50 protein-coding genes and 2 pseudogenes (2 of these 52 running past the window's edge) are annotated in these 55,676 nt (G+C 72.8%); 28 read left to right on the top strand and 24 right to left on the bottom strand.

The genetic code is table 11. The features are described 5' to 3' along the window. From ACZ619_RS25585 to ACZ619_RS25575, 3 genes are all read right to left on the bottom strand, one after another. On the bottom strand, positions 1-908 hold the 5' portion of the coding sequence (locus ACZ619_RS25585; RefSeq protein WP_469603295.1) for a sensor histidine kinase. It extends 379 nt beyond the left edge of the window; the window shows 908 of its 1,287 coding nt (coding positions 1-908); the start codon lies at positions 906-908; its stop codon lies beyond the left edge, outside the window. Between the two features lie 228 nt (positions 909-1,136). Then, the gene (locus ACZ619_RS25580) at positions 1,137-1,979 is read right to left on the bottom strand and encodes an ABC transporter permease (protein WP_469603187.1); all 843 of its coding nucleotides are present in this window, start codon (positions 1,977-1,979) and stop codon (positions 1,137-1,139) included. Then, positions 1,976-2,953 carry an ATP-binding cassette domain-containing protein gene (locus ACZ619_RS25575; RefSeq protein ID WP_469603184.1) on the bottom strand — a complete coding sequence of 326 codons (978 nt, stop codon included), beginning with the start codon at positions 2,951-2,953 and terminating at the stop codon, positions 1,976-1,978. Before ACZ619_RS25575 ends, ACZ619_RS25580 begins: the two co-directional genes overlap by 4 nt. A gap of 408 nt (positions 2,954-3,361) precedes the next feature. On the opposite strand from ACZ619_RS25575, the gene ACZ619_RS25570 reads away from it, so the two are divergent. Both ACZ619_RS25570 and ACZ619_RS25565 read left to right on the top strand, forming a co-directional pair. Continuing rightward, on the top strand, positions 3,362-3,682 hold the full coding sequence (locus tag ACZ619_RS25570) for a hypothetical protein (RefSeq protein WP_469603182.1): 321 nt from the start codon (positions 3,362-3,364) through the stop codon (positions 3,680-3,682). A gap of 100 nt (positions 3,683-3,782) precedes the next feature. Further along, the gene (locus tag ACZ619_RS25565) at positions 3,783-4,145 is read left to right on the top strand and encodes a carboxymuconolactone decarboxylase (protein WP_469603179.1); all 363 of its coding nucleotides are present in this window, start codon (positions 3,783-3,785) and stop codon (positions 4,143-4,145) included. A gap of 88 nt (positions 4,146-4,233) precedes the next feature. Here the strand turns inward: ACZ619_RS25565 and ACZ619_RS25560 are convergent, their stop codons facing one another. The 4 genes from ACZ619_RS25560 to ACZ619_RS25545 form a co-directional block, all read right to left on the bottom strand. After that, a complete protein-coding gene (locus tag ACZ619_RS25560) occupies positions 4,234-5,163 on the bottom strand; it encodes a hypothetical protein (RefSeq protein ID WP_469603178.1) in 930 nt (309 codons plus the stop codon). A 4-nt stretch (positions 5,164-5,167) separates the two neighbouring features. Further along, entirely contained in the window at positions 5,168-6,247 is a 1,080-nt protein-coding gene (locus tag ACZ619_RS25555) for a C40 family peptidase (protein ID WP_469603175.1), read from the bottom strand. Positions 6,248-6,457: 210 nt separating this feature from the next. Continuing rightward, positions 6,458-7,543: an alpha/beta fold hydrolase gene (locus ACZ619_RS25550; protein ID WP_469603172.1), complete on the bottom strand. Its 1,086-nt coding sequence runs from the start codon at positions 7,541-7,543 to the stop codon at positions 6,458-6,460. A 145-nt stretch (positions 7,544-7,688) separates the two neighbouring features. Continuing rightward, positions 7,689-8,483: an alpha/beta hydrolase gene (locus ACZ619_RS25545; RefSeq protein ID WP_469603170.1), complete on the bottom strand. Its 795-nt coding sequence runs from the start codon at positions 8,481-8,483 to the stop codon at positions 7,689-7,691. A gap of 148 nt (positions 8,484-8,631) precedes the next feature. Between ACZ619_RS25545 and ACZ619_RS25540 the strand changes: the two genes are divergently transcribed. Then, entirely contained in the window at positions 8,632-9,420 is a 789-nt protein-coding gene (locus ACZ619_RS25540) for an SDR family NAD(P)-dependent oxidoreductase (protein ID WP_469603167.1), read from the top strand. A gap of 200 nt (positions 9,421-9,620) precedes the next feature. On the opposite strand, the gene ACZ619_RS25535 is transcribed toward ACZ619_RS25540, so the two are convergent. Continuing rightward, a complete protein-coding gene (locus ACZ619_RS25535; RefSeq protein WP_469603164.1) occupies positions 9,621-12,971 on the bottom strand; it encodes an AfsR/SARP family transcriptional regulator in 3,351 nt (1,116 codons plus the stop codon). Positions 12,972-13,213: 242 nt separating this feature from the next. Here ACZ619_RS25535 and ACZ619_RS25530 point away from each other — a divergent pair, with 242 nt between their 5' ends. Together ACZ619_RS25530 and ACZ619_RS25525 are read left to right on the top strand one after the other, a co-directional pair. After that, the gene (locus tag ACZ619_RS25530) at positions 13,214-16,270 is read left to right on the top strand and encodes an AfsR/SARP family transcriptional regulator (protein ID WP_469603162.1); all 3,057 of its coding nucleotides are present in this window, start codon (positions 13,214-13,216) and stop codon (positions 16,268-16,270) included. A 137-nt stretch (positions 16,271-16,407) separates the two neighbouring features. Then, positions 16,408-16,998 carry a helix-turn-helix transcriptional regulator gene (locus tag ACZ619_RS25525; protein WP_469603159.1) on the top strand — a complete coding sequence of 197 codons (591 nt, stop codon included), beginning with the start codon at positions 16,408-16,410 and terminating at the stop codon, positions 16,996-16,998. Positions 16,999-17,029: 31 nt separating this feature from the next. Here the strand turns inward: ACZ619_RS25525 and ACZ619_RS25520 are convergent, their stop codons facing one another. The 4 genes from ACZ619_RS25520 to ACZ619_RS25505 all read right to left on the bottom strand — a co-directional run bounded on the left by ACZ619_RS25520 (position 17,030) and on the right by ACZ619_RS25505 (position 18,906). After that, positions 17,030-17,497 (bottom strand): cupin domain-containing protein, encoded by a 468-nt coding sequence (locus ACZ619_RS25520; RefSeq protein ID WP_469603156.1) that lies wholly within the window; start codon positions 17,495-17,497, stop codon positions 17,030-17,032. 168 nt (positions 17,498-17,665) lie between these two features. Next, positions 17,666-17,821, bottom strand: coding sequence for a DUF6131 family protein (locus ACZ619_RS25515; RefSeq protein WP_469603154.1), 156 nt, complete (start codon positions 17,819-17,821; stop codon positions 17,666-17,668). A gap of 70 nt (positions 17,822-17,891) precedes the next feature. Further along, positions 17,892-18,317: a hypothetical protein gene (locus tag ACZ619_RS25510; RefSeq protein ID WP_469603151.1), complete on the bottom strand. Its 426-nt coding sequence runs from the start codon at positions 18,315-18,317 to the stop codon at positions 17,892-17,894. A gap of 31 nt (positions 18,318-18,348) precedes the next feature. After that, entirely contained in the window at positions 18,349-18,906 is a 558-nt protein-coding gene (locus tag ACZ619_RS25505; protein WP_469603149.1) for a hypothetical protein, read from the bottom strand. 252 nt (positions 18,907-19,158) lie between these two features. On the opposite strand from ACZ619_RS25505, the gene ACZ619_RS25500 reads away from it, so the two are divergent. Together ACZ619_RS25500 and ACZ619_RS25495 are read left to right on the top strand one after the other, a co-directional pair. Continuing rightward, positions 19,159-20,622, top strand: a complete 1,464-nt coding sequence (locus ACZ619_RS25500) for a catalase (RefSeq protein WP_469603147.1) — start codon at positions 19,159-19,161, stop codon at positions 20,620-20,622. 9 nt (positions 20,623-20,631) lie between these two features. After that, complete coding sequence (locus ACZ619_RS25495; RefSeq protein ID WP_469603145.1) at positions 20,632-20,790, top strand: hypothetical protein; 159 nt, start codon at positions 20,632-20,634, stop codon at positions 20,788-20,790. A gap of 168 nt (positions 20,791-20,958) precedes the next feature. On the opposite strand, the gene ACZ619_RS25490 is transcribed toward ACZ619_RS25495, so the two are convergent. Next, positions 20,959-21,552 carry a TetR/AcrR family transcriptional regulator gene (locus ACZ619_RS25490; RefSeq protein WP_469603292.1) on the bottom strand — a complete coding sequence of 198 codons (594 nt, stop codon included), beginning with the start codon at positions 21,550-21,552 and terminating at the stop codon, positions 20,959-20,961. A 150-nt stretch (positions 21,553-21,702) separates the two neighbouring features. Between ACZ619_RS25490 and ACZ619_RS25485 the strand changes: the two genes are divergently transcribed. After that, positions 21,703-22,920, top strand: a complete 1,218-nt coding sequence (locus ACZ619_RS25485) for an FAD-dependent oxidoreductase (protein ID WP_469603142.1) — start codon at positions 21,703-21,705, stop codon at positions 22,918-22,920. Between the two features lie 90 nt (positions 22,921-23,010). Here the strand turns inward: ACZ619_RS25485 and ACZ619_RS25480 are convergent, their stop codons facing one another. After that, a complete protein-coding gene (locus ACZ619_RS25480; RefSeq protein WP_469603140.1) occupies positions 23,011-23,646 on the bottom strand; it encodes a hypothetical protein in 636 nt (211 codons plus the stop codon). A 530-nt stretch (positions 23,647-24,176) separates the two neighbouring features. On the opposite strand from ACZ619_RS25480, the gene ACZ619_RS25475 reads away from it, so the two are divergent. From ACZ619_RS25475 to ACZ619_RS25460, 4 genes are all read left to right on the top strand, one after another. Beyond that, complete coding sequence (locus ACZ619_RS25475) at positions 24,177-27,176, top strand: glycosyl hydrolase (RefSeq protein ID WP_469603137.1); 3,000 nt, start codon at positions 24,177-24,179, stop codon at positions 27,174-27,176. 92 nt (positions 27,177-27,268) lie between these two features. Then, positions 27,269-27,958 carry a M24 family metallopeptidase gene (locus tag ACZ619_RS25470; protein WP_469603135.1) on the top strand — a complete coding sequence of 230 codons (690 nt, stop codon included), beginning with the start codon at positions 27,269-27,271 and terminating at the stop codon, positions 27,956-27,958. 50 nt (positions 27,959-28,008) lie between these two features. Further along, on the top strand, positions 28,009-28,854 hold the full coding sequence (locus tag ACZ619_RS25465; protein WP_469603133.1) for an MOSC domain-containing protein: 846 nt from the start codon (positions 28,009-28,011) through the stop codon (positions 28,852-28,854). A 229-nt stretch (positions 28,855-29,083) separates the two neighbouring features. Next, positions 29,084-30,130: a Ppx/GppA family phosphatase gene (locus tag ACZ619_RS25460; protein WP_469603130.1), complete on the top strand. Its 1,047-nt coding sequence runs from the start codon at positions 29,084-29,086 to the stop codon at positions 30,128-30,130. 13 nt (positions 30,131-30,143) lie between these two features. Here the strand turns inward: ACZ619_RS25460 and ACZ619_RS25455 are convergent, their stop codons facing one another. Both ACZ619_RS25455 and ACZ619_RS25450 read right to left on the bottom strand, forming a co-directional pair. Further along, on the bottom strand, positions 30,144-31,133 hold the full coding sequence (locus ACZ619_RS25455; RefSeq protein WP_469603127.1) for an SRPBCC family protein: 990 nt from the start codon (positions 31,131-31,133) through the stop codon (positions 30,144-30,146). A 3-nt stretch (positions 31,134-31,136) separates the two neighbouring features. Continuing rightward, positions 31,137-31,976: a histone protein gene (locus tag ACZ619_RS25450; RefSeq protein WP_469603126.1), complete on the bottom strand. Its 840-nt coding sequence runs from the start codon at positions 31,974-31,976 to the stop codon at positions 31,137-31,139. A gap of 147 nt (positions 31,977-32,123) precedes the next feature. Here ACZ619_RS25450 and ACZ619_RS25445 point away from each other — a divergent pair, with 147 nt between their 5' ends. The 10 genes from ACZ619_RS25445 to ACZ619_RS25400 all read left to right on the top strand — a co-directional run bounded on the left by ACZ619_RS25445 (position 32,124) and on the right by ACZ619_RS25400 (position 38,361). Next, the gene (locus ACZ619_RS25445) at positions 32,124-32,441 is read left to right on the top strand and encodes a gas vesicle protein GvpO (RefSeq protein ID WP_469603124.1); all 318 of its coding nucleotides are present in this window, start codon (positions 32,124-32,126) and stop codon (positions 32,439-32,441) included. Positions 32,442-32,488: 47 nt separating this feature from the next. Beyond that, positions 32,489-32,980 (top strand): gas vesicle structural protein GvpA, encoded by a 492-nt coding sequence (locus tag ACZ619_RS25440; RefSeq protein ID WP_469603123.1) that lies wholly within the window; start codon positions 32,489-32,491, stop codon positions 32,978-32,980. A 2-nt stretch (positions 32,981-32,982) separates the two neighbouring features. Then, entirely contained in the window at positions 32,983-33,696 is a 714-nt protein-coding gene (locus tag ACZ619_RS25435; RefSeq protein ID WP_469603120.1) for a GvpL/GvpF family gas vesicle protein, read from the top strand. A 12-nt stretch (positions 33,697-33,708) separates the two neighbouring features. Further along, entirely contained in the window at positions 33,709-33,963 is a 255-nt protein-coding gene (locus tag ACZ619_RS25430) for a gas vesicle protein GvpG (protein WP_469603118.1), read from the top strand. Positions 33,964-33,984: 21 nt separating this feature from the next. Next, positions 33,985-34,434, top strand: coding sequence for a gas vesicle protein (locus ACZ619_RS25425; RefSeq protein ID WP_469603116.1), 450 nt, complete (start codon positions 33,985-33,987; stop codon positions 34,432-34,434). Continuing rightward, positions 34,431-35,339 (top strand): GvpL/GvpF family gas vesicle protein, encoded by a 909-nt coding sequence (locus tag ACZ619_RS25420; RefSeq protein WP_469603114.1) that lies wholly within the window; start codon positions 34,431-34,433, stop codon positions 35,337-35,339. The genes ACZ619_RS25425 and ACZ619_RS25420 overlap by 4 nt, the downstream gene beginning before the upstream one ends. Further along, positions 35,336-35,575, top strand: coding sequence for a gas vesicle protein (locus ACZ619_RS25415; RefSeq protein WP_469603111.1), 240 nt, complete (start codon positions 35,336-35,338; stop codon positions 35,573-35,575). Before ACZ619_RS25420 ends, ACZ619_RS25415 begins: the two co-directional genes overlap by 4 nt. After that, complete coding sequence (locus ACZ619_RS25410; RefSeq protein WP_469603108.1) at positions 35,572-36,000, top strand: gas vesicle protein K; 429 nt, start codon at positions 35,572-35,574, stop codon at positions 35,998-36,000. Before ACZ619_RS25415 ends, ACZ619_RS25410 begins: the two co-directional genes overlap by 4 nt. Positions 36,001-36,083: 83 nt before the next feature. Next, entirely contained in the window at positions 36,084-36,257 is a 174-nt protein-coding gene (locus ACZ619_RS25405; protein WP_469603106.1) for a CsbD family protein, read from the top strand. 508 nt (positions 36,258-36,765) lie between these two features. After that, positions 36,766-38,361, top strand: a complete 1,596-nt coding sequence (locus tag ACZ619_RS25400) for an FAD-binding oxidoreductase (protein ID WP_469603103.1) — start codon at positions 36,766-36,768, stop codon at positions 38,359-38,361. A gap of 97 nt (positions 38,362-38,458) precedes the next feature. Here the strand turns inward: ACZ619_RS25400 and ACZ619_RS25395 are convergent, their stop codons facing one another. Together ACZ619_RS25395 and ACZ619_RS25390 are read right to left on the bottom strand one after the other, a co-directional pair. Then, complete coding sequence (locus ACZ619_RS25395; RefSeq protein ID WP_469603289.1) at positions 38,459-39,574, bottom strand: cytochrome P450; 1,116 nt, start codon at positions 39,572-39,574, stop codon at positions 38,459-38,461. A gap of 141 nt (positions 39,575-39,715) precedes the next feature. Beyond that, positions 39,716-41,068: pseudogene (locus ACZ619_RS25390) on the bottom strand (NAD(P)/FAD-dependent oxidoreductase); the annotation flags it as partial. A 295-nt stretch (positions 41,069-41,363) separates the two neighbouring features. Here ACZ619_RS25390 and ACZ619_RS25385 point away from each other — a divergent pair. After that, positions 41,364-41,921 carry a GNAT family N-acetyltransferase gene (locus ACZ619_RS25385; protein WP_469603100.1) on the top strand — a complete coding sequence of 186 codons (558 nt, stop codon included), beginning with the start codon at positions 41,364-41,366 and terminating at the stop codon, positions 41,919-41,921. Positions 41,922-42,023: 102 nt separating this feature from the next. On the opposite strand, the gene ACZ619_RS25380 is transcribed toward ACZ619_RS25385, so the two are convergent. Beyond that, positions 42,024-43,325 carry a cytochrome P450 gene (locus tag ACZ619_RS25380; RefSeq protein ID WP_469603098.1) on the bottom strand — a complete coding sequence of 434 codons (1,302 nt, stop codon included), beginning with the start codon at positions 43,323-43,325 and terminating at the stop codon, positions 42,024-42,026. A 289-nt stretch (positions 43,326-43,614) separates the two neighbouring features. After that, positions 43,615-44,646, bottom strand: a complete 1,032-nt coding sequence (locus ACZ619_RS25375) for a WD40 repeat domain-containing protein (RefSeq protein ID WP_469603096.1) — start codon at positions 44,644-44,646, stop codon at positions 43,615-43,617. 156 nt (positions 44,647-44,802) lie between these two features. Here ACZ619_RS25375 and ACZ619_RS25370 point away from each other — a divergent pair, with 156 nt between their 5' ends. After that, on the top strand, positions 44,803-45,105 hold the full coding sequence (locus tag ACZ619_RS25370) for a response regulator transcription factor (RefSeq protein ID WP_469603093.1): 303 nt from the start codon (positions 44,803-44,805) through the stop codon (positions 45,103-45,105). A 141-nt stretch (positions 45,106-45,246) separates the two neighbouring features. On the opposite strand, the gene ACZ619_RS25365 is transcribed toward ACZ619_RS25370, so the two are convergent. Beyond that, positions 45,247-46,872, bottom strand: a complete 1,626-nt coding sequence (locus tag ACZ619_RS25365; protein ID WP_469603090.1) for an amidase — start codon at positions 46,870-46,872, stop codon at positions 45,247-45,249. A gap of 425 nt (positions 46,873-47,297) precedes the next feature. Beyond that, complete coding sequence (locus ACZ619_RS25360; protein ID WP_469603088.1) at positions 47,298-49,118, bottom strand: winged helix-turn-helix transcriptional regulator; 1,821 nt, start codon at positions 49,116-49,118, stop codon at positions 47,298-47,300. Positions 49,119-49,295: 177 nt separating this feature from the next. Here ACZ619_RS25360 and ACZ619_RS25355 point away from each other — a divergent pair. Next, positions 49,296-49,400: pseudogene (locus ACZ619_RS25355) on the top strand (iron-containing redox enzyme family protein); the annotation flags it as partial. 149 nt (positions 49,401-49,549) lie between these two features. Here the strand turns inward: ACZ619_RS25355 and ACZ619_RS25350 are convergent. Then, the gene (locus ACZ619_RS25350) at positions 49,550-51,697 is read right to left on the bottom strand and encodes a SpoIIE family protein phosphatase (protein ID WP_469603085.1); all 2,148 of its coding nucleotides are present in this window, start codon (positions 51,695-51,697) and stop codon (positions 49,550-49,552) included. Between the two features lie 498 nt (positions 51,698-52,195). Here ACZ619_RS25350 and ACZ619_RS25345 point away from each other — a divergent pair, with 498 nt between their 5' ends. Further along, positions 52,196-52,723 carry a peptidylprolyl isomerase gene (locus ACZ619_RS25345; protein WP_469603082.1) on the top strand — a complete coding sequence of 176 codons (528 nt, stop codon included), beginning with the start codon at positions 52,196-52,198 and terminating at the stop codon, positions 52,721-52,723. A gap of 994 nt (positions 52,724-53,717) precedes the next feature. Then, on the top strand, positions 53,718-54,017 hold the full coding sequence (locus ACZ619_RS25340) for a gp53-like domain-containing protein (RefSeq protein ID WP_469603080.1): 300 nt from the start codon (positions 53,718-53,720) through the stop codon (positions 54,015-54,017). Between the two features lie 101 nt (positions 54,018-54,118). Here ACZ619_RS25340 and ACZ619_RS25335 read toward each other — a convergent pair whose 3' ends face one another. After that, the gene (locus tag ACZ619_RS25335; protein WP_469603078.1) at positions 54,119-55,309 is read right to left on the bottom strand and encodes a magnesium and cobalt transport protein CorA; all 1,191 of its coding nucleotides are present in this window, start codon (positions 55,307-55,309) and stop codon (positions 54,119-54,121) included. A 201-nt stretch (positions 55,310-55,510) separates the two neighbouring features. On the opposite strand from ACZ619_RS25335, the gene ACZ619_RS25330 reads away from it, so the two are divergent. After that, on the top strand, positions 55,511-55,676 hold the beginning of the coding sequence (locus ACZ619_RS25330; protein WP_469603076.1) for a winged helix DNA-binding domain-containing protein. Its footprint extends 953 nt past the window's final position; 166 of the gene's 1,119 nt are visible here — the first part of the coding sequence; it begins with the start codon at positions 55,511-55,513; the stop codon falls past the right edge of the window.

The following is a 55,676-nucleotide window of genomic DNA, read 5'->3' as shown; positions in this document are numbered from 1 at the left end:
CACAGGGCGTCGAGATCCAGGAGGCCGGGCTGCGGGCTGAGCTCCGGCTCCGCGCGCGGGCCGTCCGAGGCCTCCCGCAGGACGCCGAGCACGCGTCGGAGCTCGCCGAGGGCCTGCCGGCCCGTGTCACCGATCAGGTGCAGCGCCTCCCGGCCGCGGGCCGGAGCGACGTCGGTGGCGTAGGCCCCGGCGTCGGCGAGGGTGATGATCACGGCCAGGTTGTGGCCGACGATGTCGTGCATCTCGCGGGCCACCCGGGCCCGCTCGGCCGCCGCGGCGAGCCTGCTGCGCTGGTCGCGCTCTATCTCCAGCCGGGCCGCCCGGTCCCGCAGCCCGGCCAGCTGGGCCCGCCGGATACGGACCGCCAGCCCGAGCGCGAGGGCCGCGGTGGCCGCGCTCAGCAGGAAGAACAGCGCGTCGCCGATGGTGACCGCCGCCGACGCCCGCGCCGCCACCAGCACCATCGCGCCCACCATCACCGCGCAGGCCCAGGGCAGCTGCCGCAGCCGCCCGTGCAGGGCGAGGCTGTACAGGGCGACGAACAGGGCGACGTCGGCGCGCAGCGCCGCGCCCAGCGACCACTGGAGGACGAAGACCGCCGCGACGGCGACGAAGGCGGCCGCGGGCCGGCGCCGCCGCCACAGCAGGGGAAGCACGAGCCCCGCCTGGAACGCGAGCATCTCCGCCACCGGCAGCCGGACGAACACCAGCCGGAAGTGGTGCCGCCCGTCACCGTCGCCGTCACCGTCCCCGACGCCGATGCCGCCACGGGCGTGCAGCAGGTCCGGCAGGCACAGGAACAGCACGACCAGGACCACCACCGCGGTGTCCAGCACCCACGGACGCACCCGGTCGGCCCCGCGCAGCCGCTGGCCGACCCGGGAGAACCGGGCGACCAGCGGTCCCATCCCGCCGAGGTCCGCGCCGAGGTCCGTGCCGAGATCCCCGCCGAGGTCCGTGCCGAAGTCCGCGCCGGGATTCCCGACGGACGTGGTGGACCCGGCGGACCCGGCGGACGTGGCTGACACGGGCTGCCCGGAAGACGCGGCGGGCGCGGCGGGTGCTGCGGGTGCGTTGGCCTGGGAGGTCACGGGGGTCACAGGGGTCACGGGGCTCACCTGCCCATCATGCGGGGGTCAGACGTCGCTGCGCAGCAGCCGGTAGGCGGCCCCGGCCAGGGCGAGCGCGGTCCAGCCGAGGAAGACCAGCAGTCCGGCCCCGGGCGACAGCGTGGTGGCGTCGTGGGTCAGGGCGAACATCGACTCGCCCGCGTTGCTCGGCAGGTAGGGGCTGATGTCGTCCCGCCAGGAACTGGGCAGCAGGGAGATCAGCCCGGGGATCAGCATCAGCGTGGCGACCAGCACCGAGATACCGCCGGCCACGGACCGCAGCAGCGCGCCGAGCGCCGTGCCGATCACGCCGACCATGCCGAGGTAGAGGCCGGCGCCCAGCAGACCGCGTACGACGCCGGCGTGCGAGAAGCCCATCGCCGCGGGCGTGTCGGAGACGATCCGGCTGCCGAACAGGAAGGCGACGCACACCCCGGCCGTCCCGATGACCAGCGCGACCAGGCCGAACACGGCCGCCTTGGACCACAGCACCGGCAGCCGGCGCGGCACCGCCGCCAGGGTGGAGCGGATCATGCCGGTCGAGTACTCGCCGGCCGTGACCAGCACCCCGAGGACGCCCAACGCCAGCTGGGCGAAGTTCGTGCCGAACAGCGACAGGCTCAGGGCCGTGGAGCGGGCGAAGTCGGGGTCCATCCGGCCGGAGCCGATCCCGGACCGGTACCGGCTCGACGCGATCAGCCCGAACGCGACCAGGAACAGCAGGCCCAGCCCGAGCGTGATCCAGGTGGACCGCAGCGACCAGAGCTTGGCCCATTCCGAGGCCAGCACGCGCCGGCCGGTCACCCGGTAGGCCGGGCGGGCGGCCGCGGCGGGCGGCGCGTCGGGGGTGGTGGCGGTGAGGGTGCTCATGCCGTCCTCCCGAGGGAGTCGTCGGGGGTCTCGCCGGACGTCTCGCCGGCGGTGGTGCCGTCGGCGGCGGTGGCGCCGTGGTACTCCACGGCGTCCTTGGTCAGGTCCATGAACGCCTGTTCCAGCGACATCTGCCGGGTGCTCAGCTCGAACAGCGCGATCCCGTGCTCGGCGGCCTTCAGCCCGATCTCGCGCGCCGTCAGCCCGGTCACCTCCAGCTCCTCGGAGCCGATCCGCCCGGAGACCGCGACCTGCGGGCCCGCCAGGACGTCCCGCAGCCGCGCCGGGTCCTGCGTGGCCACGTGCACGGTGTCACCGCCCGCCTCGCGCACCAGGTCCCGTACGGTCGTGTCGGCCAGCAGCCGGCCCCGGCCGACGACGATCAGATGGTCCGCGACCAGCGCCATCTCGCTCATCAGGTGGGACGACACGAACACCGTGCGCCCTTCCCCGGCCAGCGACGTCAGCAGGTTCCGGATCCAGAGCACGCCCTCGGGGTCCAGCCCGTTGACGGGTTCGTCGAGCATCACGGTCTGCGGGTCGCCCAGCAGGGCCGCGGCGATTCCGAGCCGCTGTCCCATGCCGAGCGAGAAGGCACCGGCCCGCTTCTTCGCCACGCTGCCCAGCCCGGCCAGGTCGATGACCTCGTCGACCCGGCGGCGCGGGATGCCGTGCGTCAGGGCCAGCGCCCTGAGGTGGTTGCAGGCCGAGCGGCCCGGGTGGATCGACCGGGCCTCCAGGAGGGCGCCGACCTCCTGCAACGGCGCCCGGTGCCGGGCGTAGCGCCGGCCGTTCACCGTGACGGACCCGGCGGTGGGGGCGTCCAGCCCGACGACCATCCGCATCGTCGTGGACTTCCCCGCCCCGTTGGGCCCCAGGAAGCCGGTCACCGTACCCGGCTTCACGACGAATTCCAGGCCGTCCACGGCCGTCTTCTCGCCGTATCTCTTGGTCAGCTGCCGTGCGTCGATCATCGGAGCTCTTTCTCTCGGACTCGGCGTCCCCCGGACCCTCGGATCCGACGCCTCTGAGCCACGCTAAGTCCGCAACCGCCCCGACCTGGTCGTACCGGGGGCTGAACGGGGGCGCCCCCGTGGTACCGCGGTACTACGCCCGGCCGGGCGGTGCGCGGTTCCCGGGCCCGCGGGAACGGGCCGGTGGTGGTCGCGGGCAGCAACGGCAGCGGCGGTTGCGCGCGTTGAGCGGCGGACCGGGCGCCGTACGGCCGGCCGCGGCGCGGACGCGGAACGCGGGGCCGGGCTCTGTCGCGCAAGGTTACGCAAAGGTGGAATATGGACATCAACGGGATGAACTCTTCATGACTCCGTGCATGCCGGGTGAAGCCGTGCCGGCCGGAGCGACCGGCGGGAAGGCGGACCGGAATGCACACACCCTCGACGCCCGACAACTGGGTCCTGCGCTGGGCGGTCAGCGCCAGGAGAGTGCCCCAGGGGGACCGGCTCGCCGGTCTGCTCGTCGACCTGGTCTCCGACACCAGCCCCGTACGCCAGGCCAGTACCGTCACCTTCCCCCTCCACCTCGCGGCCCGCGCGCTGGGCACGGAACCCGGCCGGCTCGGTCTGGCCCTGCGGTCGCTCGCCGAAGCGGGCCTGCTGACCTGGCACACCGACGGCGCCCCCGACGCACCGGAGGTCACCGTGACCCTGCGGCCGCCCGCCGCCACGACGAGCGTCCCCGCCTGAGGGTGCCTAACCTGGATGGGTCAACGCCGGGCTTTCAAGGGGGGACCCGCACCGAGCGGGTGAGCGTCTCGCACCCAACGGCACCGGAAGGCACTCCACCATGGCTACCGCACCCGAGTTCGACACTCCCGTCCTCGACACGATCGCCGCGATGACCATCGACTCCATCGAGCACTGCCACATGGACGAGCGCACGCTCATCCTCAGCCGCATCGCGGCGCTCGTGGCCATGGACGCGCCCGCGATCTCCTACCTGGCCCACATCAACCCCGCGATCAAGGCCCAGTTCACCGTCGAGCAGTTGCAGGACCTCCTCGTCGCGATCGCGCCGGTCGTGGGCACGGCCCGGGTCATGTCGGCCGCGGGCCACATCGCCCAGGCCTTCGGTGTCGCGCTCGCGCTGGCCGACAGCGAGGCCGAGGCGATCGCCCAGGCCGAGGCGCAGAGCCGCGGCACCACCTGAGGCGGGACGCGGGCCGGAACGCGGATGTCCCGTGGCCCCTGGGCGGGGCCACGGGACATCCGCGTCCGGGCGGGTGGGCGGGTGGCGGCTAGGACGACTCGGCGGACCGGCCGGCCCGCCGGGTGAAGCGGCGCAGACCCCGGCGGGTCGGCCTCAGCGGCGCGTCCTCCGGCGCCACCGGCCCCTCGCCCGCGGTCACGGCGGGCGCCCCGGTCACCGCCGCTGCCCCGGCCGCGGACGGCAGGGCCGCCCCGCGCCGTTCGAGCCGGCTGCGGACGGCCTGGGCCATGACCTGGTGGGCCGGTTCCAGCAGCAGGCCCTCCGCCGACAGGTGGTTCCACATGTGCAGCAGCTCCTGCCCCCGGGTCGTCACCTGGCCGTCGTCCAGCAGCCGCTGCCAGGCCGCGGTGGCGCGGGCCACCTCGGGCGCCGCCCGGTTCAGGTCGGTGCGGCAGCGGATGCGGGCGACGGTCAGCGCCAGCACGGTGGAGAGCATGTAGTCGCCCCGCAGATACGCGAGGTACGCCTCGATCGCCCGTGCCTCCAGCGAGAGTTCGTCCTCCGCGCCCCGGCGCAGCGTGAGGTGCTCCCGCAGCGCGCTGGCGAGGACGAACGCGGTGTGCAGCTCCTCGCGCTGCGCGTGCTGGATGATCCGCTCGACGCGGGCGAGCGGCGGGAAGGACTCCTCCTCCGCCGCCGTGCGCTCCCGGCCAGGCGGCAGGTCCTCGTCCTCGGCGATGGTCCGGCTGGAGCCGTCCGGGTACACCCGCAGCCGCGCCACCTGCTGCACGGTGCGGTCGATGACGGTGGCCGCCACCGGGGCCCGCAGGGTGCGGGCGAACATGGCGATGGCGTCGAGGATCGTCTCGTTGGGGGGCCGGGTGCCGCCCATGTCCAGGTAGTGGCCGTTGACCACCGTCGACCCGTCCTCGGCCACATAGGCGTCGAGCCGGATCAGCGGCGGCGCGCTGAGTGCGGGCAGGTTTCCCTCGCCACGGGGTGTCAGTGAGTAGCTCATCCGCTCAGACTCCGGGTCGGACCACACCGACTATCGGCATGGAGGCGGCGGGGGCGGTCGTGACCGTGCGTCCGGGCCGCGGGGCGTGCACGATCTGGCCGTTCCCTATGTACATGCCCACGTGCGTGGCGTCGTAGTAGATGATCAGGTCTCCGGGCCGCACCGAGGACAGACTGACCCGGGTCAGTCCCTGCCACTGTGCCTGCGAGGTACGGGGGATGGGGTGCCCGGCCGCCGCCCACGCGGTGGAGGTGAGCCCCGAGCAGTCGTACGACGAGGGGCCCACGGCGCCCCACACGTACGGCTTGCCTATCTGCGCCAGCGCGAAGTCGACGGCCTTCGCGGCGGCGCCGCTCACCTGGGTCCCGCCGCTCGATCCGTGCCCGGCGGAGGTGCCGTCGCCGGTCCACTTGGACTCGGCCTCCTTCGCCTCTTCCTGCTCCAGCCGGGCCAGTTCGCGGGTCTGGTCCTTCTTCAGCCCCGCCTCGATCCGCTCGGCCTCGGCGATCTTCTTCTCGATCTTCCCCTTCGCCTCGGCCTTGTCCGCGCGGCTGGCCCGCAGGTCCCGCAGCTTCTCCGCGGCGGCATCGGTCTGCCTGCTCAACTCCGCGCGGGCCTTCTTCTGTTCCTCGGAGACGTTGACCAGGCTGCGCAGGGCCTGCCGGGCCTGGGACGCCTCGTCGAGCGCCGTCTCCGGGTGGTCGCCGAGCAGCAACTGGATGCCGGTGGACTCCAGGTTGCCGCCCCGGTACTGCGTCCGCGCGGCCGCGCCCGCGAGGTCGTGCAGGCTGGTCAGCCGGCTCTCGGAACGGGCCAGCTGCTTGCGGAGCGACGACAGCCGCTTCTCCTGCCCGGCCGCCTTCACGTCCGCCGTGTTGTACGCCTCGGTGGCCACCTCCGCCGCGCGGTAGAGGCCGTTCAGTTCGGTCTGGATGTCCTCGATCGACTTGTCGTTCTGCGGGTCGGGTTCGCCCGGAGCCGCGTAACTGGGGCCGGGAAGAAGGGTGATCGCACAGACGAGGGCTGCTAAGGTGGCCCGGCTCCGCAGCCGTCCGCCGCCGGTCGACACGTTGATCAGCTCCATTGTGAGAGGTCGCGTGCAGGCGGCTCAGACGGACGACCGTTCGAGCCTCGAACACAGTACCTCCCTCCGTACGGCTGACCCCCATGTCCCCACGCGTGTCAACCTGTCGTATCCGGTCACAGTGCCAACGAGCCCGGGGGCAAAGGGAATCGCCCCCGAGGGATTCCCAGGGGGGCGACAAGAACCGTGGCCCGTCGGGCGCGTGGGCGGCTAGTTCAGGAAGTCCAGCAGGCGCCGGGTGAGTTCGGCGGGGTGCTCCTCGTAGATCCAGTGGCCGGAGTCGGCGATCACGGCGCCGGTGACGTCGTCGGCGTAGGAGCTCACCTGGGTGGCGACCGCCTCACCGAGGCTGTTGCTCGCGCCGATGGCCAGGACCGGCATGGTGAGCGCGGTCCTGCGGTACTCGGCGTTGTCGGCGATGTCCTGGGGGAAGGCCCGGAACCATTCGAGGCTCGCCCGCAGATGGGCGGGGTCGCGGAGGTACCGGGCGAACTCCCGTACCTGCGCCGGTCCGACCGCGCCCTTGCGCACCTCCAGGGAGTCGATGAAGCCGCCGACCCAGACCTCCTCGTGCCCCTTGATCAGGTTCTCCGGCAGGCCGTTCTCCAGGGCGAAGAACCCGAAGTGCCAGGCGCCCGGGCCCTGTCGGGTCAGCGACGGGTGCTCGTAGAGGCCGTCGTCGGGGACGGGTGCCTCGCTGAGGACCAGCTTCCGGACCCGGTCGGGGTGCGCGGCGGCGTAGGCGTAGGCGACCATCGTCCCGATGTCGTGCCCCACGAGCCGGATGTCCCGGTCGAGTCCGATCTCGTGCAGCAGACCGTGGAGGTCTGCGGCCAGTGTCTTCTTGTCGTAGCCGTCGGCGGGGGCGTCGCTCCTGCCCGCGCCGCGCAGGTCGGGGGCGATGACGGTGTAGTGCCGGCTCAGCTCCGGCAGCAGGTCGCGCCATTCGTACCAGGTCTGCGGAAAGCCGTGCAGCAGGACGAGGGTCGGGCCGTGGCCGCCGCGCACGTAGTTGATGCCGACATCCCCGACCCGCACCCGTTGCTCGGTGAAGCCGGCCGGGACGCGCGGTTCCCCGCCGACGTACGTGTCGTCGTCGTCGCCGTCCGGCGCGGACGCGGACGCCGGCGTGGGCGTGGTCGGCGCGGTGGTCGCGGCCCGGGCGGTGGCGCCGGCGAGCGGGCCGAGCACCGCCAGGTTCAGGAGCCCGACGACGAGCCCTCGGCGGGTTCTCGGGGAGGGCCGGCCGGCGGCCCGGTCCAGCGGGTCTCCGGGGCTCAGGGGGCTTCGGGGCACAGGGGCTCCAATCCGCGGCGACCGGGCGAACGGCGCCATGGGTGGGTGGTCGGGGGTGGTCGGGGGTGGTCGGGGGTGGTCGGAGTGGTCGGAGGGCGGGGTCCGGGGGAGAGGGACGGCGGTCGGTGGGTCCGGTCGCCGGGGCTCAGAGGGAGCGGGCGGCCAGCCAGGCCAGACAGGCGTCGGCGACCTCGCGCCAGCCCTGGTCGATGGTCAGGGAGTGCCCCCGGTCCGGGAACGCGCGCAGGTCCGTGACGGCGGCGGAGTCCCGGTACTGCTTGAGGGTGGCCCGGGTGACGACCTCCGGCACGGTGTGGTCCCTGCCGCCCGCGACGAGCAGCAGCGGGCCGCGGGTGGCGTTGCGGGTGTCGACCGCGGCGGGGGAACGCGGGCTGAAGTTGGCGGTGGCGGCCTCGAAGAGGGGCTTTCCGGGCGCGGGGACGGCCCACTCCGCGTGGAGCCGCCGGGACTCCTCCGCCGTGAGCGTGTTGCCGAAGGCGAACCGGAACTGCTCCTCGGTCAGGGACACGGCCCGACGCCGGTTGCCGGGGTTCCGGAGCACCGGCAGCGCCGAGCGCAGCGAGGACAGCGGCAGCGGCAGAACGCCCTTGACCGGTGCGGCGTCGATGGCCACGGCGGCCTCCGCCAGGTCCAGGCCCAGGAGCTTCTGGGCGATCAGCCCGCCGAAGGAGTGCCCGATCACGACCGGCTTGACGTCCAGGCCGTCGATGACCTTCGCGTAGTGCTCGACGACGTCGTCGATGCCGTGGCCGGCGACCCGGTCGGGATGGGCCCGTGCCTCCTCGACGGTCGCGGGCTCCCCGGGCCAGCCGGGGGCCAGCGGCAGGTAACCCGCTTCTCGCAGGCGGTCGTTCCAGGGCGTCCAGGATGTCGCGTGCAGCCACAGGCCGTGGATCAGCACGACGGGCCGCGGCGTCATGACGCGGCCTCCGGAATCGTTCGGGGTGGGGTCATCGCGGGCTCCTCACGGATTCGGGTGCACCGACGACGGTAGGAAAGTCCGGCCCCGGTCACCCCACGTGTTCGCGTGGGGTGACCGGGGCGCGGTCCGCCTAGCGTCCTCCCGCATGGATCTGAACCTTCAGGGCAAGCGCGCCGTCGTCACCGGTGCGAGCAGGGGCATCGGACTCGCGGTCGTGCGCGCCCTCGCCGCCGAGGGCGTGAGCGTGACGGCGGGCGCGCGCCACGTCGGCGACGGACTGCGGCGGCTGGCCGACGAGCACCACGTCCTGCCGGTGGCGGTGGACCTCGCGACACCGGACGGACCGGCCGCGTTGGTCGACGCCGCCGCCGGCGCGTACGGCGGCCTCGACATCCTGGTCAACAACGTGGGCGCGGTGCATCCGCGGACCGGCGGCTTCCAGTCGGTCACCGACCTCGACTGGCTCGCCACCTTCGAGATCAACTTCCTCTCGGCGGTCCGCACGACCCGGGAGGCGCTGCCGCTGCTGCTCGAAGCCGGCGCCGGCTCGATCGTGACGGTGTCGTCCGTCAACGCGACGCTGCCCGACCCCGTGGTCATCGACTACAGCGCGGCCAAGGCGGCGCTCGCCAGCTTCAGCAAGTCGCTCTCGAAGGAGCTCGGGCCCCGGCGGATCCGCGTCAACACCGTCAGCCCTGGGCCGGTGGCGACCGACCTGTGGCTCGGCGAGCACGGGGTCGCCGAGTCGCTCGCGCGCCTCAACGGGGGCGAGTCGGGGGCGGTGGCCCGCAAGGCGGCCGAACAGTCGGTGACCGGCCGCTTCACCCGCCCCGAGGAGGTCGCCGACCTGGTCCTCCTGCTCACCAGCGACAAGTCGGCCAACGTGACCGGAGCCGACTTCGTCGTCGACGGCGGCCTGAGCGACATGCTCTGAGCCATGGCTATGCGTCGTGGGGCGTGGGGCGCGGGGTGAGGGTCGTGGGGCGCGGGGCGCGGGGCGCGGGGTGTGGGTCGTCGGGCGTGGGTCGTCGGGCGTGCGGCGTGGGTCGTGGGTCGTGGGCCTTCGGCAGTTGGGCGTGCGCCGTCGGGCGTGGGGCGTGCGTCGTCGGCTGTGTGTCGTCGGCCGTGCGTACGTCACGGCGCGGACCGGAGTTTGGCCCGCACCTCGGCCGCCCACGGGGGGTCGATCTCCGTGAGGATGTCGTGGGCCTGTGCCCACGCCGTACGGGCCGCCGCGTCGTCGCCGGTCGCCTCGTGGGTGTCGCCGAGCCGGACCAGGCTGCCGGCCTCGTTGAAGCGGTCGCCGATCCCGCGCAGCATGCCGATGGCCCGCCGGTAACAGGTGCGCGCCCGGCCGAAGTTGCCCAGATGGTGGTGGGCGTAGGCGAGCGTGTCCCAGGCGTTCGCCTCGTTCGAGCCGCCGGGGTCGCCCATCCGCCGGTACAGGGTGAGCGACCGTACGGCGTCGGCCATCGCCCTGTGGTGGTCGCCGAGGACCGCCTCGTACCAGGCGATCGCGTTCATCGCGTCCGCCTGCCCGCTCAGGTGCCCGGCGGCGCGGTAGAGGTCCAGGGCGTGCCGGGTGTGGCGTATCGCCTCGTCGTGCCGCCCGGCACGGGTCATCACCCAGCCGAGGGCGCGTCGCGTGTGCGCCTGGCCGAGGTCGTCGCCCAGCTCCTCGAACAGGGACAGGGCCCGGCGCAGGTGGTCCTCGGCCTCCGGGTAGCGGCGGAGCAGGGAACAGGCCCGCCCGAGGCCGCCGTGGGCGTGCGCGACGCCGACGGGGTCCGCGAGCCGCCGGGCGGTGGCGAGGGCGATGCGCTGGAGGTCCGCCCAGTCGTGCCAGTGCCCGAACCGTTCGTGCACCGGGTCCAGCAGCCGCGCCAGCCGCCAGGCGTGGCCGCCGGGCCCCTCCTCAGCCGCCTGCCGGGTCACCTCCAGCAGCACGAGCCGCTCGGTGCCGAACCAGCGGAGGGCGGCCTCGGCGTCGGCCAGCGGCACCGGGGTGCCCGCCCTGCCAGGCGAAGCGCCGGGCGCGGTGTCGGAGGTCGTGTCGGACGTCGTGTCGGACATCTTCTCGGGTGCCGTGTCCGGTGTCGTGCCCGGTGTCGTGTGCGGTGTCGTGTGCGGTGTCGTGTCCGGCGCGGGGAAGAGCCCCGCCGGATCGAGCAGGGCGGCGCTGGCGTGCGCGGTGAGCAGGTAGTGGTCGAGCATGCGGCGCCGCGCGTCGTGCCGTTCGGACGCGCTGTCGCCCGTCCCGTCCTCGGCGCGCGCGAGTTCGCTGGCGTACGCGCGCAGCAGGTCGTGGAAGCGGTACCGGCCCGGCGCCTCCTCGGTGAGGAGGTGCGTGCGCGTCAGTTCGGCCAGCAGGCCACGGGCCCGGGCGGCCGGCCGGTCGGCGAGCGCGGCGGCCGCGTGCGTCCCGATGTCCGGCCCGGGGTGCAGGGACAGGAGCCGGAACAGCCGGGCCGCCTCGGCGGTCAGCGTCCGGTACGACCAGCCGAAGACCGTCCGCACGTCCGTCGTGGCGTCGAGGCCGTCGAAGGCGTCGAGGCTTCCGTTCGCCTCGACGAGTTCGGCCGCGATGCCGGACAGCGGGAACGTCGGGTTCATCAGGGCGCGGGCCGCGATGACCGACAGCGCCAGCGGCAGACCGCCGCACAGGGCGACGACCGTGTCGACGGCCTCGGGTTCGGCGGCCACCCGGGCGGCCCCGAGGCGTCGTACGAGCGACTGCCTGGCGTCCTTCGGCGACAGCAGGTCCAGGGTGAGCGGGTGCGCGCCGCCGGCCACCACCAGGCTCGTCAGCCGGTTGCGGCTGGTGATCAGGACCAGGCAGCCGGCGGCGCCGGGCAGCAGCGGACGCACCTGGTCGGCGTCGCGCGCGTTGTCCAGCAGGACCAGGACACGGCGGTCGGCGAGCAGGCTCCGGTACAGGGCCGTCTGGGCGTCCGGGCCGTCGGGCATCTGCTTGCGGCTCACGCCCAGGGCCTCCAGGAAACCGCGGACGGCCTCCGCCGGGTCCATGGCCGCGCCGTTGAGGTCGAACCCCCGCAGGTTGACGTAGAGCTGGCCGTCCGGGAACCGGTCCGTCACCCGGTGGGCGACCTGGACGGCCAGGGTCGTCTTGCCCACCCCGGCCATGCCGCCGATCGCGTTGATCACCATGGTCGCCCCGGCTCCACCGGGGCCCGGGGCGGCCGGAAGGTGCCGCAGCATGTGGTCGACCTCGGCCTCGCGGCCCGCGAAGTGCTCGTAGGCGGCCGGGAGTTGGGCAGGGCGGGGGAGCGGCACCAGCAGGTCGTCATGGGCCGGGGGCGCCGTCGCGGGAGCCACGTCGGCCCACCCGGCCGACGCCTCGGCACCCAAGCCCCCGACCGACCCCGCCACGAACCGCACGCTCAACACCTCGCGCCGGCCCGGCGGCAGGTCGTGTTGGCCCGGCAGCGCCTCGCGTCGGCCAGGCAGTACGTCGTATTGGTCTGGCGGCAGACCGCGCTGGCCCGGCGGCACCTCCCGCCGGCCGGGCAGCGCGTCGTATTGGTCTGACGACAGGCTGTGTTGGCCCGGCGGCGCGTCGTATTGGCCTGGCGGCAGACCGTGTTGGCCGGGTAGCAGGTCGCGTCGGCCGGGCAGCGCGTCGCGTCGGCCGGTCAGTACCTCGTGGTGCGCGGCCAGCAGTTCGGGGGAGGGCTCGACGCCCAGCTCCTCGGCCAGCAGCGCCCGGATCCGCCGGTACGTCTCCAGGGCCCGCGCCTGCTGCCCCGCGAGGGCCAGCACCCGGATCAGGCGGGCGTGCAGCGGTTCGTCGAGGGGATGGCCGTCCGCCAGGGACTGGAGATGGGCCAGCACCGGTTCGGCGCGGCCGCAGCGCAGGGCCGCGTCGGCGGCCTCCTTGGCCGTGGCCAGACGTTCGCCGTCGAGCCCCGCGAACACGGGATGGCCGCGGACCCGGTCCGGTGTCCCGGCCGCCGCACGGCCGCGCCACAGCGCCAGGGCCCGCCCGTACGACTCGACGGCGAGGCTCGGGTCCCGCGCCCGGTCGGCCTCCCGGGCCCGCGCGCGCAGTTCACGGAAGCGCAGCAGGTCGAGCGTGTCGACACCGACGTCCAGCCGGTAGCCGAGGCCCTCCCGCAGCAGCCACCGCCCGGCGGCCATCCGGGGCAGCCCCGGCTCCAGCACCCGGCGCAGAGCCCCCGCGTAACGGCGTACGACGTTCACCGCGCTCGACGGCGGGTCCTGCCCCCACAGCGTGTCGACGACCTCCGCGACACCGACGGGCCGGCCGGCGTTCGCCAGCAGCAGCGCCGCGAACGCCTGCTGCTGCGGCGGTCCCAGACGCAGTTCGGCACCGGCCCGCCAGGCGCGCACCGGGCCCAGCACGGCGAACCGCACCTGCTCCGCCGCCGGCCGGCGCTCCCGCCCGCCGGGGACGTCTGCCGTCCGTCCGGCCCAAGTCCCCTGCTCATCGGCCGAGTTCGTCATACGGCGACCGGCCGGGCGCGATGACCGGCGTGGCGCGAGCCGGTGCCCGGACATGCTCTCGCCCTGCTGTACGCGTAGCGCGCCACGGTCCCGCATCTCCCCATTCCGAGGCCCGCCCCGCCTCCGGCTCACAGTACCCCGGCCCGTGGGGCGGGGGACGGGCCCGGACCCGGGAAACGATCAAGGTCGGAAAGTGATCAAGGCCGATCCGGTCCAATTGCCGACGTAATAGACTCCGAACCGTGCGCTTCACGGTGTTGGGGCCCGTCAGAGCCTGGCGAGGCGAAACGGAACTGAACCCGGGGCCGCCCAAGCAGCGAGCCCTGCTGGCACTGCTCCTGGCCCGCGCGGGCGAGCCCGTCCCCGTCCCCGAGATCGTCGATGTGCTGTGGGGCGAGCGCGCGCCGGTCAGCTCCGTCAACGTGGTGCGCCGTCATGCCGGTTCGCTGCGCAGGCTGCTGGCCGCCGACGCGTCCGGACGGACCGCGTCGAGCCGGCTCCAGCGCGGCTCCGGAGGCTACCGGCTGACGCTCGACGCGGGGGAGTCGGACCTCCAGCGGTTCCGCGCCCTGCGCGACGAGGCGCGGGCGGCCCGGAACTCGGGCGACCCCGCGCGGGCCACCGCGTCGCTGATCGAGGCGCTCGCCCTCTGGCACGGCCCCGCGGCCTCGGGAATCCCCCCGGAGGTGCGCGCGCACCCCGTCTTCGCGGCGGTCGACCGGGAGCATCCGGCCGCGGTGAAGGAGGCCGCCGCCGTGGCCCTCGAAGCCGGACCGGAGTACGCCGGGCAGCTGCTGCCGGTCCTCGAACGGGCCGCCGCCGCCCACCCCTTGGACGAGGTGCTGCACGCCGCGCTGGTCACGGCGCTCGCGGTGACCGGGCACCGGGCCGAGGCGCGTGACGCCTACCGGGCCGTCACCGCCCGCCTCGACGGCGAGCTGGGCCTGGACCCGGGACCGGAGCTCCGCGCCGCCGAGCGGCGGCTACCGCGCCCCACCGCAACCGCAACCGGCACCCCCACCGCAACCGCCGATGGCACCACCGCCACCGTCACTGGCGCCCCCGGCGCCCCCGGCGCTCCCGGCGCTCCCGGCGCTCCCGGCGCTCCCGGCGCTCCCGGCGCTCCCGGCGCTCCCGGCGCTCCCGGCGCTCCCGGCGCCCCCGCCCCCACCGCCACCGCCGCTCCCGTCCCCACCGCCCCCCTCGCCCCCACCCCCACCGGCGCCCCCACCCCCACCCCCCGCATCATCCGTCCCGCACAACTCCCCCCGGATCTCGGCCTGTTCACCGGCCGTCAAGCCGAACTGGCTCGGGTGCGGGCCCTCCTGGCGCCACCGGGTGAACGGCAGAACACCGTGGTGATCAGCGCCATCGGCGGGATGGCGGGCGTCGGCAAGACCAGCCTGGCGGTGCACTGGGCCCACCAGGTCGCCGACCGCTTTCCCGACGGGCAGCTCTACGCCGACCTGCGCGGCTTCGCCCCGTCGGCCGCGGTAGCGGATCCCGCCGAGGTGATCCGCGGCTTCCTCGACGCCCTGGGCGTCCCCGCGCACCGCATACCGGCCGGCCTGGACGCCCAGGCCGCCCTCTACCGGAGTCTGCTGGCCGGCCACCGGGTCCTGGTGCTGCTGGACAACGCGCGCGACACGGAGCAGGTCCGCCCGCTCCTGCCGGGCGCCGCCGGCTGCCTCGTCGTCATCACGAGCCGCAACCACCTGCACGCCCTGGTCGCCGTGGACGGCGCCCACCCCCTCTCGCTCGACCTCCTGACCGCCGCGGAGTCCAGGGAGTTCCTCGCCGGACGGCTCGGCGCCGACCGGGTCGCCGGGGAACCGGAGGCGGCCGACGAGATCGCCGCGCTGTGCGGCTCCCTGCCGCTCGCCCTGGCCGTCGTCGGCGCCCGTGCGGCGGCCCGCCCCGACTGGCGCCTCGCCGCCATCGCCGACGACCTGCGCGCGACCCGGGGCAGCCTCGCCGCCTTCGCCCACGACGACCCCGGCACCGACCCCCGTACGGTGTTCTCCTGGTCCTACGACGCGCTCACCCCGGCCGCGGCGAGACTGTTCCGCGTGCTGGCGCTGCACCCCGGCCCCGACGCGTCCACCACGACCGCGGCCGTCCTGCTGGGCCTGCCCGCCAAGGACGTACGCCCGCTGCTCGCCGAACTGGTCGGGGCGCACCTGCTCACCCAGCGCTCGCCGGGCCGGTTCGGCTCCCACGAACTGCTGCGGATCTACGCGGCGGAGCTGGCGGACGCCCACGACGGACCCGAGGACCGGGACGCCGCCCGGCACCGGCTCCTCGACCACCTCCTGCACACCGCCCACCGGGCCGACAGCCTGCTCGCCCCGCACCGGGAACGCCTCGCCCCGCCCCCGGCCGCCCCCGGAGCCGCTCCGGTCGCCTTCGGCAGCCGGGAGGCGGCCGCGGGCTGGCTGAACACCGAGCGTCCCGTCCTCCTCGCGGCCGTGCACGAGGCGGCCCGGTCCGGCCTCGGCGCCCACTGCTGGCGGCTGGCCGCGACACTGGAGCTCTTCCTCGACCGGCACGGCCGATGGCCGGACCAACTCGCCGTCCAGACAGCCGCGTTGCGGGCCGCCGAGCGACTGGGCGACCTGCCGGGACGCGCCCACGCGCACCGCGCCCTCGGCTTCGTCAACGGGCGTCTGGAGCGGCCCGCCGAAGCGGGCGAGCACCTCTTCGCCGCACGGGAGCTGTTCGCCGCCATCGGCGACTCACCCGGGCAGGGCCGCGTCCACCGCTACCTCGCCTTCCAGGCCAACCGCCGAGGCCGTCACCACGAGGCGCTCGACCACTACCGCGAGGCCCACACGCTGTACGGGCAGGCCGGCCACCGCGGCGGACAGGCGGCCATCTGCAACGAGGTCGGCTGGACCCACATCCTGCTCGGCGCCTACGACGAGGCGGTGGACGACTGCCGGCAGGCGATCACCATGCACCGGCTGCTCGGCGACCGCAACGGGGAGGCCGCCGCCTGGGACAGCCTCGGCTATGCCCACCACCACCTCGGCCGCCACCGGCAGGCCCTCGTCTGCTACACCCACGCGCTGACCGCGTACCGCGAGATCCACGACGACTACCTGGAGGCGGACACACTCGTCCACATCGGCGACGCCTGGGAGGCCCACGGCGCCCCGGAACAGGCCGCGGACGCCTGGCGTCGGGCACTGGACATCCTCGACACCATCGCCCACCCCGACGCCGAGCCGGTACGCGACAAGCTCGGCCGCTCCACCGCCCACACCGCCTCCGACTCCGGTGCGCCGCACCGCGGTTGACGGCGGCGGCCACCGGCCGGCGGGCACGTTCACCTTCTCGGCACGGATTGCGCACCCCACCCGGCCTACCGTCACCCGTCGGGGGAGAAACACCGCTCGCAGCCGACCGACCAGCCGGATTCCGGTGGGGGGAAACCGTGCCTACTTCGCCTGGCGGCAGGACGGCCGCTCCGGCCTCCCGCGCCCTGCACCAGCACTTCCTGCGGGTACGACGGGAGATCAGGGGACCGATCGCCGCCGTCGACTCCCGGACGATGTTCGTCAACTCCGCGGCCGCCGGCATCCTCCGCTCCGTGGACCGGCCCGCCCTGTGGGAGTGGGCGAGCCGGGAACTGGCCGGCCGCTCCGAACGGACGGGCTCGTCCGTCGTCCTGCCCTCCGGCGTCCGCGCGGACCACTGCCAGGCGGTCCGGGACGGCGGGGCCCTGCTGGGCGCCCTCGTCTGGCTCCACCGGGACGGCACCGCGCCGCCGCCACCGCCGTCGCCCGGGGACACGGGGGCCGCCCGCGGCTGGGCGGCCCTCACGGTCGCGGAGCGGCGCGTCGCCGAACAGGTCGCCAGGGGACTGACCAACCGGGAGGCCGCGTCAGCGCTCTTCCTCTCGCCCCACACGGTCGACTACCACCTGCGGCACGTCTTCCAGAAGCTGGAGCTGCGGTCGCGCGTCGAACTCGCCGCGCTGCTCGCCAGGTCGGCACGGCCGGGCGCGGAAGAGCCCGCGCGCTGAGCAACGCGCCGGCCCGGCGCGGAGACCGGCGTCACGCCGTGGGCGGCGGTCCGGCGACCCGGAGCTGGAACTCCTGCGCCGACGCCACGATGGCGTCGATGTCGAACAGCGCGGGCGCGCCGTCGAGGTCCGTGACCGGCGAGCCGTTCTTGCGGAACCACTCCTCGATACCGGCGGGCGCGAAGACGGCGGCCATGCGCGACCGCGGCGACCGGACGAGATAGCTGTGCGGAACACCCCGCGGCCCGTACGCGATCTCGCCCGCGCCCAGGTCGTAGCGCTTGTCACCGACGAAGAAGCTGATCTCCCCGTCCAGGACGATCCACACCTCGTCCTCCCCGTCGTGGATGTGCAGCGGCGGCGCCTGCCCCTGGGTCTCGGAGAACTCGAGAACGGACATCGTCCGGTTCGTCCAGGCCCCCGGTACGTGGATGCGCGTCTGTCCCCCGAGGAACCAGAAGGGTTCACCGGCCGTACCGGAGGCGGCGAAGTCGGTCATGGGCGTGCTCCATTCCTTGGTGGGGAACGAAGCTACGAGCCCGCCCGCCCACCCGCCCCACGCAACCGCGTAGTCACCCGTCTCGACGGCGTCGCGCCGGGTGCCCGGCGGACCTGGTGGTCCGCCGGGCACCCGGCGGTGGCGCGTGCGGGGTTCTTCGTCGTACGGCTACCAGTAGTGGCGTCGGCCGGCGACCGCGTGGCCGAAGGAGCCCAGCAGGAACAGGATCAGCCCGATCACGAGCAGGATGATCCCGATCGTCCACAGGATGCCGATGTTGAAGACGAATCCGAGGATGAGGAGGATGACGCCGAGGGCGATCATTGCCTTCTCCTCTCTCTCCGGCCGAGGGGGCGGCCGCTGGTGAGGGTGGGGTGGAGGCCTGCCGGGCCGCTCAGGTGGTCAGCAGGCGGTTGAAGAACGAGCGGTAGTGACGCAGCGCCGTACGCATGGCCTCCGTGTCGGCGTCCGAGCCCCGGTTCCACTGCTCCTCGAGCTCCTTCTTGTGGTCGTCGAAGGTCGTGGCGAGCGTCCGCATGACGTTCGCGACCAGGCTGTCGGCGTCCTCCACGGCGTTGCGCGGGTCGTCGACGAACGCGATCTGGACCTTCTCCCAGCGCTTGCGGAAGTCCTCCTCGTCGTGGGACGTCAGCAGCCGCGGCATCTCGTCCGCGTCCACGGCGGGCCGTTCGTCGCCCTCGCCGGGGTAGACCGGCGGCGTCGGGTCGCTGTTCTGTTCCGTGGCCGTCCCACGGGGCCGTATGAGGTCCTCGGTGGACAGTCCGGTGTCGGTCGTGTGCGGTGTGTGGTCGCGTTCCATGTCGTCTCCGTCGGATCCGGCCGCCCGCGGGTCAGGCCGTGGCGTGGCGGCTCTGACCGCCGTCGATGAGAAGTTCGTCGAAGAGCGCGCGGTAGTGCACCATGGCGCTGCGCAGCTGTTCGGTGGTGGCCTCGTGGGCGCTGCTGAGCGCGTCGATCTCGTGGGCGGCCCGGTAGTGCTCCAGGGTGCGGCCGTGCTCCACCGAGAGATCCTTGAGCTGCTGGTCGTAGTCCCCGGTGGGGTAGCCGCGCGCCTCCATCAACGAGGTCACCAGCCGGTCCGCGTCATGCACGGCGTCCTCGGGCCGGTCGACGAACTCGTGCTGCACGCCGTCCCAGTCCCGGGTGTAGCGCTCCCGGAGACCGTCGGGCAGCGGCTTGATGTCGAGCTTGTCGTGTCGCCTCTCGCGGGTGCTCAGCTCGCGCTCCGCGGCCAGCCGGCTGTCCGCGCCCTCGACCGTCCGGTCGTACTCCGGACCGAACCGCTTGCGCAGCGCCCTGCGCCGCTGGAAGTGGACCAGAGCCAGTGCGATCAGCACGACGACCACCGCGACGGGAATGACGATCGCCAGAATCGTGCTGGTAGACATCGGACCGACCTCCTTTCCGATGAGTCGATGCCCTCCGGGTACCCCATCTGCCTCGAATATTCCGAGGCGTGGAAAGACTTTGCGTGAAGTGAGATCACGCAGAGAGATCACGCAGAGAGATCACGCAGAGAGAACGCGCAGAGAGATCACGTGGCGCCGGGGATTCGCCGTCCGCGGGATGTTTGGCACGGCCGCCCGGGGTCACGCGTCCTGTGGGTCCCGATCGCGAAGCCCGGCGAAAGGAGAAGCGTCATGACGGAGATCCACCATTTCACCACGACGGATTCGGGCGCTCCGGTGGAGAGCGACGAACATTCACTGACCGTCGGCCCCGGCGGGCCGATCCTCCTCCAGGACGCCTATCTGATCGAGCAGATGGCGCAGTTCAACCGGGAACGGATTCCCGAGCGCCAGCCGCACGCGAAGGGCAGCGGCGCCTTCGGCCGGTTCGAGGTCACCGACGACGTCAGCGCCTTCACCAGGGCCGCCCTCTTCCAGCCGGGTACCCGCACCGACCTGGTGGTGCGCTTCTCGACCGTGGCCGGCGAACGCGGCAGCCCGGACACCTGGCGCGACCCGCGCGGCTTCGCGGTGAAGTTCTACACCGCCGAGGGCAACTACGACATGGTCGGCAACAACACGCCGGTGTTCTTCGTGAAGGACCCGATGAAGTTCCAGCACTTCATCCGCTCCCAGAAGCGCCGCGCGGACAGCAACCTGCGCGACCACGACATGCAGTGGGACTTCTGGACGCTCTCCCCCGAGTCCGCCCACCAGGTCACCTGGCTGATGGGCGACCGCGGCATCCCGCGCAGCTGGCGCCACATGAACGGCTACACCTCCCACACCTACATGTGGACCAACGCCGCGGGCGAGCGGTTCTGGGTCAAGTACCACTTCAAGACCGACCAGGGCGTCCAGTGCTTCACCCAGCACGAGGGCGACCAGATGGCCGCCGTCGACACGGACTACCACACGCGGGACCTCTTCGAGCACATCCGCGACGGCGACTTCCCCAGCTGGACCCTGTACGTGCAGGTCATGCCGTACGACGAGGCGGCGGGCTACCGGTTCAACCCGTTCGACCTGACCAAGGTGTGGCCGCACGGCGACTACCCGCTGCTCCCGGTCGGCCGGATGACGCTCGACCGCAACCCGACCGACAACCACGCCGAGATCGAGCAGGCGGCCTTCCAGCCGAACAACCTGGTCCCCGGCATCGGCCCGAGCCCGGACCGGATGCTGCTCGCCCGGCTCTTCTCGTACGCGGACGCGCACCGCCACCGCATCGGCGCCAACTACCAGCAGCTTCCGGTGAACGCCCCGGTCGCCGAGGTCCGTTCCTACTCCAAGGACGGGGCGATGGCCTACCGGAAGACGTCCGATCCGGTCTACGCCCCCAACTCCAAGGGCGGCCCGGCGGCCGACTCGGGCCGCTGCTCCCCGCCGAGCTGGGAGGCCGACGGCGAGATCGTCCGCGCGGCCTACGTGAGTCACCCCGAGGACGACGACTGGGGGCAGCCCGGCACGCTGGTGCGCGAGGTACTGGACGACGCGGCCCGCGACCGGCTGGTCGGCAACGTCGTCGGACACCTCCTGGACGGGGTGAGCGAGCCCGTCCTGGAACGCGCCTTCACGTACTGGTCGAACATCGACGAGAACATCGGAAAACGCATCGCGGACGGTGTGCGGGCGAAGAACCAGGAAAAGGCATAGGAGATTCCCATGAAGGCTCCCCGCGAGAACAAGACGCCTCCGCTCGGCGAGGAAGAACGGCAGAAGTCCGCCGAACAGCGGCACGTCACCGCACCCACACCGCGGGACGTCCGGGAAAAGGCCGAGAAGCATCACCCGCCGGAATTCCCGCCCCGGAACCACGCCTGACCTCCGGCCGCAATCCGACAGGAAGGGGAGAAGCCGCCGTACACCGGCGGCTTTTCCGTACCCCCGCGGCCGCCGGGCGCGTTTCACGGTCTCTCCGCGCGCTCACCGGAGTTCGTACGGCTCCGCGCCGGCCGCGCGTGCCCGTCCCCGTCCCCGTTCCCGTTCCCGTCACCCGGGCCGGCCGGTGGCCTGGGGCGCGGTGCGGTTCCAGCCGTCGGCGAGCAGGTCGAAGACGCGGTCGAGGGCGGTGTCGGGGTCCTGGGAGCCGCGGACGAGGGCGGGAGCCTCCAGGGCGAAGTGGGCCAGCGCCCGGCAGCCCGGATCGTCGGCGGGCAGTCCCGCGTCGTCGGCGATCGCCGCGGCCAGTGCGTGCTCGTGCCGCAGCCACATCCGGCGGGCGTACTCACGCAGTGCCGGGGTGGTGTCGACCAGACGCAGGAAGTCGTCGAAGCGGGGGTCGGTGTGGACCCGCCGGGAGTGTTCGCCCAGCAGCATCCGGTGCAGTGCCTGCGGGACGGACCGGCCGGCGGGGCGCTCGCGGACCGCCGCGACCAGGGCGGCCTCGCGGTCCACGTCCTGGTCGAAGACGAGCGCCTCCTTGCCGTCGGGGAAGTGCTTGAAGAGCGTCGTCACCGAGACGTCGGCCGCGTCGGCGATCTCGCGCACCCCGACCTCGTCGTAGCCCCGCTCGGAGAAGAGCCGCAGGGCCGCGTCCGCGAGGGACTGGCGGGTGGCTGCCTTCTTGCGCTCTCGGCGCCCCATCTCGGTCACTCGGCCACCCTACCGCTTTCGTGGATCCACTCAGAAAGTTTAGCTGTTACGCTTTTTTAGCGGTTGCACCCAGCCGGGTGCCGCCGCGACCCGTTCCTCGCGACCCGTCCGCGGTCCGAGTCACCCGAGGGGAAGGTCCCGATGACGAACAGCACACCCCGGATCTGCGTGGTCGGCGGCGGGCCCGCCGGCCTGACCTGCGCCCGCGTCCTGCAAGGGCACGGCATCGAGGTCACCGTGTACGACGCCGACGACGCCGTGGACTCCCGCGACCCCGGCGGCACGCTCGACCTGCACGCCGACTCCGGGCAGATCGCCCTCGCCGACGCCGGGCTGCTCGACGCCTTCATGGCGCGGGCCCGGCCGGAGGGCCAGGCCAAGACCCGCCGCGACCGGCACGGCACGGTCCTCGCGGAGTTCATCCCGGCCCCCGGCGACGAGGCCGCGCCGGAGATCGACCGCGGCCGGCTGCGCCGTCTGCTCTTCGACCACCTGCGGCCCGGCACCGTCCGCTGGGGCCACCGGCTGGAACGCGTGACCCCGCTGCGCGGCGGCGGGCACCGCCTGGAGTTCGCGGGCGGCGCCTGCGTGGAGGCCGACCTGGTGATCGGGGCCGACGGGGCGTGGTCGAGGGTCCGCCCGCTGGTCAGCGACGCCGTCCCGCACCACCTGGGGGTCTGCTTCCTGGACGCCCGCTTCGACGAGGCCGACTCCCGCCACCCCGAGGTCGCCGGGATCGTCGGCGCCGGCCACATGTTCGCCAACGACGACGACGGCCGCGCGGTGATCCTCCAGCGCAACGGCGACGGCGTGGTCCGCGGCTACATCGCGTTCCGCGCCGCGCCCGACTGGCACGTCGGAGCGGGCGTGGACCTCGCCGACCGGGAGAGCGTCCGCTCCTTCCTGGTGCGGGAGTTCGGCCGCTGGTCGGCGGAGATGCGCGAGCTGATCGTCCGCAACGACGGCGACTACGTACCGCGGTCCTTCCGGGCACTGCCCGCCCCGCTCACCTGGGAGAGCGTCCCGGGGGTCACGCTGATCGGCGACGCGGCGCACCTGATGGCGCCGTTCGGCGGCCACGGCGCCAACCTCGCGATGCTGGACGGCGCGGAGCTGGCGCACGCCGTCAGCCGCGCGGCAGACCTGGGCGAGGCGGTCGCCGACTACGAAACGGCCATGTTCGCCCGCTCCGGGGAACTGGCCGTGAGCTCCAACGACGCCCTGCTGCGGTTCTTCGCCACCACCGACACCCCCCACCTTCCCCCGGACCCCGAGCGGGAGCACCGCGCCTACCTGGCCCGAGCCGACGCCTACCGCGAGGAGCGGGCCCGGCGCGCACGGGAACGCGCCGGGGCCTGAGCGGTCTGGCGCCGGGCGGGATCCGCGAGGTCCGCCGGGACCCCTGCCGAGGGCCCCGGCACGGACCGCGGGGCGTCCTCGCCGGACGGACTAGGCCGTCGAGACGTGGAAGCTCATGACGTCGATCCTGGCGATCGCCCGCCAGTCCTCCGCGCTGTATCCGTCCCAGCCCTTCGCCCTGCGGTCGGCCGGGAACCTCGCGGCCTGGTCCGAGCCGACGAGGACGAGCAGGTAGGTCTCGCTGATCCCCTCGACGCCGGGATAGCCGACCGAGTGGTCGTCGTCCTCCCAGCAGCCGCCGGACGTGAGGCTGACGGGCGTGCCCGGATAGAAGCGGCCGTTTCCCGGGTGTCCGAACTCGTCCTTCGAATCAGGGTCGGGCCGGGTGACGAGATAGAGGACCTGGCCTGCCGGGACGTCGAGACTCATCTGCCCCTTGACGCTGATCTCGGGGCTCCTGGCCGGGCCGCCCACCTGTGTGTAGACGCTCGGTGCGACACGGTTCGCGAAGAGCGTCTCGTTGTAGCGCCGCGACGGCGGCCGGTCCCAGGAGTCCGCGAGCCGTCGCAGGTCGCAGGGGTCTGCGGGCTCCGTGCCGGGCCCGGCCGCGACGGCTGTGGAGACCGTCGGGGCGCCCGGGTCCCCCGGGGTGCCGCCGTCCCGGGCGAACCAGGCTCCGGCGGCCGCGGCCGCCACGGCCGCGAACGCGCTGATGGCCGCGATCACGATCCTGGTCCTGTTCTCGCTCCTGCCGCCGTCACCCCGTGGTTCGTCGCTCCTGGTGTCGCCACCGGAGCCTGCGTCTGTATGTGTCACTTTCGTCCCCCTCGTGCAGGAGTCCGTAATATCAGCGCTTTGTCTGCCCGGTAAGGGAGTGCGGGGGCGGGGAGGGGCGTGGATCGGCGCACCGCACGCCCTTCTGTTCATGTGACGTGGATCACTTGTTAAAAACCTGGTACATCCGGGTTTCATGGCCGAGAGTCATCGACACATCGAAGGCCGCGTCGCGGGTCCCTTCACCGCGTGAATGAAACGTTTCATGCCGTGGAGGTCCGCGGTTGCGGTCGATCGGCCCGCTCGATCACCCAAAAAGTGACAAGGATGCGACGCCTCCGGCGGTCGTGCTGCCCACGTGCGACCTTTCCGGTCAAGTGAATCGATTCAATCCCGTGTTCCCTCGCAGCCGCGCCCTCGGCGATCCGGCTGGGAAACGCCCGTGGCGGACCCGCCTCCGCAACGTTCGAAGGAGTTGCTCCATGTCCTCAACCCCAGAGGCCTCGCGCAGATCGGTGCTGGCCGCCGGCGCCGCGCTGGCGGCGATCGGCACCGTCCCGCTGTCCGGGGTCGCGTCGGCCGCCCCGCGGGGACCGAAGCAGACGTCCGGCAAGGGCCCGGTCCAGGGCGTGTTCGGGGCGGACACCGCTGTCCGCAGGCGGCCGATGTTCCGCTACTGGTGGCCGGGCGGCGGCATCACGCCGCAGGAGGTCACCAAGGAGGTCGAGGCGATGGCCGCGGCCGGCTTCGGCGGCTTCGAGATCGGCGACGTCCGCAACAGCGAGATGCAGGCCATGCCCGTGCAGCAGTACGGCTGGGGCACCCCGTCCTGGCAGGACGGGGTCACGGCGGCGCTGCGCGCGGCGGCCCGGCACGGCATGCAGGCCGACCTCACCATCGGCCCGTACTGGCCGGCGGTCGTCCCGGGCGTCCTGCCCGACGACGACGCGGCCATGAAGGAACTGACCTACGGCCAGGCCGTCGTCGACGGCGGAACCACCTTCGACGCCGACCTCCCCGCCCCCCACCAGCAGCCGAGCGGTGTCAAGGAGGGCCTGCCCGCGGTCACCGTCACCAACGTCGTGCAGGCCGTGCACGCCGCCAGGATCTCGGGCTCCGGCACGGCCTCCCCGCTGGTCCTGGAGGAGTCGACCGTCATCGACATCACCGCCAGGGCGAGCGGCGGCAAGCTGAAGTGGACGGCTCCCGCGGGCGGCCGCTGGGCGGTGATCGTCAGCTACTCGCGCGGCACCGCCATGATCGAGAAGCAGGCCTACTACCAGGGCTACTACTACTCCTTCACCGACCCCCGGGCCTACGTGGTGGACCACTTCGGGACCAAGGGCAGCCGGGCCGTCACCGACTGGTGGGACAAGAAGCTCCTCACCGCCGAGATGCGCGGACTGCTGCGCCGGACCGGCGGCAACTTCTTCGAGGACTCGCTGGAGTTCAACGTCGAGGTGCACTGGACGCCCCGCATGCTCACGGAGTTCGCCAAGCGCCGCGGCTACTCCCTGAAGCCGTACCTGTTCCTCGCGCACGGCGACGCGGAGGCCGTCTACACCTTCACCACCGGCCGGACCGCCGAGCGGGTGCGCTGGGACTACAACCAGACGCTCAGCGACCTGTTCGTCGAGAACCACGTCACCGTCCTCGACGACTGGGCCGGCACGCTCAACATGAGCTTCCGCAACCAGGCGTACGGCGCACCCCTCGACACCGCCTACTCCTCGGCCCGCACGGGCGTCCCGGAGGGCGAGTCGCTCGCCTTCGGCAGCAAGCCGGACTCCTTCCGCCTGGTGGCCGCGGGCCGTGACGTCGGCCGTACCGGCACGATCCTGTCCAGCGAGATGGGCGCCAACATGAACGGCGCCTTCCGGCTGACCCTGGCCGACCTGATCTCCACGGCCAACCCCGGCTACGCGCTCGGCGTCAACCAGGTGCGCATCCACGGCTTCCCCTACGCCTCCTCGCCGGGCGGCCAGTGGCCCGGCTTCTACCCGTGGGCGCCGATGGGCGTGCCGATCAACTTCGCCGAGGCGTGGGGCCCGCGGCAGCCCCAGTGGCAGGTCATCGACGGCGCGTCCGGCTACCTGGCGCGGGTGCAGACGATTCTCCAGTCCGGCACCAGCAAGGTCGACCTCGCCGTCTACCGCGAGGCCTTCGACTCCGCCGACACCGTCTTCGACGACGGCTCGGTCTCCGACGCCGGTTTCTCCTACCAGCTGCTGAGCTGGGGCCTGCTCGGTCTCTCCGCGGCCGGGAAGGTGCGCAAGGGCCGGCTGGCGCCCGACGGCCCCGCCTACAAGGCGCTCGTCGTGCCCGCCCTGTCCACCGTCCTCCTGGACAGCGCCCGCCGCGTCCTCGGCCTGGCCAGGGCGGGCCTCCCCGTCGTCCTGGTGGGCGCCCTTCCCGCGGCGAGCACGGGGCTGGCGAACGCGGCCGCCGACGACAAGGCCCTCGCCTCGGTCCTCAAGGAGCTGAAGGCCGCCTCCCGGGTCGCCACCGCCGCCACGGTCGCCGACGTGCCGGCCGCGCTGGCCGGGCTCGGGGTGAAGGCGTCCGGCGCGCCCGCCGGCATCACCGGCCTGCTGCACGCCCGCCGCGACGACGGCGACACCACCTACTACTTCCTGCTCAACGACTCGTCCGCCGCCGTGTCCGGGACGGTCACCCTGGAGGCGGAGGGGCAGCCCCACCGGATCGACCCCTGGAGCGGCCGCGTCATCCCGCTGGGCGTCTACGACGACCGCACGAAGGGATACGTCACCGTCCCGGTCGAGGCCAGGGCCGGGGAAGCGGTGGTCATCGCGGTCGGCGGCGGCCACCGGTTCGGCTGCGACACCAGGAGCCTGCACGCGGTCAGCGCCGGCACGGACGTGCGGCACACCGCGTCCGGGCTGGTCGCCCGTGCCTCGGCCGCCGGGACCTACACCGCCACGCTGAGCAACGGCCGCAGGGCGAGCGCGAAGATCGGCAGCCTGCCGGCCGCGCTGGTCCCGGACACCTGGAAGCTCGACGTCGAGGACTGGAGCCCCACCCACCCCGGAGCGACCCTCACGGACGCGGTGGCCACCACCAGGACCCACCACCGGTTCACCCTCGACAAGCTCGTCTCCTGGCAGAGCCTCGACGGGCTGGGCGACTCCTCCGGCATCGGCACCTACACCGCGACCTTCGCCGTCCCCGCCTCCTGGAAGTCGGGCGTGGCGGGAGCCGTCCTCGACCTCGGGTCCTTCGGCGCGGGCAGCGCCAAGGTCGCCCTGGACGGCGAGGAGCTGGCCCCGGTCAACCAGATCCACCCGGTCGTCGACCTGGGCGCCCTGAAGCCGGGCACCCACACCGTCGTCGTCACGGTCGCCACGACCCTGATGAACCGCCTGAAGCAGTTCCGTCCCACCGTCTACACCGCCGCCAAGCAGGACTACGGCCTGCTCGGCCCGGTCACCGTCACCCCGTACGGGGAGGCGCCCCTGAGCTGACCGGCGGCGGGGGCGGGCGTCGCCGCGCGTCCGCCCCCGACCGGAGTCTAATCTGATTGACTTTGCAGTTCAGTGGAACGTACTTTCGCCGCATGGCACATGATGAACCCACGCGTGCGGCACGTCTGCTGGACGCCCAGGCCAAGGCCGAGCGGCTCTTCACGGAGATCGAGGCACGCGGCCTCGTCGCGCCCGGCGAGGGCGAGCGGGCGGTCAGCGACCGGGTGCGCGACCTGGCGAACGAGCTCTTCGGCACCACCCGGCACTGGCACAAGCGGATCGTGCGCTCCGGCCCCAACACCCTGGCGCCGTACCGGGAGAACCCCCCGGACCGCCGCATCACCGCGGACGACATCGTCTTCGCCGACTTCGGGCCCGTCTTCGAGGAGTACGAGGCCGACTTCGGCCGGACCTTCGTCCTCGGCGACGACCCCGACAAGCACCGCCTCCGCGCCGACCTGCCGAGGATCTTCGACGCGGGCAAGCGGTACTTCGCCGACCACGACGACATCACCGGGAAGCAGCTGTACGCCGAGGTGGAACGGCTCGCCGCCGAGGCGGGCTGGGAACTGGGCGGCTGGCACGCCGGACACCTCGTCGGCGAGTTCCCGCACGAGACGATCGACGGCGCCGACACCGAGTCGTACATCACCCCCGCCAACGGCACCCCGCTGCGCCGCACCGACAAGGCCGGCCGCACCTGCCACTGGATCCTGGAGATCCATCTCGTCCACCGGGAGCGGGAGTTCGGCGGCTTCCACGAGGAACTGCTCACCCTCTGACGTCGCGTGAACGGCCCCGCCACCGGCCGGCCGCCACCCATACTCGATCCATGGGGACCGTGGCAGCGCTGTACCGGTATCCGGTGAAGTCGATGCTGGGCGAGGCCGTGATCGCCGTGGCGGTCACGGAAGGCGGACTCGCCGGGGACCGGGCCTACGCCGTACTCGACGGGACGGGCGCCGTGGGCAGCGCCAAGCACCCACGCAAGTGGGGTGCGCTGCTGCGCTGCCGCAGCCGCCTGGACGGGTCCGGCACGGTCCGGGTCGTGCTCCCGGACGGCACCGCCCTCCCGGTGGAGGATCCCGAACTGGACGCGCGGCTGTTCGAGTTGCTGGGCCGTCGGGTGCCCCTCTCGGCCGTCGTGCCGGAACACGGCCGGCTGGAGCGGGCCGTGCCCGAGTACGAGGGCGGGGTACCGGACTCCGTACGGGAGACGGCGGCCGTCGACGCCACCGGGGCGAGCGTCACGACCGGCGGGGTCGCCCCCGGTACCTTCTTCGACTTCGGCCGGGTCCATCTCGTCACCACGGCCTCCCTGGCCCGGATGCGGGCCGTTCATCCCGCCGGGGACTTCGACGCGCGCCGTTTCCGGCCGAACCTGGTCGTGGACACCGGCGGCGGGCCCGGCTTCCCCGAGGACGCCTGGCAGGGCTCACGACTGCGCGTGGGGGAGGCCCTGTTCAGGGTGCTGGTGCCCACGCCACGCTGTGTGGTCCCCACGCTCGGCCACGGCGAACTGCCCCCGGATCCGGGCATCATGCGCGCGGTCGCCCGTGAGCACCGCGTCCCCGTGTTCGACCTGGGCCGGCTCTCCTGCCTCGGCGTCTACCTGGACGTGCTGGAGGCCGGGACGGTCCGGGTGGGCGACAACATCACGCGGGACACGGCCGCGTGACCCGCCGCCGGAGCAGGCCTCGAAGCCGTCGCAGTGCGCAGTTCGCCCGCTCGGCGCAGCCTCGAACCCATCGCGGAGGCACGTGAGTCCGGCCGCCGGGTGTGCGGGGGCCGCGCGACCGGGTGCCGGGCGCGACGGCCGTCCGGCGGGCCGTCGGCGGCGTGACGGATTGGCCGATCCGCGCTGCTTGGAGGCGCATCACGGGGGAGGCCCCGGGTAGGCACAGGGCATGAGACTGAGCGTGGTGGACGCGGGCTCGAACACGGTCCGGCTCGTGGTGACGGACGCGACGGACGGTGTCCCGCTGCCGGTGCACACCGCGAAGTGGAGGCTCCGCTTGTCCGAACAGGTCGGGCCGGACGGCCACTTCGGCGAGCAGGCCACGGCGGAACTGGTCAAGGCCCTCGGCCGGGCCGCCGAGACCGCCGCCCGCTGGGGAGCCCCGCAGCCCCTCGCGTTCGCCACCGCCGTCGTACGCAACGCGCCCAACCGCGCGGCCGTGCTGCGCGCCGTGGCCGAGGAGACGGGGGTACGGCTGTGCGTGCTGCCCGGCGAGGTGGAGGCCGAGCTCACCTTCCTCGGCGTACGGCGCTGGATGGGCTGGCGGGCCGGACCGCTGGCCGTCTTCGACATCGGGGGCGGCTCCCTCGAAGTGGCCTTCGGGCGGGGCCGGACACCGGAGTTCGCCGTCTCCCTGCCGCTCGGCGCCAACCGGCTGACCAACGAGTTCCTCGGCGACTCCGACATCCCCCCGGAGAAGGAACTGCTGGCCCTGCGGCGCACGGTGCGTCACCAACTGCGCGACGCCTGCGCCCGTATCCGCTGGGAGCACCCGCGTACGGCCGTCGCCACCTCGCGGACGTTCCAGCAACTGGCCCGGCTGTGCGGCGCGGCACCGGGACGGGACGGCCTGTTCGCCGAACGGACCCTGAGCCGGGGCGACTTGCGGCGCGCGGTGGCCCGGCTGGCCGCGCTGCCGCCGGCCCAGCGGGCCGGACTGCCCGGCATCTCGGCACCCCGGGCCCGGCAGAGCCTCGCGGGTGCGATCGTCGGGCACACCGCGATGAAACTGAGCGGCGTGAAGACCGTCCTGATCTGCCCCTGGGCCCTGCGCGAGGGCATTCTGCTGCGCCATCTGGAGGACGGCGCCGACTGGTGGGCCGGCATCCAGACGGAGACGGAGACGAACATGGAGAGGGAGGCGGACCTGGAGGGCGTGGTGAGGGAGAGGGACCTGGAGAGCGGGGTGGCGGCGGTGGCCGCCGAGGCGCCGTGACCTTCGCCCGGCCTCAGTCCTCCTCGTCCTCCTCGCCCTCGGCCTCCTCTTCGTCGTCCTCCTCGTACTCGTCCTCCGGAGCCTCTTCCTCCTCCTCTTCGTCGTACTCCTCGCCCGGTTCCTCCTCGGGCTCCTCGTCCTCGTCCTGCTCCTGGTCCTCGTTCTCGTACTCGGCCTCCGCCTCTTCCTCCTCCACTGCCTCTTCGTGGGTGCGGACGACCTCTCCGTCGCGGATCTCCCCGCGCCAGCCGTCGGCCTCCTCGTCGGTGAGGGTGACGTAGCGCTGGAAGTGCTTGGCGTCGAGCCGCAGTCGGCGTCCCTGGGCGCGCCAGAGGTTGCCGGTCTTCTCGAAGAGACCCGAGGGGTAGTACTCGACGACGAGCACGATGTGGGTGAGGGTGGGCGTCACCTCGTGGAAGCTGACGCATCCCTTGGTGCTGCCCTTGGCGCCGTCCGAGGTCCACACGATGCGTTCGTCGGGGATCTGTTCCTGGACGGTGGCCTTCCAGGAACGGGTGGACGGGCCCACCTTGACCTTCCAGTCACTGCCGGTCTCGTCGCCCTGCGACACGCTGCGCACGCCTTTGGCGAAGGAGCTGAACTTCTCGAACCGGGTCCAGTGGTCGTAGGCGACACGGACGGGGACGCCCACATCGAGGTGCTCGATGATGGTCGTGGTCTTGGGGGTTCCGGACTTGCGTCCCTTGCCGCCGCCGAACAGGTTCGAGACCTTCTCGGCCGCGCTGTCCTTGAGGCTTTTCGCCTTCTCGCCGATGAGGGCCTTGAGCGGTGATTCCCCTTGCAGGATGCGGGCGCCGGCCTTGGGCAGCACGCCGCCGTTGTCCGCGACGTCCAGCAACTGGTCGGTGAGGCCTTCCATTTTGTCGCCCGCGACGTCCGCGAGGTGCTCGACCTGGGCACCGAGGTAGTCGACGAGTTCCTCACGCAACCGGTCCAGGCCCGAGTGTTCGTCCCGCGAGGTCTGCTGTGCGGTCCTGGCCATGGCCTACCTCCGCCGCGTCGACGCCTTTTTGGCCGTCGTCTTCTTCGGGGCAGTCTTCCTGGGGGCGGTCTTCTTCGCCGCCGTCTTCCTGGCCGGTGCGGCGGTCTTCTTGGCCGTCGGCTTCCGGGCGGGGGCCGCGGTCTTCTTCGCCGCGGTCTTCCTCGCGGGAGCGGGCCGCTTGGCGGCCGCCTTCTTCGCCGGTTGCGCCTTCTTGGCGGTGGCCTTGTGCGCCGCCGCCTTGCGCGCCGTCGCCTTGCGCGGCGCGGAGCGCGCGGACCGCGAGGGCGGGCGCTTGACCGTACGGCGGCGGGGCGCCTCTTCCTCCTCGTCCTCGGTCCGTCTGTCGGAGCGCCGGTGCCTGGACGCCGGCCGCTTCGCCCTGGGCTTCTCCTCCTCCGCCTCCGGCTCTTCCTCCTCGTCCTCGGGCTCCTCCGCCTCTTCTTCCTCCTCCTCTTCCTCTTCGTCCTCGTACTCCTCGTCCTCCGGCTCGTACTCGTCCTCGGCGTCTTCCCTGTCTCCCTCGTCCTTCTGCTTGCCGACGCGTTCGGTCCGTTCGTGCAACACGTCCGCGAGGTCGGCGAGTTTGCGGTCGGCGGCGGCGACGAGGGCCTTGCGGCCGGCGTCCTTGAACTCGCCGCGCAACTGGTCGTTGAGGTCCGCGAACTGAGGAACCTCCTGGAGTCTGCGCAGCCCTTCGGTGAGCAGCTGCTGGGGTTCGAGGCCGAAACGGCGGCCCGCGAGATAGGTGGCCACTCCGAAGGCGAGTCTCCCCTTCTTGGCCCGGCCGAGGACATAGCCTCCGGCGACCGCGGCAGCGAGAGCGATCTTCGTCGAATCGTTCATCGATCATTCCCTCCGGCGAGCCGCTGTGCGGACACACGGCGGCGCGCGGCCACCGGCGGCCCGTCGCGGCACACTTTCAAGATGTATATGGTGAAATAGTACATTTAGGTGACGGCGGAGCGCCGCTCCAGCGACGGAGTTGGGAACATGTCCGCGTCGGACAAGAACGGCAACGGCACGGGGAATGGCGGACGGTCCTCCCGCAGGCACTCGGCCGCCTGGGCCATGCGTTCCGCCGCGGGGCAGCTGGAGGAACTCCTCGGACGCACCCCCGAGTCGGTTTCCGCGATAAGACCGACCGAGGACGGGTGGGAAGCCGATGTCGAGGTACTCGAACTGGAACGAGTCCCCGAGACCACCAGCGTGCTCGGCACCTACCACGTGACGCTGAGTGCGAAGGGCGAACTCCTGGCGTACGAACGGACCCGCCGCTACACGCGCGGCCAGATCGACCGGCGCCACTGACGGCACAAGCCGTCGATCGGTACAAGGGGGTGGCGAAGGGAGGCGCCATGACTGTGGTGCCACAAGGCCAGGGCAGCATGTCGCGCGGCAGCACGAGCAGTCTGTACGACGTCCTGGACCTGATTCTCGACCGAGGCCTCGTCATCGACGTGTTCGTCCGGGTGTCTCTCGTCGGCATCGAGATACTCAAGATCGACGCCCGGATCGTCGTGGCCAGCGTGGACACCTACCTGCGCTTCGCGGAGGCGTGCAACCGCCTCGACCTCGAAGCCGGCAGCAAGCAGCCCACCCAGCTCACCGACCTCGTCGGCGAGGTCACCGAGAGCGGGGCCGAGGGCAAGTCCCGGGGCGCCCTGACCGGCGCCGTCGAGGCCGTCAGGAACACCCTGACCGGCGGCGACGACGAGGACGACGACGAGGAGCAGGAGGACGAGGAGTACGCCGACGAGAGCGAGCAGGAGGAACCCGCGTACGAGGAGGAACCGCGCCGGCAGCGCCGTAGCCGGACCGGAGCGGCTTCCCGGCGGCACAGGGAGTGACCATGGCCGTCTACGTGTACTCCATCACCTCGAAGGACCACCCGCTGGCACTGGACGGCGTCCACGGCGTCGGCGAGCCGCCCGGCACGCTGCGCACGGTGACCGGGGGCGAGCTGTGCGCCGTCGTCAGCGACGCGCCCGACGGCCTGCGCCCCAAGCGGCGTGACGTGCTGGCGCACCAGCAGGTCCAGGAGCGGCTGATGGCCGACGGCGCCGTGCTGCCGCTGCGGTTCGGCATGACGACCGAGAGCGACGAGAGCCTCCGTGAGGTCCTGGCGGACCGGGCGGGCGAGTACCGGGAACGGTTGCGGAACCTGGAAGGCGCCGCCGAGTACAACCTGAAGGTCTCCTGGGAGGAGGAGCCGCTGCTGCGCCGGATCCTGGGGGAGTCCGACGAGGCCCGCGCGCTCAACACGGCCACCCGGGACGGCTCCGGCACCCCGCAGATGTCCCTCGCGCTCGGCGAACTGGTCGCGCAGGAGGTCGAGGTACGGCAACAGGCCCTGGCCAAGGGCATCGTCGAGGCGCTGCGCCCCTACGCGCGCGAGGAGAGCGTCTCGCCGCCCGGCGGCCGTGACTTCCTCAGCGTCTCCTTCCTGGTCCGGGAGGACGACGAGGAGATGTTCCTGGCCACGGAGATCAGCCTGGCCAACCAGCTGGGCGAGGAGTGCGAGGTCCGGCTGCGCGGACCCCTGCCCCCGTACAGCTTCGTCTGAGAGGCATGGCTCATGGGCCTGTTGGAGCAACTCCTCACCCTGCCGCTGGCGCCCGTACGGGGCGTGGGCTGGATCGCCGACCGGCTGGTCGAGGCCGCCGAACGGGAGTACTACGACCCCGAGCCCGTCGAGCGCGAACTGGCCGCCCTGGAAGCCGAACTGGTGGCGGGCCGCATCGACCAGGAGACCTTCGACGTGTGCGAGGACCGGCTTCTCGACCGCCTGGAGGAGATCGCGGCCTACCGGCGGGCCAACCCGCCCTCCTGACCTGGAACGAAGGTGCTTGCGGTGGCGGAATCACCGGCCGACCGACTGAGTCCGTACCCTTCCCGGGCATCGTCCCCGTACGGCTACGGACAGGGCTCCTCGGCGAACCTGGCCGACATCCTCGAACGCGTCCTGGACAAGGGCATCGTCATCGCCGGGGACATCCGGATCAATCTCCTCGACATCGAACTGCTCACCGTCAAGCTCCGGCTCATCGTCGCCTCCGTCGACAAGGCCAGGGAGATGGGGATCGACTGGTGGGAGCACGATCCGGCGCTCTCCTCCCGGGCCGGCGAACGGGCCCTGGCCGAGGAGAACAGACGGCTGCACGCCGAGATCGAGGCCCTGCGGGGCGACCGGGAGCCGCCTTTCGAGGAGGCGGAACCGCCCGCCGCCCGCCGCCGACCGTCACGCCCCGCCACGCCGCGGCGCCGTGGCGGCGGGGCACCGCCGGAACGGGGTGAGCGATGACCGGGACGGTCGCCTACGCCTACGCCGTGGTACGCGCCGGGGAGGGCACGGCGCAGGATCTGGCACAGGGCACTGCTCAGGGCACGGCCGAGGACCTGGCCGGGGTCCTGGAGGGGGTGCGGGGTGTGGCGGGGGCGTCCGTCCGTCTGGTGCCGGAGGGCTCCGCGGGCGGGCTGTCCGCCGCCGTGAGCTCGGTTCCCGCCGACGACTTCGAGGAGGGCGCCCTGCGACGCCATCTGGAGGACCTGGACTGGCTGGAGACGGTTGCCCGCGCCCACCACACCGTGATCGAGACCCTGGCCGCCCACACCACCGTGCTGCCCCTGCGGCTCGCCACGGTCTACCTGGACGACGGCCGGGTGGCGCAGACGCTGCGCGCGCGGACGGACGCGTTCTCACGGGCCCTGGGGCGGCTGGCGGGACATCTGGAGTGGGGCGTGAAGATCTACGTCGAGCCACGCCCGGACCCACCGGTCACCGCCGCGTCGGCGGCGGGCGGCACGGCGGGCGGCACAGCGGCGGGCGCTGAGGACGACGCGGCGGCGGGGCTCGGTCCGGGCCGGTCCTACCTGCGCGCCCGGCGCTCGCAGCGGCACGCGCGCGACGAGTCCTACCGGGCCGCCCGCCAGGCCGCCGAACGCGTCGAGGCGATCGGCCACGCCATGGCGGCCGACCACGTCAGGCACCGGGTCCAGCAGGGAGAACTCGCCGCGGGCGCCGGGGAGAACGTCGTCAACGACGCCTACCTCCTCCCGCGCGAGGCGGCCGAGGACTTCCGCACACGGGTCCTGGACGCCGTCCGGGACCTGCCCGGCGTACGGATCGACGTCACGGGGCCCTGGGCGCCGTACTCCTTCGCCACCCCGCCGGGCGGGCGGACCCCGGCGACGGACCCGACGCCGTGAACGCCGTGGAGCGCCCGCCCGGCGCCGAGCCGCTGGCACAGCGCCAGGTGGCCCTCATCGACCTCCTGGACCGCCTGCTCAGCGGCGGGGTCGTCCTCACCGGGGACCTGGTCCTGTCGATCGCCGACATCGACCTGGTCCGGGTCTCGCTGCGGGCCCTGATCGTGTCCGTGAGCAACCAGAACCCGTCACCGTGGCCTGCCCCGGCACGCCCCGACTCCGAGGACACGCCGTGACGGGCGCCTCCGCCCGCCGCGGGCCCGGTCCGGCCGACCGTCCGGCCGACCGCCTGGCCGAGGTCACCGACGCGGCCGCGCGGGCGTTCCGGCTGCTGCCCGCCGTACCGGACGACGCCGGGGAGCCGGGGCCGCCGCGCCCCGCCCGCCGCATCAGCACCGACCCCGACACCGTCGAACGCGACCTCGTCCGGCTCGTCCTCACCCTGGTCGAACTGCTGCGGCAGCTCATGGAGCGCCAGGCGCTGCACCGCGTCGACCAGGGGGATCTCACCGAGGAGGAGGAAGAGCGGCTGGGCTCGACCCTCATGATCCTCCACGACCGGATGGGCGACCTGTGCGCCCGCTACGGCCTGACCATGGCGGACCTCAACCTCGATCTCGGCCCGCTCGGCACCCTTCTCCCGCCCGCACCTCCCGACTGACGGCCCGCGTTCCGTTTCACCGTCCGACAGGGGGTACTCGGGACGGGTGCGCACCTGCGCACGGGTGAGGAGAGTGAGACGCGATGTCCGGACACCAGAAGGCCAAGGGCAAGATGGAAGAGGCCGCGGGCAAGACCAAGGAGACGGTCGGCCGCGCGATCGGCAACGAGAGCATGACGGTCGAGGGACAGGCCAAGAAGTCCAAGGGCGCGGCCCGTCAGGCCAAGGAGAAGACGAAGGACGTCTTCAAGCACTGACCAGGTGACCAGCGGGCGGGAGGTCCCTCGGGACTCCCGCTCCTTCATGCTCCTTCATGACGTACGGCCCGATGACGCTCCGGCCCGGGAGGCGAGGAGACCATGGGTGTGCGGCACCCCGCCGAGAGGGGCAAGGGGAGGTTCGAGCGGTTCGCCGAAGCCGCCTCCAACGCGACCGGCTCACCCGCGTTCCACGGCTTCTGCCTGCTGCTGGTCGCCTTCTTCGTCTGGCCCTGTGCCGGGCCGGGCCGTACGCGCAGGACGAAGTGCTCCGGGCCTGTCGGGCAGGTTCCTGTGCCGGCTCCGGCACGCGGGGCCCCGGGCCGGTGGCCGCCCGGGCGGACGGGAGTGATGGCAGCCATCGGCAAGGGCCATTTCCGCCGATCCGGGTGTCGTGTCTAGCGTCTGGCATCAGCAGTCCGCCGGGTGTCCCAGCCCCTCCGGTCCGCAGCGCAGTGCGGACCGGCGGTGACGCCTCTCCTTGTTCACGACCCTCCAGGAGCTGCCCATGCGCCAGTCCCCCCTGCCCCAGGACGCCGCCGGTGTCGCGGAGCCCGTACTCGCCGCCGCCCTCGCCGAGTTCCGAGCCGTCCTCGGCGCGGAGCACGTACTGACGACGTCCGAGGAGACGCGGGAATTCCGCGACCCGTTCCAGCCGGCGGAGTGGGACGGGTTCGCGGCCGCGGCGGTCGTCCAGCCGGAGACCGTCGACCAGGTGCGGGAGATCGTACGGATCGCGGCCCGGCACGGCGTCCCGCTGTGGACGCAGAGCCAGGGCCGCAACAACGGGTACGGCGGCGCGGCCCCGCGGCTGTCCGGTTCGGTCACCGTCAACCTGCGCCGGATGAACCGCGTCCTGGAGATCGACGAGGAACTCGGCTACGCGCTGGTCGAACCGGGGGTGAGCTTCCAGCAGCTCTACGACGAGATCCGGGCCCGCGGCCTGCGGCTGATGCTGTCGGTGCCCGACCTCGGCTGGGGCAGCGTCACCGGCAACGCGCTGGAACACGGTCTCACCTACCTGCCGTACGGCAAGGACTTCATGGCGCCCTGCGGACTGGAGGTCGTCCTCGCCGACGGCGACCTGCTGCGCACCGGCATGGGCGCGCAGGACGGCAACGAGAGCTGGAACCTCTACCGGCGCGCCTACGGCCCCGCGCTGGACCAGCTGTTCATGCAGTCCAACTTCGGGATCGTCACCAAGATGGGCGTCTGGCTCAAGCCCGCGGTCGAGACCGTCATGCACGTGACCGTCGACGTCTTCGAGGAGTCCGACCTGGTCGGCCTGGTCGACATCCTGCGGCCGCTGCGGCTGGACGGCACCGTCGACGGCGTACCCGGCATCTTCAACACCCTGGTCATCGCCTCCACCCTCGGCCCGCGCTCGCAGTGGTCCGACTCCGACCCGGGCCTGCCGATCCCCGAGGCCGAGATCGACGGCATCGCCGAGCGCATCGGCATCGGCCGCTGGATGCTGCGCTTCGCCCTCTACGGCGACGAACCCGTCGTCGACCACAACTTCGCCAAGGTGAAGGCGGCCTTCGCCCGCATCCCGGGCGCCCGGGTGCGCGGCGCGAAGTGCGCGCCCGAGGACGCGCCGGACCTGCCGAGCCCCTCCGACCAGGTCCTCGCCGGCGTCCCCAACCTGGCCTGGACCCAGATGGCGGGCTGGTACGGCGAGCAGGGCGGACACATGAGCTTCTCGCCCGTCGTGCCGCTCACCGGGGAGAAGGTGTACGCGCTGCACCGCTTCCTGCGCGACCGGGTGGAGGCCGCGGGGATCGACTACACGGCGGACATCGTCGTCGTCAACGAACGCAGCGCGGTCAGCATCGCCGGACTCTCCCTCGACTACGGCGACCAGGCGGCCGCCCGGCGCGTCTACGACACCGCGTGCGACCTGGTCCGCGAGGCGGGCCGGCTCGGCTACGGCGAGTACCGGGCCCACCTGAACTTCATGGACCTCGCGGCGGAGCAGTACGGCTTCAACGGCCACGCCCACCTGCGGTTCCTGGAGAAGATCAAGGACGCGGTCGATCCGGCCGGCATCCTCGCGCCCGGCAAGCAGGGCATCTGGCCGCAGGCGCTGCGCAGAGCGCGCTGAGGTGTGCCGTTCAAGGGCGGTGCCCACGGTCCGTCCGGCGCCCGCGTAGGTCGGTCGCGTGCTTCCGGCACCGGTCGGCGGCGGGCCGCGTCCTCGGTCACCCGGCACCCTGCTCGATGTCCAGATGGACCGGCCCCCGCAGGACGGGACTGCGCCGGTACGGTGGCGGGTCGGCGACCAGCCTCGGGCGGTCGAGGCGCCGTACCAGCTCGCCCAGCGCGATCTGGGTCTCCCGGCGGGCCAGCGGGCCGCCGAAGCAGAGGTGGGTGCCGCTGCCGAAGCCGAGGTGCTGGTTGTCGCTCCGGTCGGGGTCGAAGCGGTCCGGGTCGCGAAAGCGCCTCGGATCGCGGCTGCCCGAGGCGAGCATCAGCATGACCTGCGAGCCCTTGGGGACGACGGTGCCGGCCACGGTGATGTCGCTGTACGCCGCCCGCCAGGGAATGATGTGCACGGGCGGCTCGTAGCGCAGCAGCTCCTCGACCAGCGGCACGACCAGTCCGGGTTCGCCGCGCAGCCGGCGCAGCACCCGGGGGTGGCGCAGCAGCGTCAGCATCCCGTTGGCGATGAGGTTGACGGTGGTCTCGTGACCGGCGACGAGGAGCAGTTTGGCGGTGGCGACGATCTCGGCGTCGGTCATCCGGCCGCCGGGCCCGTCGTCGTTGGCCAGCCGTGACAGCAGGCCGTGTCCCGGCCGGCCGCGGCACCGCGCCACCAGCTCGCCCAGGCACCGGCGCAGCTCCTCGCGGGCCCGCACACCCTTGTCCCGTCTCTCCTCCGGGTCGGTGGCGGGGTCGTAGTCGACCGAGTCCATGATGTCGTGCACCCAGCGGTGGAACCTCGGCTCGTCCTCGCGCGGCACACCGAGCACATGGCAGGTCACGGCCAAGGGGAGCGGGAAGGCGAGATCGTCGACGACGTCGATCCGCTCCTTGTCCGCGCAACCGTCGACCAGCCCTCCGACGGTGGCGGTCAGGAAGCCGTCGAGCCCGTTCACCAGCCCAGGGGTGTGCGGGGGCCCGAAGTGCCGCATCGCCGCCCGCCGCAGCCGGTCGTGCTCGGGCGGGTCCATGTGGATGAACGACGAAGGGGCCTCGTCCGACGGCATCGGACCCGACAGGTTGCGCACGTCGGAACTGAGCCGCGGGTCGTTCAGCACGTCCGTGATCTCGCGGTGCGTGCTGATGACGTAGCTGCCGTCCTCCTGCCGGGCCACCGGCGTCTCGCGCAGTTCGGCGTACAGCGGGTAGGGGTCGGCGCGGGCGGAGCGGTCGTAGATCCGTCGCAGGGTGCCGGAGGTCTTGCTCGCGGTTGCCGGGCCCTGCTCCGGCGGAGGCCGGTGCACGGCCGGGACCCGGCGGCGTCCGCCCGGACCGCGGCCCGCGGCGGGCGGCGCGGGCGGGACGGGGCCGGGGAGGCCGGCGGGCACCGGGCGCCGGTCCGCGGGCCGGTCGGGCGTGGGGCAGCGGGGCGGGAAGGGCGCGGCCGTCTCGATCAGCCGCCGGTAGTGGTTCAGCGAGGTGCCGTGGTCGAAGCCGACGGCGGCGGTGACCCGGCCCCGGTAGCCGTACGCGGCGACGAAGCGGTGGTCGGCCACCGATCCCTGGGCGACGACCACCTGGTCGGCGAAGGCCGGCACCCCGACGGACTTGATGTTGACGCCGAACTGGACCGACCAGAACAGCGGGACGGACAGGTGAGGCCGCTGCCCCGCCTCGGTGCTGACCATGTTGTGCGCCGCGACCTCGGCCTGCTCCACGGCGTTCGCCCAGTGCTCCAGAGAGACGAGCCGGTTCTCGTGGACGGGGTTCGGGCAGCGGACCACGTCCCCCGCCGCGAAGACGTCGCCGGTGACGTGGCCGCCGGTGTCCAGGACGCGGCAGCCCGTGTCACAGGTGACTCCCCACCCGCCCGCCGCCAGCCCCGACCCCCGCAGCCACTCGGTGTTGCGGATGCTCCCGAGCGCCACCACCGCCACCTCGGCGTCGACCGTGCCGCCGTCGTCGAGATGAGCACGGCGCAGCCGTCCCCGCGCGTCGCCCTCCAGCCGGACGACCTGGACACCGCAGCGCAGGTCCACACCGTGCGCGCGCTGCAGGCCGGCCGCGACCTCGCCGATCACGGTTCCGAGCGCCCCGGCCAGCGGGGCGGGCGCGACTTCGGCGACCGTCACCGGGATGCCCCGTGCCCGGCAGACGGAGGCGATCTCGCAACCGGTGAACCCCGCGCCGATGACCAGTACCCGGGACGGTCCGGCGGCGAGGGCCCGCCGCAGGCCGTCGGCGTGCTCGCGCGTGCGTACGACGAAGACTCCGTCCAGGGCCGCCTCGGACTCGACGAACCACGGCCGGGCCCGTACCCCGGTGGCGATCAGCAGCCGGTCGAAGGGAACCTCGCGCCCGTCGGCGAGGTGCACGTGGTGCGACGCGAGGTCCAGTCCGTCGGCGGGCACGCCCAGCAGCCACCGCGCGTCGACGGCGCGACGCCGGGGCAGCGTGGTGGCGTCGGCGGGGACCCACCCCGTCAGCACCTGCTTGGACAGCGGGGGACGGTCGTAGGGCTCGCACGGCTCGTCACCGACGATGGTCAACGATCCCGTGAACCCCTCGTCGCGCAGTGCCTCCGCGGCCCGCAGCCCCGCCAGCGAAGCGCCGACGATCACGATCCGGCCGTCGCGCCCGAACGCCCGCAGGTGAGCGGCACCGGTCATGGTGCCGACGTCCTCGGGCCGTCTGGGGCGTCGTCGGAGTCTGGGCGGCACATGGGTGCTTCCTCACCGTGCATCCGGAACGGACGGAACGGATCTCCGTCACGCCGGAAAGTGTGGGCACGGCATGCCGGAACACCGTCGGACCATCAGCCTAACAGCGGTGCCGTGACCGGCGATTCCGGCGCTGATCGATCAGGCGACCGCGGGTCGCGGAGGCGCTCACGCGCGTGGCGGCCACCACCTGTGCCGGTGTGCCGCGCGGCCTCGCGCGTGCCGCGGCGCTATCAAGGAGGGCATGGAATCGTCCTGGACCGGTCATCGGGTACGCCTGCGCGCCGTCGAGCCCGACGACTGGACGGCGCTCATGGGCCTCGCCGCCGACGACGGGCGGCGAGGAGGCCGGCCGGAGCTGCCGCGGTCCGCCGAGAGCCACCGCGTCCGGGCGAAGGAGCAGTCCGTCGCCGGGGGCGACGACGACCTCTTCCGGCTGGCGGTGGAGGCGACGGCCACGGGAGTGCTGGTCGGCACGGTCGGCTCGCACCGCACCGGCCGTTCTTCGGGCTGGTTCGAGGTCGATGTCGAGATCGGGCCCGACCACCGGCGCAAGGGCTACGCGCTGGAGGCCGTGGCGCTGCTGCTGCGCTTCATGTTCGCCGAGCGGCGCTACCACAAGTGCCTGGCGGCGGTCCTCGCCCCCAACGAGGCGTCGCTGGCGCTCTTCCGCCGGCTCGGCTTCACCGAGGAGGGGCGGTTGCGGGAACACGTCTTCCTCGCCGGCGGGCACCACGACCTCGTCATGCTGGGCCTGCTCGCCGACGAGTTCGACCGGCGGCTCACGACGGCCGGAGGCTGAGCCGGCGATCCGTCCGGGCGGGCGACGGACGGCCACGGACGGCCACGGACGGCGACGGACGGCCACGGACGGCCACGGACGGTCACGGCGAGCGGGACCGCCTCAGCCGCGCTCGGTGGCGCGCAGGCGCAGGCCGACCGTCGCGAGGCCTTCGAGGGTGGTGACCTCGTAGCCGGGTCCCGGTCCCGGCGGTTCGCTCAGATGGTGGCGGCGGGCGGTCTGCGCGGTGAGGAGCGTCAGCATCGCCATGGCCAGCGCGGCTCCCTCACAGCCGTGCGGTCCGGTGCCGAAGGCGAGGAAGACCCCGGGTCTCGCCGGTGAGCCGGTGTCGTCGAGCCAGCGTTCGGGCCGGAACCGGTCCGGCTCGGCGTACTCCCGCGCGTCGCGGTGTGCGGTGTAGGGGCAGACGAGGACGGTGGACCCGGCGTCGACGGTGTAGCCGGCGAGCCGGGTCTGTTGCGGGGCGCTCCGGGTCAGCAGCCAGCTCGGGGGGTACAGCCGGAGCACCTCGCGCACCAGTGCCTCGGTGTACGGGAGGTCCCGGAGGTGGGTGCCGGTCGTCGCCGCCGGGTCCGCGGGGAGCACGGCGGCTTCGGCCGCGACGAGAGCCGCCTCCCGGGGATGCCGGGCGAGGTGGAGCAGGATCCATCCGGCGGCCCGGGACGGGGTCTCGAAGGTGGCGACGGTGATCCCGGGGAGGGTGTCGAGGACGGCCTCCTCCGGCAGCGGGCCGTAGCGGGGGGAGGGGCGGAGCATCTGTCCCAGCAGGTCGTCACCGAGCCGGCCCGACGAGCGACGCCGTCGTACGACGGTCCGCAGCGCGTCGGTGAAGCCGATCTGCTGCCGTGTGCGGAACCGCCGTGCCGGGGTGGGTATCGCGCGCGGCCACATCCACCGCGAGGGGCGGACGAGCACCTCCCGGGCCAGGAAGAGCTGGGCGGCATGGGGCAGCAGGGCCGGGGCGTCCTCGGAGAAGAGGTAGTGCACACCGATCTCCGCCAGGGCGTGCCGGACCGGCGGCAGGATCTCGACGTCCCGGCCGGTGGGCAGCTGGTCGGCGAACTGGGCGGTCCGGGGCGCGATCTCACCGATCCTGTCCGCGACGGCCTGTGCGCGGAGTCCGCGCATCCGGGCGGCGTGCGCGTGCGCACGCTCCTCGGCCGCCGGTGCTCCGCCCGACCGCTTCAACGGCGGGAAGAGCGGCGAGGGCGCCTTGGGGAAGTCCCGTGCGCGGTGCAGCACTTCCTCGCACGGTGCGGCCGATGCGGCCACGTAGACCCCCGGCTCCAGCCGCCAGACGTCCCCGCACTCCTCGGCGCCGCGGCGGGCCACGCCGAGCCGGTCACGGCTCCAGGCCGCGTAGCCGCCTCCGGGCAACCGCGGCGGCTCATCACCTTGGCCCATGAATTCGTCCCTGGCTCCCGTACCCGTCCAGGCGGTGCCGCCGGCAGCGTGGCCGGGAACGGGCGCCCGCCCCAGGGCGCCCGCCGGCTTGTGGGTTCAGTCCTGCTCGCCGCCGGCGTACGCGTCCCACTCGTGGACGCCGTACGCACCGTAGTGGCGGGTGAAGGACAGCTTGCGGAGCAGCTTGGCGATCATGAAGCACTCCTCTCGCCGGTCTGCGGCACAAAAAAGCCACTCATCACATTTTGTCACATATGGAATGTGTGGGACATGGCGCGGGGCGGGCTGTTCAGGACGCCATCTCCTGGGCGACGTCCCAGACGCGGGGCCCGTCGTCGTAGCCGGCCGTGACGAGCAGGGGGCGCCCGGCGGGCGGATGGACCTGGCAGACGGCGCGGACCCAGCCGTGGCCGCTGAGCAGACCGGCCAGGTCCATGCCGAGTTCGCAGACGTGCTCACCGGCGAACGGGTCCCAGACGGTGGTGCCGGGGCCGTCCCCGCCCGCGACGAGGAGCGAACGGTCTCCCGCGGTCGCCCGGCACAGCGCGTACACGGGGCCGCCGCCCGGCACGAACGTCTCAGGTCCATCGGGCTTGTCCAGGTCCCACAGCCGCACGGCACCGTCCCGGCCGGCCGTGGCCACAAGGGCGCGGTCGCCGTCGGAGACCTCGCACATCGTCCACACGAACCCCCGGTGACCGGTCAGGGACAACTCCCGCCGCCCCGACTCCGGATCCCACAGGTCGACCGTCCCGTTGCCGTGCCCGGCGGCGAGCAGACTCCGGCCGCCCCGGTGCACCTCGCACAGGGCGAAGACGTACCCCTGACCCGCCCCCGTGTCTATGGAACCCACGAGCCGGCCGTCACGGGGGTCCCAGAGGCGAACGACGCGGTCCCGGCCCGCCGACGCCAGCAGCTCGCGGTCGCGGACCCGCACCGTGCACAGGGCGTAGACCCAGCCCCGGTGGCCGGTGAGGGCGGCGGCCTCCGTGCCGTCCGCCGGGTTCCAGAGCCGGACGGTGCCGTCCCGGCCGCCGGCCGCCAGCAGGGACGTGCCGTCCACGCGGACCTCGCACAGCGCGCGGATCCAGGTGCGCGAGTCCACGAGATGCGCCACGTCCTCGCGGGCCACCGGGTCGGCCAGCCGGATGGTTCCGCGATGGCCGGAGTAGGCCACGAGGCTCCGGTCGCCGACGGTGACCGCGCAGGCCGCCTCGAAGGACGGCCGGAACCTGACCCCCATCCGGCGCGCCTTGCGCCGTAGCCCGAGGGCGATGACCAACACCATGGCGATCCCCGCCGCGCCACCGCCGATGAGCATCTGTTCCCCCAGGGGCTCCGGAATCCTCCCGGCACGGCGATCACCGTGCCCGGCACGCGAGTCGATCGTCGTACGTCCCCCGGACCGTGGCGATCGTGGTGTTACGTAGGAGAGTTACGTACTTTGGGGAGCCGACTGTCCTGGAGGGGGCGGACCATGGCGAGGGCGCGGACACCGCTGGTCGGGCGGAAGGCGGAACTCGCCGTCGTCGAGGCGGTGGCCGGATCCGCCGACAGCGCCGGACGGCGGCTCGCCGGACTCACCGTCCGCGAACGGGAGATCGCGGGCCTGGTCGCGCAGGGGTTCACCAGCCCGGCGATCGCCGAACGCCTCTGCCTGAGTCGCCGTACGGTCGAAACCCACGTCTCCCGGATCTACCGCAAGGCCGGCGTCTCGTCACGGGCCGCACTGGCGGCCCTGATGACCGAAGGAGCTCCCGCGCACTCGTTCGGCGGCTGACATCACACGAACCCCGCTCCCTGCTCCACGACGAAGGGCGCGTCCAGCATGCGTTCGAGTACGGCGGTGTCCATGCCGTTCTTCTGCCTCACTCGACGAGACCTTCGCCGACCCAGGTTGCCCACCCCGGCCGGTGGCGCCTCAGGAGGCGGAGAGCAGCGGGGGAGGTGTGCGGCTCACCCAGCGCGTCGCCTGTTCGTAGGCGTGCCCGAGCTGGAGCACCGCCAGGTCCGCGTGGCGCCTGCCGATGAGCTGGACGCCCATCGGCAGCCCCCGGCTGTCGAACCCGACGGGCATGCCCAGGACGGGGAGCCCGGTCAGGGACCAGCAGGCCACGGTCTCCATCCACCGGTGGTAGGTGTCCATCTTCCGGCCGTTGATCTCGGCGGGCCAGTGCACGGTCTTGTCGAAGGGGAAGACCTGGGCCGAGGGCGCGAGGACGTAGTCGTAGGTCTCGAACAGCTTCTGCACCGCCGCGTACAGCGCGGTGCGGGCGGAGAGCGCGGCGGAGACGTCGGGTCCGCTCAGCGTCCGCCCGTTCTCGATCTCCCAGACCGCCTCGGGCTTGATCAGCGCCCGCTGGGCCGGGTCCCGGTAGAAGGGTTCGCCGGCGGCCGCGTTGCCCCACCAGCGCAAGGTGAGGAACGTGTTCCAGATCTTGTCCGGCCCGTACGCCGGCAGCGCCTCCTCCACGGCGCACCCCAGGGACGCGAACACGTCGAAGGACTTCCGGCACAGGTCCAGCAGTCCAGGCTCGGTGGCGAGATAGCCTCCCCAGTCGCCGACCCAGGCGATCCGGGTGCCCCGGAAGCCGCGGTCGAGGCTTCGGGTGAACACGTCCGGGTTCTCGTCGAGGGCCAGCGGCGAGGACGCGTCGGGGCCGGCGATGACCGACAGCAGCCGGGCCAGATCGGTGGTCGTACGGGCCATGGGGCCGATGACGGCGGGCGAGGCGACGAAGCCGGTGTCCGGCACGCGGCCCGAACTCGGGCGCAGGCCGAAGACGTTGTTGAACGCCGCCGGGTTGCGCAGGGATCCCATGTAGTCGCTGCCGTCGGCGACCGGAACCATCTTCAGCGCGACCGCCGCGGCGGCTCCACCGCTGCTGCCGCCGGCCGTCCTGGCGGGGTCGTAGGCGCTCCCGGTGGTGCCCCAGACCGAGTTGTAGGTCTGTGAACCGAGCCCGAACTCGGGTGTGTTGGTCTTCCCGATGAAGACGGCTCCGGCCGCCCGCATCCGGGACACGAACAGGTCGTCCGAGGTCGCCACGTAGTTCTTCAGCGACGGTGTGCCCAGGGTGTAGGGCAGCCCCTTGGCGGCCGCGAGATCCTTCACGGCGTGCGGGAAGCCGTGCATCCATCCCAGGTATCGGCCGCGCCGCAACTGGTTGTCGCGCTCGCGGGCCTGGGCCATGGACAGGTCCTGGTCCTGCATCCCGACGATCGCGTTCACCTTGGGGTTCACGGTGTCGATATGGCGCAGGTAGGCGTCCATCACTTCGGCGCAGGAGACGGCGCGTTGCCGGATGGCCCGGGACAGGGCGAGGGCGTTGAGGGCGACGATGTCGTTCACGCGGGATGCCTTCCCGGAAGGTGCGCCGCTCGCCGGTGCGTTGCGGCCGCCGGCCGCATGGGCCTGGCCGGCGGCGGTCTGGCCGAGGGCGGCCGCGGCCGTCAGGGACGCGGAGGCCGTGAGGAAACCACGGCGTCCGGTACGGGAGCCGGGGGCGGCGGATCTGTCGGGTTCGTCGGACGGGGATGCGTGCATGGCGTCTCCTGCTGGATGAACGTGGCGGAACACGAGGCATCTTGAAGGCAGCTGAAGATTCTGGTCAAGGCGTTGGCTAAAGTTGCTTTGATCGGCCAGTGTGTTATTGAAGATGAAGGAAAAGGACGTCGTGGGGGGAGTGGTGGGTGGTGAGGGCCGAACCCTCTTCGCTATGACAACACCCTTGATTCCGAGGCCGATCCCGTAGTTCGATGCCGCGAGCGGCGGGGCCGATCACGCTCCGGTCCTGCGCCGGGGATCCGTGTGTCCGTGATCCGGACACCGCGCCACGGGGCGAACTGCGCTGCACGGACGGCAGTACGGCAACACGGGAACGCGGCAGTACGGCGGCAACACGGGAACGCGGCTCTGCGGGTGACGGATTCAGTCACCGCCGCCGAGTCGCTGTCGTTCGTGGACGGTGCTCAGTTCCCGGGGCTGGTCGTGAGAGCGGCGCGCAGTGCCGGGGTGGGGGTGCCGCTGCGCTTCATCGCGCGCACCACCATCTGGCATTCCACCGCGGTGACATGCTTCGCCCACGGGGCGGTGTCGAGGTAGTCGAGCAGAGCCGCTCTGGAGGGCTGGGTGACGTGGACGAGCAGTTGGAACTCGCCCGCGAGGACCGCCACGTACCGGACGAGGGGGTTCTCGGCCACCAGCTCACCGACCCGCGTGCCCGCGTCGGGTCCGGTGCGCAGCCACAGCAGGGCTTCCACCGGCAGACCCAGGAGCGCCGGTTCCACGGAGGCCCGGATGCTGATGACACCGTCGTCGAGCAGGGCTTCGACACGTCTGCGCGCGGTGGCCTCGGACACCCCGGCGAGAGTGGCGAGTTCGTCGTGCGAGCGGCGGCCGTCCTCGGCCAGGGCCGCGACGATGGCCCGCTCGCTCGGGTCAAGTTCGACCTCCGGTACGGCCACGGAGTGGTCGTGCGAGGCCGGGAACCTTCGCAGCGCGGTGACCTCGTCGGCGCTGAGGATGCCGGGATGCCAGTCGTGAACGGTGCGGTGGTAGCGCAGGACCGGTGAGATCCGGCGGCCGGGAACGCCGGGCAGCGCCGGCAGTTCGTCCAGCATCAGCCCGGCCAGCTGGTCGGGGGGACACTGCAGCTCCGCCACGCAGTCGGCGCTGCCGGTGACGACGTAGGCGAAGATCGCGTCGGGCCGCCGGGCCAGCGCGAGGGTGGCCTCGGCCACGGCGTCCGGTGCGCAGCTCAGGCGGACGATGGCCGTCTCCCCGAGAGCGGCGAGGGCCGAGACGGTGACGACTCCGTCCGCGAGCAGCCGGAGCCCGCGCCGGGCGACCGTGCGCTCCGGCTCGCCCAGGACCTGTGCGATCTGCCGCCAGGTCGCCCTTCCGTCGACCTGCAGGGCCGCGACGACACGCCTGTCGAGAGCGTCGAGTACGCGCTCCGGAGCGTTCGCCGCGGCAGGTCCGGCAGGTCCGGCAGGTCCGGCAGGTCCGGCAGGCTTGGCGGATGTGGCCGGTCGACTCCCGGCCGGTGGCTCCTGGACCGAGTCCTCCCGCAGGGGCGGCGCGGCGGTGGTGTCCGCCGCGTGCCCGCCCGTTCGGACCGCTTCCGAAGACTCGCGGAGCAGCGGTGCCGTCACGCGTTCGAGCAGATCAAGGACGTCTTCCGCCGGGTACGCGGCACCGCCGATCGCCCGGTGGAGTTCGATGCCGTCGACGGCCGCGTAGACGAGTTCCGACAACGCGTGCGTGTCATCGCGGTCCCCGATACCGATACCGATGGCGTCGCCGAGTGCCTTGACGGTCGACGCGTTGAGCCGGGCCAGGCGGCTGCCCAACGCCGGGTCCCGCAGGGCGAGCGCGGCGATGTCGAAGTACACCTGTGTGGCGTCGCGATTGCCGTATGTGCGCCGTACGCGGCTCAGATAGGCGCGGTAGCGGTCTCCGGCGTCCGGGAGCTGCCGCGCCTGGTCCGCGAGGCCGGCGATGGGCTCGGAACAGAGGCGGTCCACGAGTGCCTCCAGCAGCGCGTGCGGGGTGCCGAAGAGGGACGAGACCGCGGTCAGGTCCACATGGGCCTCGTGGGCGACGGCGGCGAGTGTGAGTTCCCTGGTGCCGGACCGCAGCAGGACCCTCAGCGCCGCGTCGAGAACCGCCGCGGACGCGGGCGGATCGTCCTGTGCCGGGTGATCCGGCGGCGTTCCCTCACCGGACCGGCGCCGCACGACGTCCTCGGGCCGTCCCCGCCCTCGGCGACGGACCGGCTCGTCACCCATGCTCGCGCCTCTCGACTCTTTCCATGGCGTCAGGTCGATGCCGTACCCGAACCCGCGCCCCGCGCGGACCGGTCCACCGAGTGCACGACGTACGGCCCCCGACGACACACAGTATGCGGTGACCACCCGACCGGCGTTCCCAGGGGGCGGCGTCTCGGCGAACCGGCCCAGTGCCGGATGGACGCGGGCCCGGCAGCGGTCCGCTTCTGCACCGAGCAGGTCGAGGCGGACGCGGCGCACGAACAGGTCGTACGGCACGAGGTCGTCGCCGGACCGCTCGCAGACGAACCGCGGCTGGACGCCGACGTGGTCTTCGGGATCCGCGCCCCCTGTCACCTGGAGGAACGGCTGGCCGACCGGCTGCTGACAGCCTGGCGGCACGACCGGCCCGCGCTCCGTACGAACCGCGCCGCACCGCCGGACGCGGGCGTTCAGTCGGCAGCGTCGCCGTTCGGCGGTGTCGGGTCCATGCGGATGAGGAGCAGGGCGACGTCGTCGGCCGGGTCGGTCGCGTGGTCGAGCAGCCGGTCGGCCACGCGGTCGAGGTCCGCGGGATCCGTCCGGGCGACGAGACGGGCGAGTCCCGCGACCGCGGTGTCAGGGTCGAGACCGGGGCGTTCGATGAGCCCGTCCGTGTACAGGACGAGGACGGAACCGGCCGGGAGAGGGTGTTCGACGGCCTGGTAGTCGGCCTGCCGCTCGACTCCCAGCAGCAGTCCCGCGGGCGCGCGCAGCACGTCCGTACGGCCGTCCGGGTATCGGAGCAGGGCGGGCGGGTGGCCGGCGCTGGCGATGCACATCGCCTGGCGGGCGAGGTCCAGGTGCGCGTACAGGCAGCTGGCGAAGCGGTCGGAGTCGAGGCCGCCGAGCAGCCGGTTGGTCGTGCCCAGCACCTCGCCGGGAGCGGCGCCGGTGGTCGCGTGACCGAGCACGGCCGTCCGGACCTGGCCCATCAGCGCCGCCGCGTCGATGTCGTGCCCCTGGACGTCGCCGATCACGACGGCGGCACGGTGGTCGCCCAGCCGGATCAGGTCGTAGAAGTCGCCGCCCACCTCCAGCCCGTGCCCGGCGGGGCGGTAGCGGGCCGCCGCGTTCAGCCCCGGAACGGGCGGCAGGCGCCGGGGCAGCAGGGCGCTCTGGAGCCGGTGGGCCACGGTGTACTGGGTGTCGTAGAGGCGACCGCGTTCCAGGGCCTGGCCCACCAGCCCCACGAGCGCGGTGAGCGCGGCTCGCTCGGCGGGCGGGAAGTGCTGGGGCCGGTCGTAGGCGAGGACCAGGGAACCGATGGGGCGGCCGGAGGCGACGAGCGGGAGGAAGGCCCAGGACGTCTTGTCGTCGAGGTGGACGGCGTTCGGGTACACCTCCCGGAGTTCCTCGAAGCTGCTGAAGAACTGCGCGCCGCCCGTTTCGAGCACGTGTACGGCGGGTGTGTCGTCGGTGAGGGGGAGGCTGTCGAAGCGGTCCATCAGGCCGGCGTCGTAGCCACGGTGGCCGAGGATCTTCAGCCGGCCGTCGCGGACGGTCATCAGAGCCATCGCGGTGGCGCCGAGCGCGGGCATCAGCTGGTCGGCGGCCTGGTCCACCACGTCCTGGACGCCCACGGCCTCGGTGAGCGTGCCGGCCAGGTGCATCAGGTGGTAGAGGAGACCGGCCCGGCCGGGCCCCGCGACGGACTCACCCGGGCCGGCCGCCACGGGGGACGGCCCGGGCCGCGGACCGTCGGCGAGGTCCGCCCGGGTGGTCCGGACGCTGATCCCGGACGGGTCCGGGTAGAGCTCGAAGACGAGCAGGGTTCCGGGCGGCCGCAGCGCGGTGAACGACGTGGGCCGTTCGCTCATCACGGCGCGGCGGTAGTGGTCCTCCACCTCGGGCACGTCCATCCAGGGCAGCGCTTCCCAGGGCGGGGTCCCGATCAGGTCGGCAGGGTCGGCTCCGAGGAGCCGCGCCGCCTCGGGCGTGACGAACGTGAACCGGCCGGAGCCGTCCAGCGCGCAGGCCCCGCCGGGAAGCCGGCCGATGAACGCGGCCAGTTCACCCGCGTCCGCGGGCGCCGTCCCCGCACGGGACGGCTGCGGCAGGATACGGGGCCGGGACGGCGGAAGATCGCGCTCCTCGCACGCCCCCGAGAGCAGTTCGCCGAGCCGTCGGCAGCCGGTCTCGACAGCGATGCGTTCACCGGTGCCGAGCCGCGGCGGGTGGGCACCCGGCCACAGCAGCACCAGACCGCCGACGGGCCTGTCCCGCGCGACGAGGGGCGCGGCGGCCAGGGCGAAGTCGTACGGCAGGACGAGGGCCGTCCGCGGGTAGCGGCGCGCCATCTCCTGCATGTCACCGACCCACACGAGCCTGTTGCCGCGTACCGCTTCCGCGACCGCCACCCGTTCGGACAGGCCGACCCTGGTCCACGGCACCGCCATCTCCCTGGGCGCGCCGGTGAGAGCGACCAGCCACAGCGCGTCCCCACCGTGCGGCAGGACATAGAGGAGTCCCTTGGAGGCCGCGCTCTCCCCGACCACTCGCAGGAGGGCCGTGTCCAGCGACTCGATGGCGCCGCCGTGCTGCGCCGCGCGTCGGCTCACGCCGCCTCCCAGGAAATACGCACCCGTCACGAGCGAGGGCACCTGTCTACGCGCCGATCCCATTACATACCGTGACGAGCGAGGGAGCCACCGCGTGGCGGACGCACCTACGGTGACAGGCCTCGCGGCCTGTTCCCCCAGCACTGCGGGGGCCGCGACGGTGCGGCGCGGGCCGCCGGGCAACCGGTGGCGGGCGGCGATCAGGGCAGCGCCGATGGCGCGGGTGCCCGTCGCGACACACAGGGGGGGCCGATGTCGTCCATACACCGACGTACCTCGTCGCTGCCGTTCTCCGCGTGCAGGACCCGAAGGGTTTCGTCGGACTCAGGGGCGGTTGGCCGGTGGGACAAGGGGCGCGGACGTCATCGACCGCCAGGCGTCACGGGTTGTGCTTCGGGTCCACCCGTGGGGGTGAGGGGCCGTGTCAATGCGTCGGGGCGCGTGGGCCCGGCCGCCAGACTGGCCGCGACCTGCCCAGCCGCGCACCGAAGGAACGACATGGCCGAAGAGCTGTACGCGACCCTGAAGACCAACAAGGGCGACATCGAGATCCGGCTCCTGCCGAACCACGCCCCCAAGACCGTCAAGAACTTCGTGGAGCTCGCCACGGGGGAGCGGCAGTGGGTCGACCCGAACACCGGCCAGCCGAGCAATGCACCGCTGTACGACGGGACGGTCTTCCACCGGGTCATCGAGGGCTTCATGATCCAGGGCGGTGACCCCCTGGGGAACGGCACCGGCGGGCCCGGCTACAAGTTCGCCGACGAGTTCCACCCGGACCTGGCCTTCACCAAGCCCTACCTCCTGGCCATGGCCAACGCCGGACCGGGCACCAACGGTTCCCAGTTCTTCATCACCACCGGTGCCACCACGTGGCTCACCGGCAAGCACACCATCTTCGGCGAGGTCACCGACCCGGCCGGTCAGAAGACCGTCGACGCCATCAACACCGTCGCGACGAACCCCCGCAACGACCGCCCCCTGGAAGACGTCGTGATCGAGAAGGTCGTCATCGAGACCCGCTGACACCGCCCGGACACGCGGACGACGGCGCCCGGTCCGTGCGGGCGGCAAGGGCGCCGACCATCGCAGACCCCAAAGGGAAGTTCGCCCGATCCGGGCACCCTGGAGGCTTTGGTGCTGTGTCCAGACAGATCGAATACTTTCGGTCAGGATCTATCCGTGTGGCCGGTTTGTAGTGCATGGTGATCGAACGGGCACCGATCCAATCCCCCGGGTGAGGGCCCCTTGTCGGGCCCTGCCGTCCTGCCCCTGCGACGGCGGGGCCCGCCCCCCTTCCGACCTCCCCGCGGGAGGGCCGGCGCCTGCCCGTGAACGGACCGCGGGCGTGGACCGGGCGCCTGTTTCCGGGGACGGCGGCGGCCGTCCACGGCGCCTTCGAGTTCAGCCCCGTCCCCCTCCTGGCGGCGGTGCTCCAAGGTGCGGCCGCCATGCATGAGCGGGTGGTCGTGGACGCGGCCGGGGCGCCCTTCGCGGATTCCACCGCCGCTGCCCTCGTCCCCGTCTCCGGTCTCCTGGCCGCCCACCGCGTCACCGAACACCGGGACCGGCGCCCGATGGGCAACCTGCCTGCCTGGCCGCTATCCAGAGCGGACCAGCACGGACGGATCGGGCTCCGAGGGTGGCGGCGGGGCGCGGCAGCGGTCATCGCGAGGGTCTCTCCGGCTGGTGCAATTCGGCCATATCCACCCACGGGATACCGGCTGCAATGGCACGGGCATGTGAACCCTGTTCCAGTCGGTCAGGGTCCCGGGCGGTTGGGCTGGAGACGGACCCGAGCGCATGGTGCCGCCGCGCAACGGCTTTGAGTACAACTCGTGCCGCCTCTGGCGGAGTGCGAGTCCCCTCGGCCAACCTTCCGCGACGTTTCGAGATGGTCTGTCCGAAACTTGATCACTCGTATGTGGTGCTTTGGCATATATAGCGCGGTCTATGACGAGTGTCCTGTCGGCCGTCGAGGGCGGCCGTGCTGAGCCAGCCGACAGGAGGCAAGTCGACCATGAGCTTCATCCAGACCGGGAAGATCGATCTGAAGTCCGACAACGCGATCGAGACGACCGGAGGCAACACCTCGACGTTCACCCGCGTCACCTTCCCCACCCCGTTCCCGCAAGGGGCCAACGTCGTGGTCCTGCCCCTGACCCAGACCTTCAACGGCCCGGAGACGCCGGGCATCCGCATCCACGACGTCACCAACACGGGCTTCCTGATCCGCTTCAACGAGGTGTACGCCGGCGCCACCAAGAGCGACGGCAAGCACACCACCGAAACCGTCGGCTGGCTGGCCGCAACCGTCTGACACCCCGTCCCGTCCGGCCCCCTCAGGGGGACCTGGCGCGGCCCCGCGGTGCCACACGGCACCCCGGGGCCGCCCTCCGGGCACACCGGACCCGCTGATCTTCATGGGTGAAGGGCGGTGTGGCGCGGGGAGGGGCTGCGGCGGGCGCGGGCCCGGTGGCGACGTGGGTGCCCGGGTGGGCTCCGCAACTCCGGCATCTCCCGGAAGTTCATGCCGTAGATCGTGCCGACCAGGGTCGGGGCGAAGAGGATGGCCGCCCAGGAGGAGATCTTCTTGATCTCCTCGTTCTGTTCGAAGCCCGCTTCTGCCAACGCCCGCATTTCCGCGTTCTGTTGCTGGGTGACCAGGGTCGCGTTGACCGTGAGGATCTCGGTGAGGGCCTGGCGGAAGCCGTCGACGCGCTCGCTGATGTGGGTGACGTGGTCGGCGACGTCGCGCAGGTAGCGCTGGAGTTCCTCGGCGGTCCCGTACTTGGTGAAGCCCGCCATCAGGCCGTGCAGCATGCCGACGAGGGGACGGGCGGCGCGCTGGAACTCGACCGTCTCGCGGGAGAGTTCGTAGATACGGCGGGAGACCTCCGGGTCGCCGCGGAAGACCTCCGTCTCGATCTCGTCGATGTCGTTCTGGACGCCCGAGACGACCGGCGCGTAGCCGTCCACCACCGCGTCGAGTATGGCGTAGAGGACCGCCTCGGGGCCGAGCCGGAGCAGTTCGGGGGAGTCCTCCATACGGGTCCGGACCGAGGACAGGTCGGGGGCCGTGCCGTGCCGGACCGTGATCACGAAGTCGGGGCCCACGAAGACGTGGAGTTCGGCGAAGTCGACCTCCTCCGGCGCGTCCAGATAGCGGGCGGCGCGCAGGACGACGAAGAGCGTGTCGCCGTACCGTTCCAGCTTCGGGCGCTGGTGGGCCTCCATCGCGTCCTCGACCGCGAGCGGATGCAGGCCGAACTCGGCGGCCAGGGAGAGGAGTTCGCCCGAGGTCGGGCGGGCCAGGCCGATCCACGCCATGCCCGAGGTCTGGTCGCGCAGTTCGCGGTACGTCTCGGCGAGCGTCGCCGGCGTCGAGGCGCGTACGCCGTCGCGGTACAGCGCGGCCTCCACGACGCTCGTCGGCCCGACGGGCTGCCCGGCCGCCCCGGTGACCCCGGCCGCCCCGGAACCGGGCACCGGAAGCTCGGCCGTGTCCGGCTCCGCCGGCAGCGCGCGGCGCCAGACGGACCTGCGGGTGCTGCGGCCGTTCCTGCCGTTCCCGGGGTTCCTCGGGGCCGGGCTCGGGCGTCGCTCGGTCATCGCGGCCGCCTCTCCCTCAAGCCGGTTCTCGCTGCCGTCCGCATCACCCACGTCGTCCGTGGGCCTTGCGTGATCGTGGTGATCGGGTGGGACCGGCGGGTCCCGTCGCAGGATATACGGGGCATACGCGTCCGGCGGAGGGGGCCGGAAAAGGAGGGAAGAGGACAGGATCTGTCCTCTTTCGGGGCTAGCGTGCCCGGTATGACGAAGCAGCCGTCCGGCCCGGTCCTCGGCACCCGCGCCCTGAACCGCGCCACCCTCGACCGCCAGCTCCTCCTGCGCCGCTCGCCCCGGTCGGCGTCGGCGGCCGTGGCGCACCTCGTCGGACTCCAGGCGCAGAACGTCAGGCCGCCGTACTATGCCCTCG

The organism is Streptomyces sp. NPDC104367 (assembly GCF_055583825.1).
This window is presented reverse-complemented; position numbering and strand designations above follow the sequence as displayed.

What these genes read in the sequence shown, in the direction of transcription:
- ACZ619_RS25580 (WP_469603187.1), bottom strand. Translation starts at nt 1,979, where the DNA reads ATGAGCACCCTCACCGCCACCACCCCCGACGCGCCGCCCGCCGCGGCC.
- ACZ619_RS25575 (WP_469603184.1), bottom strand. Translation starts at nt 2,953, where the DNA reads ATGATCGACGCACGGCAGCTGACCAAGAGATACGGCGAGAAGACGGCC.
- ACZ619_RS25570 (WP_469603182.1), top strand. Translation starts at nt 3,362, where the DNA reads ATGCACACACCCTCGACGCCCGACAACTGGGTCCTGCGCTGGGCGGTC.
- ACZ619_RS25565 (WP_469603179.1), top strand. Translation starts at nt 3,783, where the DNA reads ATGGCTACCGCACCCGAGTTCGACACTCCCGTCCTCGACACGATCGCC.
- ACZ619_RS25560 (WP_469603178.1), bottom strand. Translation starts at nt 5,163, where the DNA reads ATGAGCTACTCACTGACACCCCGTGGCGAGGGAAACCTGCCCGCACTC.
- ACZ619_RS25555 (WP_469603175.1), bottom strand. Translation starts at nt 6,247, where the DNA reads ATGGAGCTGATCAACGTGTCGACCGGCGGCGGACGGCTGCGGAGCCGG.
- ACZ619_RS25545 (WP_469603170.1), bottom strand. Translation starts at nt 8,483, where the DNA reads ATGACGCCGCGGCCCGTCGTGCTGATCCACGGCCTGTGGCTGCACGCG.
- ACZ619_RS25540 (WP_469603167.1), top strand. Translation starts at nt 8,632, where the DNA reads ATGGATCTGAACCTTCAGGGCAAGCGCGCCGTCGTCACCGGTGCGAGC.
- ACZ619_RS25535 (WP_469603164.1), bottom strand. Translation starts at nt 12,971, where the DNA reads ATGACGAACTCGGCCGATGAGCAGGGGACTTGGGCCGGACGGACGGCA.
- ACZ619_RS25520 (WP_469603156.1), bottom strand. Translation starts at nt 17,497, where the DNA reads ATGACCGACTTCGCCGCCTCCGGTACGGCCGGTGAACCCTTCTGGTTC.
- ACZ619_RS25515 (WP_469603154.1), bottom strand. Translation starts at nt 17,821, where the DNA reads ATGATCGCCCTCGGCGTCATCCTCCTCATCCTCGGATTCGTCTTCAAC.
- ACZ619_RS25510 (WP_469603151.1), bottom strand. Translation starts at nt 18,317, where the DNA reads ATGGAACGCGACCACACACCGCACACGACCGACACCGGACTGTCCACC.
- ACZ619_RS25505 (WP_469603149.1), bottom strand. Translation starts at nt 18,906, where the DNA reads ATGTCTACCAGCACGATTCTGGCGATCGTCATTCCCGTCGCGGTGGTC.
- ACZ619_RS25500 (WP_469603147.1), top strand. Translation starts at nt 19,159, where the DNA reads ATGACGGAGATCCACCATTTCACCACGACGGATTCGGGCGCTCCGGTG.
- ACZ619_RS25495 (WP_469603145.1), top strand. Translation starts at nt 20,632, where the DNA reads ATGAAGGCTCCCCGCGAGAACAAGACGCCTCCGCTCGGCGAGGAAGAA.
- ACZ619_RS25490 (WP_469603292.1), bottom strand. Translation starts at nt 21,552, where the DNA reads ATGGGGCGCCGAGAGCGCAAGAAGGCAGCCACCCGCCAGTCCCTCGCG.
- ACZ619_RS25485 (WP_469603142.1), top strand. Translation starts at nt 21,703, where the DNA reads ATGACGAACAGCACACCCCGGATCTGCGTGGTCGGCGGCGGGCCCGCC.
- ACZ619_RS25475 (WP_469603137.1), top strand. Translation starts at nt 24,177, where the DNA reads ATGTCCTCAACCCCAGAGGCCTCGCGCAGATCGGTGCTGGCCGCCGGC.
- ACZ619_RS25470 (WP_469603135.1), top strand. Translation starts at nt 27,269, where the DNA reads ATGGCACATGATGAACCCACGCGTGCGGCACGTCTGCTGGACGCCCAG.
- ACZ619_RS25465 (WP_469603133.1), top strand. Translation starts at nt 28,009, where the DNA reads ATGGGGACCGTGGCAGCGCTGTACCGGTATCCGGTGAAGTCGATGCTG.
- ACZ619_RS25460 (WP_469603130.1), top strand. Translation starts at nt 29,084, where the DNA reads ATGAGACTGAGCGTGGTGGACGCGGGCTCGAACACGGTCCGGCTCGTG.
- ACZ619_RS25455 (WP_469603127.1), bottom strand. Translation starts at nt 31,133, where the DNA reads ATGGCCAGGACCGCACAGCAGACCTCGCGGGACGAACACTCGGGCCTG.
- ACZ619_RS25450 (WP_469603126.1), bottom strand. Translation starts at nt 31,976, where the DNA reads ATGAACGATTCGACGAAGATCGCTCTCGCTGCCGCGGTCGCCGGAGGC.
- ACZ619_RS25445 (WP_469603124.1), top strand. Translation starts at nt 32,124, where the DNA reads ATGTCCGCGTCGGACAAGAACGGCAACGGCACGGGGAATGGCGGACGG.
- ACZ619_RS25440 (WP_469603123.1), top strand. Translation starts at nt 32,489, where the DNA reads ATGACTGTGGTGCCACAAGGCCAGGGCAGCATGTCGCGCGGCAGCACG.
- ACZ619_RS25435 (WP_469603120.1), top strand. Translation starts at nt 32,983, where the DNA reads ATGGCCGTCTACGTGTACTCCATCACCTCGAAGGACCACCCGCTGGCA.
- ACZ619_RS25430 (WP_469603118.1), top strand. Translation starts at nt 33,709, where the DNA reads ATGGGCCTGTTGGAGCAACTCCTCACCCTGCCGCTGGCGCCCGTACGG.
- ACZ619_RS25420 (WP_469603114.1), top strand. Translation starts at nt 34,431, where the DNA reads ATGACCGGGACGGTCGCCTACGCCTACGCCGTGGTACGCGCCGGGGAG.
- ACZ619_RS25405 (WP_469603106.1), top strand. Translation starts at nt 36,084, where the DNA reads ATGTCCGGACACCAGAAGGCCAAGGGCAAGATGGAAGAGGCCGCGGGC.
- ACZ619_RS25400 (WP_469603103.1), top strand. Translation starts at nt 36,766, where the DNA reads ATGCGCCAGTCCCCCCTGCCCCAGGACGCCGCCGGTGTCGCGGAGCCC.
- ACZ619_RS25385 (WP_469603100.1), top strand. Translation starts at nt 41,364, where the DNA reads ATGGAATCGTCCTGGACCGGTCATCGGGTACGCCTGCGCGCCGTCGAG.
- ACZ619_RS25380 (WP_469603098.1), bottom strand. Translation starts at nt 43,325, where the DNA reads ATGGGCCAAGGTGATGAGCCGCCGCGGTTGCCCGGAGGCGGCTACGCG.
- ACZ619_RS25375 (WP_469603096.1), bottom strand. Translation starts at nt 44,646, where the DNA reads ATGCTCATCGGCGGTGGCGCGGCGGGGATCGCCATGGTGTTGGTCATC.
- ACZ619_RS25370 (WP_469603093.1), top strand. Translation starts at nt 44,803, where the DNA reads ATGGCGAGGGCGCGGACACCGCTGGTCGGGCGGAAGGCGGAACTCGCC.
- ACZ619_RS25365 (WP_469603090.1), bottom strand. Translation starts at nt 46,872, where the DNA reads ATGCACGCATCCCCGTCCGACGAACCCGACAGATCCGCCGCCCCCGGC.
- ACZ619_RS25360 (WP_469603088.1), bottom strand. Translation starts at nt 49,118, where the DNA reads ATGGGTGACGAGCCGGTCCGTCGCCGAGGGCGGGGACGGCCCGAGGAC.
- ACZ619_RS25345 (WP_469603082.1), top strand. Translation starts at nt 52,196, where the DNA reads ATGGCCGAAGAGCTGTACGCGACCCTGAAGACCAACAAGGGCGACATC.
- ACZ619_RS25340 (WP_469603080.1), top strand. Translation starts at nt 53,718, where the DNA reads ATGAGCTTCATCCAGACCGGGAAGATCGATCTGAAGTCCGACAACGCG.
- ACZ619_RS25335 (WP_469603078.1), bottom strand. Translation starts at nt 55,309, where the DNA reads ATGACCGAGCGACGCCCGAGCCCGGCCCCGAGGAACCCCGGGAACGGC.